This is a genomic window from Rheinheimera tilapiae (assembly GCF_042432165.1).
In the GTDB taxonomy this organism is placed as follows: domain Bacteria; phylum Pseudomonadota; class Gammaproteobacteria; order Enterobacterales; family Alteromonadaceae; genus Pararheinheimera; species Pararheinheimera tilapiae.
Genome location: NZ_JBHLXP010000005.1, coordinates 115,343 through 173,013 on the forward strand (window position 1 = coordinate 115,343; position 57,671 = coordinate 173,013).

52 protein-coding genes and 1 tRNA gene (2 of these 53 running past the window's edge) are annotated in these 57,671 nt (G+C 52.1%); 21 read left to right on the plus strand and 32 right to left on the minus strand.

Features of this window, described 5'->3' with window-relative positions; translation table 11 throughout:
- Positions 1-357: the 3' portion of a Leu/Phe/Val dehydrogenase gene (locus tag ACFFJP_RS16785; RefSeq protein ID WP_377246816.1), read on the plus strand. It extends 687 nt beyond the left edge of the window; only the last 357 of its 1,044 coding nucleotides appear in the window; its start codon lies off the left edge, out of view; its stop codon occupies positions 355-357.
- Between the two features lie 250 nt (positions 358-607).
- On the opposite strand, the gene ACFFJP_RS16790 is transcribed toward ACFFJP_RS16785, so the two are convergent.
- Positions 608-1,318 carry a hypothetical protein gene (locus ACFFJP_RS16790; protein WP_377246819.1) on the minus strand — a complete coding sequence of 237 codons (711 nt, stop codon included), beginning with the start codon at positions 1,316-1,318 and terminating at the stop codon, positions 608-610.
- A gap of 167 nt (positions 1,319-1,485) precedes the next feature.
- Between ACFFJP_RS16790 and wecC the strand changes: the two genes are divergently transcribed.
- On the plus strand, positions 1,486-2,703 hold the full coding sequence (wecC, locus tag ACFFJP_RS16795) for a UDP-N-acetyl-D-mannosamine dehydrogenase (RefSeq protein WP_377246822.1): 1,218 nt from the start codon (positions 1,486-1,488) through the stop codon (positions 2,701-2,703).
- A gap of 86 nt (positions 2,704-2,789) precedes the next feature.
- On the opposite strand, the gene ACFFJP_RS16800 is transcribed toward wecC, so the two are convergent.
- The 6 genes from ACFFJP_RS16800 to ACFFJP_RS16825 are packed head-to-tail and all read right to left on the minus strand — an operon-like array spanning position 2,790 to position 8,889.
- Positions 2,790-4,055: a lipopolysaccharide biosynthesis protein gene (locus tag ACFFJP_RS16800; RefSeq protein ID WP_377246825.1), complete on the minus strand. Its 1,266-nt coding sequence runs from the start codon at positions 4,053-4,055 to the stop codon at positions 2,790-2,792.
- Positions 4,042-5,400, minus strand: a complete 1,359-nt coding sequence (locus ACFFJP_RS16805) for an O-antigen ligase family protein (protein WP_377246828.1) — start codon at positions 5,398-5,400, stop codon at positions 4,042-4,044. The genes ACFFJP_RS16800 and ACFFJP_RS16805 overlap by 14 nt, the downstream gene beginning before the upstream one ends.
- Entirely contained in the window at positions 5,397-6,191 is a 795-nt protein-coding gene (locus tag ACFFJP_RS16810) for a hypothetical protein (protein ID WP_377246831.1), read from the minus strand. Before ACFFJP_RS16810 ends, ACFFJP_RS16805 begins: the two co-directional genes overlap by 4 nt.
- Positions 6,191-7,132 (minus strand): glycosyltransferase, encoded by a 942-nt coding sequence (locus ACFFJP_RS16815; RefSeq protein WP_512700577.1) that lies wholly within the window; start codon positions 7,130-7,132, stop codon positions 6,191-6,193. The genes ACFFJP_RS16810 and ACFFJP_RS16815 overlap by 1 nt, the downstream gene beginning before the upstream one ends.
- A 32-nt stretch (positions 7,133-7,164) precedes the next feature.
- Positions 7,165-7,887, minus strand: coding sequence for a WecB/TagA/CpsF family glycosyltransferase (locus tag ACFFJP_RS16820; RefSeq protein WP_377246837.1), 723 nt, complete (start codon positions 7,885-7,887; stop codon positions 7,165-7,167).
- A gap of 12 nt (positions 7,888-7,899) precedes the next feature.
- Positions 7,900-8,889 carry a glycosyltransferase family 4 protein gene (locus ACFFJP_RS16825; protein ID WP_377246840.1) on the minus strand — a complete coding sequence of 330 codons (990 nt, stop codon included), beginning with the start codon at positions 8,887-8,889 and terminating at the stop codon, positions 7,900-7,902.
- 565 nt (positions 8,890-9,454) lie between these two features.
- Here ACFFJP_RS16825 and wecA point away from each other — a divergent pair.
- On the plus strand, positions 9,455-10,534 hold the full coding sequence (gene wecA / locus ACFFJP_RS16830; RefSeq protein ID WP_377246843.1) for a UDP-N-acetylglucosamine--undecaprenyl-phosphate N-acetylglucosaminephosphotransferase: 1,080 nt from the start codon (positions 9,455-9,457) through the stop codon (positions 10,532-10,534).
- A complete protein-coding gene (locus tag ACFFJP_RS16835; RefSeq protein ID WP_377246846.1) occupies positions 10,515-11,813 on the plus strand; it encodes a flippase in 1,299 nt (432 codons plus the stop codon). Before wecA ends, ACFFJP_RS16835 begins: the two co-directional genes overlap by 20 nt.
- 76 nt (positions 11,814-11,889) lie before the next feature.
- On the opposite strand, the gene ACFFJP_RS16840 is transcribed toward ACFFJP_RS16835, so the two are convergent.
- A complete protein-coding gene (locus tag ACFFJP_RS16840; protein ID WP_377246849.1) occupies positions 11,890-12,714 on the minus strand; it encodes an undecaprenyl-diphosphate phosphatase in 825 nt (274 codons plus the stop codon).
- Between the two features lie 91 nt (positions 12,715-12,805).
- Positions 12,806-14,050 (minus strand): M24 family metallopeptidase, encoded by a 1,245-nt coding sequence (locus tag ACFFJP_RS16845; protein ID WP_377246852.1) that lies wholly within the window; start codon positions 14,048-14,050, stop codon positions 12,806-12,808.
- A 107-nt stretch (positions 14,051-14,157) separates the two neighbouring features.
- Between ACFFJP_RS16845 and ACFFJP_RS16850 the strand changes: the two genes are divergently transcribed.
- Complete coding sequence (locus tag ACFFJP_RS16850) at positions 14,158-15,081, plus strand: LysR substrate-binding domain-containing protein (RefSeq protein WP_377246855.1); 924 nt, start codon at positions 14,158-14,160, stop codon at positions 15,079-15,081.
- On the opposite strand, the gene recD is transcribed toward ACFFJP_RS16850, so the two are convergent.
- The 7 genes from recD to ACFFJP_RS16885 all read right to left on the minus strand — a co-directional run bounded on the left by recD (position 15,067) and on the right by ACFFJP_RS16885 (position 28,523).
- Positions 15,067-17,022 (minus strand): exodeoxyribonuclease V subunit alpha, encoded by a 1,956-nt coding sequence (gene recD / locus ACFFJP_RS16855; protein ID WP_377246858.1) that lies wholly within the window; start codon positions 17,020-17,022, stop codon positions 15,067-15,069. The two genes, ACFFJP_RS16850 and recD, sit on opposite strands and share 15 nt — an antisense overlap.
- Positions 17,022-20,834: an exodeoxyribonuclease V subunit beta gene (gene recB, locus ACFFJP_RS16860; RefSeq protein ID WP_377246861.1), complete on the minus strand. Its 3,813-nt coding sequence runs from the start codon at positions 20,832-20,834 to the stop codon at positions 17,022-17,024. Before recB ends, recD begins: the two co-directional genes overlap by 1 nt.
- Positions 20,835-24,362 carry an exodeoxyribonuclease V subunit gamma gene (gene recC / locus ACFFJP_RS16865; RefSeq protein ID WP_377246864.1) on the minus strand — a complete coding sequence of 1,176 codons (3,528 nt, stop codon included), beginning with the start codon at positions 24,360-24,362 and terminating at the stop codon, positions 20,835-20,837.
- A 26-nt stretch (positions 24,363-24,388) separates the two neighbouring features.
- Positions 24,389-26,281: a diguanylate cyclase gene (locus ACFFJP_RS16870; RefSeq protein WP_377246867.1), complete on the minus strand. Its 1,893-nt coding sequence runs from the start codon at positions 26,279-26,281 to the stop codon at positions 24,389-24,391.
- A gap of 17 nt (positions 26,282-26,298) precedes the next feature.
- Complete coding sequence (gene galE, locus ACFFJP_RS16875; protein WP_377246870.1) at positions 26,299-27,318, minus strand: UDP-glucose 4-epimerase GalE; 1,020 nt, start codon at positions 27,316-27,318, stop codon at positions 26,299-26,301.
- Between the two features lie 9 nt (positions 27,319-27,327).
- Positions 27,328-27,627, minus strand: coding sequence for a YciI family protein (locus tag ACFFJP_RS16880; protein WP_377246873.1), 300 nt, complete (start codon positions 27,625-27,627; stop codon positions 27,328-27,330).
- A gap of 185 nt (positions 27,628-27,812) precedes the next feature.
- A complete protein-coding gene (locus ACFFJP_RS16885; RefSeq protein WP_377246876.1) occupies positions 27,813-28,523 on the minus strand; it encodes a DUF3581 family protein in 711 nt (236 codons plus the stop codon).
- Between the two features lie 204 nt (positions 28,524-28,727).
- On the opposite strand from ACFFJP_RS16885, the gene ACFFJP_RS16890 reads away from it, so the two are divergent.
- Both ACFFJP_RS16890 and ACFFJP_RS16895 read left to right on the plus strand, forming a co-directional pair.
- On the plus strand, positions 28,728-29,159 hold the full coding sequence (locus ACFFJP_RS16890) for a SulA-like leucine-rich domain-containing protein (RefSeq protein WP_377246879.1): 432 nt from the start codon (positions 28,728-28,730) through the stop codon (positions 29,157-29,159).
- Positions 29,160-29,233: 74 nt separating this feature from the next.
- Positions 29,234-29,788, plus strand: a complete 555-nt coding sequence (locus ACFFJP_RS16895; RefSeq protein WP_377246882.1) for a YchJ family protein — start codon at positions 29,234-29,236, stop codon at positions 29,786-29,788.
- A 74-nt stretch (positions 29,789-29,862) separates the two neighbouring features.
- Here ACFFJP_RS16895 and ACFFJP_RS16900 read toward each other — a convergent pair whose 3' ends face one another.
- The gene (locus tag ACFFJP_RS16900) at positions 29,863-30,336 is read right to left on the minus strand and encodes a VC2046/SO_2500 family protein (protein ID WP_377246885.1); all 474 of its coding nucleotides are present in this window, start codon (positions 30,334-30,336) and stop codon (positions 29,863-29,865) included.
- Between the two features lie 110 nt (positions 30,337-30,446).
- Between ACFFJP_RS16900 and ACFFJP_RS16905 the strand changes: the two genes are divergently transcribed.
- A tRNA-Tyr gene (locus ACFFJP_RS16905) sits at positions 30,447-30,531 on the plus strand.
- A 185-nt stretch (positions 30,532-30,716) separates the two neighbouring features.
- Complete coding sequence (locus ACFFJP_RS16910; protein ID WP_377246888.1) at positions 30,717-32,327, plus strand: response regulator; 1,611 nt, start codon at positions 30,717-30,719, stop codon at positions 32,325-32,327.
- Between the two features lies 1 nt (position 32,328).
- Here ACFFJP_RS16910 and deoC read toward each other — a convergent pair whose 3' ends face one another.
- Together deoC and ACFFJP_RS16920 are read right to left on the minus strand one after the other, a co-directional pair.
- Positions 32,329-33,072, minus strand: a complete 744-nt coding sequence (deoC, locus tag ACFFJP_RS16915) for a deoxyribose-phosphate aldolase (protein ID WP_377246891.1) — start codon at positions 33,070-33,072, stop codon at positions 32,329-32,331.
- A gap of 146 nt (positions 33,073-33,218) precedes the next feature.
- Positions 33,219-33,938 (minus strand): M48 family metallopeptidase, encoded by a 720-nt coding sequence (locus ACFFJP_RS16920; RefSeq protein WP_377246894.1) that lies wholly within the window; start codon positions 33,936-33,938, stop codon positions 33,219-33,221.
- A gap of 146 nt (positions 33,939-34,084) precedes the next feature.
- On the opposite strand from ACFFJP_RS16920, the gene xthA reads away from it, so the two are divergent.
- The gene (xthA, locus tag ACFFJP_RS16925) at positions 34,085-34,897 is read left to right on the plus strand and encodes an exodeoxyribonuclease III (RefSeq protein WP_377246897.1); all 813 of its coding nucleotides are present in this window, start codon (positions 34,085-34,087) and stop codon (positions 34,895-34,897) included.
- Positions 34,898-34,901: 4 nt separating this feature from the next.
- Positions 34,902-35,528: a hypothetical protein gene (locus ACFFJP_RS16930; RefSeq protein ID WP_377246900.1), complete on the plus strand. Its 627-nt coding sequence runs from the start codon at positions 34,902-34,904 to the stop codon at positions 35,526-35,528.
- A 14-nt stretch (positions 35,529-35,542) separates the two neighbouring features.
- Here ACFFJP_RS16930 and yfbV read toward each other — a convergent pair whose 3' ends face one another.
- Positions 35,543-35,992 (minus strand): terminus macrodomain insulation protein YfbV, encoded by a 450-nt coding sequence (gene yfbV / locus ACFFJP_RS16935; protein ID WP_377246903.1) that lies wholly within the window; start codon positions 35,990-35,992, stop codon positions 35,543-35,545.
- Positions 35,993-36,508: 516 nt separating this feature from the next.
- On the opposite strand from yfbV, the gene ACFFJP_RS16940 reads away from it, so the two are divergent.
- The 5 genes from ACFFJP_RS16940 to ACFFJP_RS16960 are packed head-to-tail and all read left to right on the plus strand — an operon-like array spanning position 36,509 to position 39,504.
- Positions 36,509-37,030, plus strand: a complete 522-nt coding sequence (locus ACFFJP_RS16940) for a PTS glucose transporter subunit IIA (RefSeq protein ID WP_377246906.1) — start codon at positions 36,509-36,511, stop codon at positions 37,028-37,030.
- Positions 37,031-37,060: 30 nt separating this feature from the next.
- A complete protein-coding gene (locus ACFFJP_RS16945; protein WP_377246909.1) occupies positions 37,061-37,423 on the plus strand; it encodes an ArsC family reductase in 363 nt (120 codons plus the stop codon).
- 8 nt (positions 37,424-37,431) lie between these two features.
- A complete protein-coding gene (gene dapE / locus ACFFJP_RS16950; protein ID WP_377246912.1) occupies positions 37,432-38,568 on the plus strand; it encodes a succinyl-diaminopimelate desuccinylase in 1,137 nt (378 codons plus the stop codon).
- A complete protein-coding gene (locus ACFFJP_RS16955) occupies positions 38,550-39,245 on the plus strand; it encodes a M15 family metallopeptidase (protein ID WP_377246915.1) in 696 nt (231 codons plus the stop codon). The genes dapE and ACFFJP_RS16955 overlap by 19 nt, the downstream gene beginning before the upstream one ends.
- The gene (locus tag ACFFJP_RS16960; protein ID WP_377246918.1) at positions 39,238-39,504 is read left to right on the plus strand and encodes a hypothetical protein; all 267 of its coding nucleotides are present in this window, start codon (positions 39,238-39,240) and stop codon (positions 39,502-39,504) included. Before ACFFJP_RS16955 ends, ACFFJP_RS16960 begins: the two co-directional genes overlap by 8 nt.
- A 42-nt stretch (positions 39,505-39,546) precedes the next feature.
- Here ACFFJP_RS16960 and yejK read toward each other — a convergent pair whose 3' ends face one another.
- On the minus strand, positions 39,547-40,584 hold the full coding sequence (gene yejK / locus ACFFJP_RS16965; protein WP_377246921.1) for a nucleoid-associated protein YejK: 1,038 nt from the start codon (positions 40,582-40,584) through the stop codon (positions 39,547-39,549).
- Positions 40,585-40,653: 69 nt separating this feature from the next.
- Here yejK and ACFFJP_RS16970 point away from each other — a divergent pair, with 69 nt between their 5' ends.
- From ACFFJP_RS16970 to ACFFJP_RS16990, 5 genes are all read left to right on the plus strand, one after another.
- Positions 40,654-40,878, plus strand: a complete 225-nt coding sequence (locus ACFFJP_RS16970; protein WP_377246924.1) for a YejL family protein — start codon at positions 40,654-40,656, stop codon at positions 40,876-40,878.
- Between the two features lie 40 nt (positions 40,879-40,918).
- Complete coding sequence (locus ACFFJP_RS16975) at positions 40,919-42,403, plus strand: DUF3413 domain-containing protein (RefSeq protein WP_377246927.1); 1,485 nt, start codon at positions 40,919-40,921, stop codon at positions 42,401-42,403.
- Between the two features lie 113 nt (positions 42,404-42,516).
- Positions 42,517-42,714 carry a DUF2061 domain-containing protein gene (locus ACFFJP_RS16980; RefSeq protein ID WP_377246930.1) on the plus strand — a complete coding sequence of 66 codons (198 nt, stop codon included), beginning with the start codon at positions 42,517-42,519 and terminating at the stop codon, positions 42,712-42,714.
- Between the two features lie 59 nt (positions 42,715-42,773).
- Positions 42,774-43,343, plus strand: coding sequence for a YaeQ family protein (locus tag ACFFJP_RS16985; RefSeq protein WP_377246933.1), 570 nt, complete (start codon positions 42,774-42,776; stop codon positions 43,341-43,343).
- Positions 43,343-44,167 (plus strand): CvfB family protein, encoded by an 825-nt coding sequence (locus tag ACFFJP_RS16990; RefSeq protein ID WP_377246936.1) that lies wholly within the window; start codon positions 43,343-43,345, stop codon positions 44,165-44,167. Before ACFFJP_RS16985 ends, ACFFJP_RS16990 begins: the two co-directional genes overlap by 1 nt.
- Before the next feature lie 43 nt (positions 44,168-44,210).
- On the opposite strand, the gene ACFFJP_RS16995 is transcribed toward ACFFJP_RS16990, so the two are convergent.
- From ACFFJP_RS16995 to hda, 11 genes are all read right to left on the minus strand, one after another.
- Positions 44,211-46,619 carry a bifunctional diguanylate cyclase/phosphodiesterase gene (locus tag ACFFJP_RS16995; RefSeq protein ID WP_377246939.1) on the minus strand — a complete coding sequence of 803 codons (2,409 nt, stop codon included), beginning with the start codon at positions 46,617-46,619 and terminating at the stop codon, positions 44,211-44,213.
- A 92-nt stretch (positions 46,620-46,711) separates the two neighbouring features.
- Positions 46,712-47,956, minus strand: a complete 1,245-nt coding sequence (locus ACFFJP_RS17000) for a class I SAM-dependent methyltransferase (RefSeq protein ID WP_377246942.1) — start codon at positions 47,954-47,956, stop codon at positions 46,712-46,714.
- Positions 47,953-48,711, minus strand: coding sequence for a DUF1365 domain-containing protein (locus ACFFJP_RS17005; protein WP_377246945.1), 759 nt, complete (start codon positions 48,709-48,711; stop codon positions 47,953-47,955). The genes ACFFJP_RS17000 and ACFFJP_RS17005 overlap by 4 nt, the downstream gene beginning before the upstream one ends.
- Positions 48,711-49,964, minus strand: a complete 1,254-nt coding sequence (locus tag ACFFJP_RS17010; RefSeq protein WP_377246948.1) for an NAD(P)/FAD-dependent oxidoreductase — start codon at positions 49,962-49,964, stop codon at positions 48,711-48,713. The genes ACFFJP_RS17005 and ACFFJP_RS17010 overlap by 1 nt, the downstream gene beginning before the upstream one ends.
- A 40-nt stretch (positions 49,965-50,004) precedes the next feature.
- Complete coding sequence (locus ACFFJP_RS17015) at positions 50,005-50,454, minus strand: nuclear transport factor 2 family protein (RefSeq protein WP_377246951.1); 450 nt, start codon at positions 50,452-50,454, stop codon at positions 50,005-50,007.
- A 101-nt stretch (positions 50,455-50,555) separates the two neighbouring features.
- Complete coding sequence (phrB, locus tag ACFFJP_RS17020; protein ID WP_377246954.1) at positions 50,556-51,998, minus strand: deoxyribodipyrimidine photo-lyase; 1,443 nt, start codon at positions 51,996-51,998, stop codon at positions 50,556-50,558.
- Positions 51,995-52,969 (minus strand): YbgA family protein, encoded by a 975-nt coding sequence (locus ACFFJP_RS17025; protein ID WP_377246957.1) that lies wholly within the window; start codon positions 52,967-52,969, stop codon positions 51,995-51,997. The genes phrB and ACFFJP_RS17025 overlap by 4 nt, the downstream gene beginning before the upstream one ends.
- 180 nt (positions 52,970-53,149) lie before the next feature.
- Positions 53,150-53,446 carry an integration host factor subunit alpha gene (gene ihfA, locus ACFFJP_RS17030; RefSeq protein ID WP_377246960.1) on the minus strand — a complete coding sequence of 99 codons (297 nt, stop codon included), beginning with the start codon at positions 53,444-53,446 and terminating at the stop codon, positions 53,150-53,152.
- Between the two features lie 2 nt (positions 53,447-53,448).
- Entirely contained in the window at positions 53,449-55,836 is a 2,388-nt protein-coding gene (gene pheT / locus ACFFJP_RS17035; protein WP_377246964.1) for a phenylalanine--tRNA ligase subunit beta, read from the minus strand.
- Between the two features lie 14 nt (positions 55,837-55,850).
- Positions 55,851-56,831, minus strand: coding sequence for a phenylalanine--tRNA ligase subunit alpha (gene pheS, locus ACFFJP_RS17040; RefSeq protein WP_377246967.1), 981 nt, complete (start codon positions 56,829-56,831; stop codon positions 55,851-55,853).
- A 114-nt stretch (positions 56,832-56,945) separates the two neighbouring features.
- Positions 56,946-57,671, minus strand: the 3' portion of a protein-coding gene (gene hda / locus ACFFJP_RS17045) for a DnaA regulatory inactivator Hda (protein ID WP_377246970.1). It continues 6 nt past the right edge of the window; only the last 726 of its 732 coding nucleotides appear in the window; its start codon lies beyond the right edge, outside the window; the stop codon is at positions 56,946-56,948.

Here is a 57,671-nt window from a genome sequence, read left to right on the forward strand (position 1 = left end):
GTCTATGCGCCTTGCGCCTTAGGTGCCACCATCAACGACGACACGCTGCCTCAGTTTAAGTGCGCCATTATTGCTGGTTGCGCCAATAACCAGCTGAAAGAAGCACGTCACGGCGAGCTGCTGCGCCAAAAAGGCATTCTGTACGCACCGGATTATGTTATCAACGCCGGTGGCATTATCAATGTCTCGATGGAGATCCGGCCGGAAGGTTATGATGAAGCGCAGTCGACCAAGCAAGTGCTGGCGATTTATGACACCTTGCTGACCGTCTTTGCCCGTGCCGCCGAGACCGGTCAGCCGACTAACGTGGTAGCGGATCTGATGGCGCAGGAAATCATTGCCCGCGGCAAAAAATAACGTCTTGCGAGACCTTTACTTAATAAAAACCACCGCAGTGCGGTGGTTTTTTTATGTCCAGGGATGGACGGTACACCGACATCGCAGGAGCAATTGTCGGTTATGCGCTGCCGTCCATGGCGTTTCCTTTAAAGGCCAACGCCTCGCGTTGTTAAAAACCGCTCCTGGCGTTTTTTTATGCGCTGCCATCCATGGCGCTTCCCTATCGGGCCAACGCATTGCGTTGTTAAAAACCGCTCCTGGCGGTTTTTTATTTCGACCAGTCGGTAAAACGTTGGGTCAGTTTGTAGACATAAAAGCTGCTGATCTCGGCCGTCAGTTTGGCGAACAAATCAAAATTAGACAGATTCACCGTTAAAAAACAGGTCGCTCCACAATTCACCGGTTTAAACGTTGAACTCTGCGCCGCGTACACCTTCGCAGTAAAACCATATTGCATTGCCAGCTGATGCACCCGGTATGCATGGTAATCGCTGGTAACAAACCAGAGCGGGATCTGATGGTCCAGCCGGGTGTTCAGCGTATAAAACTCATGATAAGTGGTCGCGCCACCATGAAAACAATCCAGCCGCACCTCACGTTTTAGCATTGGTTGCAGATAGTCCAGATATGGCTGACAAAACAAAGTGGTGATATGGATTAGTGGAGCCTGATGCGAGGTTTGGTTCACCAGATCTGCCAGTTGGGTCAACCGCGCTTTGGCACAATCTGGCAATGTCTGCTCAGTGCCACCGCAGCCCGGCAACACAAAATTACCCGTAAAATCAGCTTGAAACTGCGTCGATGCGATGTCCGCGTTGTACCAATTCCTGACCTGATTGGCGACCCAGCCATTGCCAAAAGCATAAAACCAGATCAACAACAGCCATAAACCGGGCTTGCGGTACCGTACTGCGGCAACCACCAACCCCCAGAAAAACAGGTTATGTGGATACAAAAACGGCTCAATCAGGTCTTTCACCAGCAGCTCCCCTATCAAATTCAGTAGCTTAGTATGAAGTTCCCCCAGAGCAGAAACAAGCGCGTTTAACAGAGAAAAAAATGCCGGCAAGGGCTGGCATCGCATCATCTGCCAGCGTTAAGCTGTGATACCATAAACGAAAAATAGCAAACAATCGGAGTGACGCTATGTTAAAGACTGTTTCAGTCATCGGTTTGGGTTATATCGGTTTGCCAACAGCAGCGATGCTGGCATCACGCAAACTGCGGGTGATCGGCGTCGACGTGAACCAACACGCCGTCGACACCATCAATCAGGGTAAAATTCATATTATCGAACCGGATCTGGATCTGTTGGTCAACGCTGCAGTAACCGGTGGTTACCTGTCAGCCCAGACCAAAGCGGCACCGGCTGATGCCTTTATGATTGCAGTTCCAACACCATTTTTTGATGATTTGTCGCCAGACTTGTCTTATGTCGAAGCGGCAGCCAAATCGATTGCGCCTGTATTAGCAAAAGGCAATCTGGTGGTGCTTGAATCAACCAGCCCGGTTGGTACTACCGAACTGATGTGCAAATGGATTAAAGAAGTTCGGCCTGATCTGACGCTGCCTACCGATTCAAACAGCCCGGACATTCACGTGGCCTATTGTCCAGAGCGCGTGTTACCAGGCAAAGTGGTACAAGAGCTTATTTCTAATGACCGTATCGTCGGTGGCCTGACACCAGCCTGCTCTGAAATGGCTAAACAGCTGTATCGTACCTTTGTCGCTGGTGAACTACTGGAAACTGATGCACGCACCGCCGAGATGTCAAAACTGACAGAAAACTCGTTCCGCGACGTCAACATCGCATTTGCCAACGAACTGTCGCTGATCTGTGACAAGCTCAATATCAACGTTTGGGAATTGATCCGGATGGCAAATCGCCACCCGCGCGTGAATATTCTGACCCCAGGCGCCGGTGTTGGCGGCCATTGTATCGCTGTAGACCCATGGTTCATTGTGCACTCAGCACCGGAGCAGGCGCGTCTTATCCGTACTGCCCGTGAAGTCAACGACTTCAAGCCGGAATGGGTGCTGCAAAAAGTGATGACTACTGTGGCGAATCATCCGCTGAATAAGCCATCCGTCGCTTGTTTTGGTCTGGCATTTAAGCCGGATATCGATGACCTGCGCGAAAGTCCGGCGCTGCATATCGTCAACAAATTGGCTGACACCTACGAAGGCAAAGTGCTTGCCGTAGAGCCAAACGTTGAAAGCACCAACAAGTTAAACAGCAAAGCGCAGCTGGTTTCGCTGGAACAAGGTCTGGCAGCCGATATCATCGTGATCCTGGTGAAACACAAAGCCTTTGCCAACTGTGATTTCAGTGGTAAAACTGTGATTAACGTGGTTGGTCAGTAATCCTGACAGACTTGCCCCTTGGCAAGCTACGTAGCGATAAAAAGCCGGGAATTCCCGGCTTTTTTATTGATATGTTGTGCTCATTATCACTCTGCCGTTGGTGTCACTGCTTCATGCTGCTGTCGGTAATGACGAATACCGTAGCCACTGAGAACGACTAATGACAACACGGCCAACAGATTGGTCGCAAAGAATATCCAGGCGGCAAGTTCGGCACTCAGTTGCTGGTTAGCAACCAGATATGCCGCAGAGCCAATCAACGCCACCACCGTCACACTGACCGCCCGCCACTTGTTCAAGCCTAATGCCGTGATCCAAACTTCAAAATAAGTTTTCAGCAGCGTCAGCCACAAAGTCAGCAGCACCAAAGTACAAATCAACTGTGCCTGCGCCGACAGCGGCTCCGCCAGCAACCACGGATACAACCAGGGACAAGCCAGCAGTAACACTAAATACGGCAGACTTAACAATGGAAAACTAAACAGAAACACCCGCTTAAATAAGTGCAATTTATCCGCGAGTAATGGCTGATGGCTCAGTTTAGACAGCAGTACCTGCGAAAACACCACCGGTAATAGAGTAACCGGCATAAACAGCACAAAGGCCTTACGAAACTGTCCAAGTGCCAGCAAAGTACTAAACAGCGCCAAAAATACAAAAGGGATATTGGTCAGATAAATAGCAAAGACATCATGCCAGGCATAACTGAAGCGTTGACGCAGTTGCTGCCATAGACCTGGTCCGGTCACAACCGGCTGCGCCCGCCAGTTCTTGTACTCTGGCCACAGCGCCTTGGCTGCAGTCAGCAGTGGAAAAATGCTGATCAACAACACCATCGCAAGTACAGAGGCGGTGGCGGTAAACCAGCCAGCAAAAATAGCGCCGACCAATAACAATGTCAGTGCAACACTGACAAACTGACTACGCACTTCCAGTGCAAACTGCTGTGCGCCTTTGAGATAGCTGAAACACGCCTGATTCAGCGCCCAGCTCAAACCAATCAACAGACTGAGCAGATATAAATTCAACGCCAATTCCGCCGTAGTCCACCACAGCAACGCCGCACAACCCAGACTCAAAGCGGCAAAAACCAGCAGACTGATGTGCAGACTTTGCAGCAACTGACTGATATGGCGTTGTTGTGCAGCATGGTGGATTAAATAGAAGTTGGCACCAAAGGCAATCGCGGGAAAAAACAGATTGGCCAGCATATAGATGAAACTGAAGATGCCAAATTCCTGCTCCAGCAGGTGACGCGCCAGAGCCAGATTTAACAACCAGCGCGAGCCGAAGTTCAGCCCCTGCGCAACACTGTTGCTCATCAGTTTGCGGACAAAATCACTGCGCAGCATGTGCATGCTCCTCAGGTGACAACCGCTGATCTGTAGAAAGCCGCTGCTCTGCAGAAATCCACAGTGCCCAAGCGCCATTCAGCATACCCCAAGGGATCCACAGCATCCCGGACGTCAGCACATGCCCGGCCATCGACGCCACCACCAATAACAGCAGATTCAGCGCCAGCACACCGGCGGCAACAGATTGCGGTGCTTGACGCCAGCCTGTCAGTGCCAGCCGGATCACGCCGGCAAACCACAGCAAATACCAAGCAAGACCAGCCACACCGAACCAGATAAACAGGTCTGCCGGATCTATCTCCGCCAGCGGCTTGCTACTGTAAAGTGCCAGGCCTGCGTTGCCAACGCCGAGCAAATGCTGCCAGGTCGGAAAATACTGCTCAACAAACACCCAGTTATCCCGCACAAACAGATCGCGGTTTGACAGCACAATGCCAATCGCGCCCTGCTGTTGCAGCACCAGTTGCTGTTTTTCTGATAACGGCAGATGCGGCAGAATCGCTGGAAGTTGCCAGGCCAATAACAACGTCAGCACAGCTGCGCCAGCTAAAGCCAGCAAAATCAACCGCCGGTATGGCTGCCACAGTGAGCGGGCCTGTAAAAATGGGATCAGCAGCGCCAATAACAGCACACCGGCATTACCGGTTTTAGTCAATAATGTGCTGCTGCAAAACAAACTCAATGCCAAGACCATTGCAAACACTGCTTTTTGCCGTGGCCAATACCAGGCAAACAAATAAGCGCTGAACACCAGCAATAACGCCGATAACTCATTGGTTGCTTTAAAAAAACCTTTGGAACCGAGTTGCTGATCCGGAAAATAGTCACTGGGCAGATACGCTGATAGACCATAACCGAGCCGCCCCAACAGCAAGTTCATTACGATAATACTAAAGCCCAGCCACATCAGTTGATGCAGATTACGCTGTGCGAGACCGGCGTCACGCTGACACAACCCAAAGCAATACCAGGCTGCCAGTAATGGTGCCAATAACTTCAGCACCATACCGATATCGTAACTAAGTCCGGCGGCGTGACCGAAGCTGAAAAAACTAATCACAGGACCAATCAACAGTAACGCCATCATCATCGGTAATAACGTGATACGCCGACCGAGCGTCAAACTACAGCTCAGTAACATCAGCGCCATCAGCAATGATTTATACGCCGCCGACAATGGCAGGCCCTGGCCATATTGCTGCAGTAAGAAGCCGTTGAGCGCATCGACCAGCAGATAGGTTTTGACCAGCAGCAGGATCAATAAATCTAACCGGCGCAGCGTCGGCAACAATGCGGCAGGCTGTAGTAACGACGACGCCGTAACGGCTTGGGGGCTGCTCATTTTCGCAGCAATAATAACGCCAGCGTCAATGCCAGCAAAGTGCCAAATAATGCCGCGGCAAGACTGCTAAGCAGCAACGACGGGGCTTTTGCGGCTTTTTGCTGCAACGCAGCAACCGGCTTCAACGCCGGATAATAGCCCTGACGCCACAGATTCTGCGCGGCTAAGTTCTGATCCAATAGCCGGGTCAGTTCCGACCGTTCACCCACAGTAGCAGCGCTATCCAACGCTTGTTGTAACTGTTGTTGCTGTGTGTGCAGGCGCTGCAGCCGCTCTTGCTGATCCTGCCGTTCTGCCTGCTGGATCAGCTGTTCTAGCAGCGTGGCAGCAAGTTCAGGAGACTCGGCTTTCAGGCGAAAATACAATAAGTTACCGCGACGTTTATGTTCCTGAGAAAACGCTGCTTTCCATTGACTGGACAGTTTTGCTGCAGCAGTTGCGTCATTCGCACACCAGGCAGGTTGCTGCTGACACCAGGTTTTGTCCTGCCACAGGCCATTCCAGACCGTAGCACTATCAATCAATAGACTGAAACGGGCTAACTCATCGACTTCCAGCGCGCCGATAAACAGCTGCGTATTGGCAGCAACCTGCTGATAGTCAGCCGCGAGCAAGCTTACCCGAGTCTCCGTTAACGAGAAGTGCCCATCGACACTGGCCGGAAAACGGTGTTGTTTGACATATACAGCGCCAGCAAGTGCACAGGCCGCCGCAACGACCAGTAACCACCATTTCAACCGGCGGACGACCAGATACAACTGGCCGGTAAATTCAAGTTCGGTTGTCAGCATTATTTAGGTCCAAACAGGCCTTTGATGCCCTTTGACAGCAGCTGTTTACGTACTTTAATCAGCCATTGCATTTTGTGTTTCAGGTAATAACGCACTTTGGTTTCCACCAGGCCATAGCGCATCGAGCCAATCAACTCAGCCAGCGACAGCGGCTCCTGCTGCATCGTACGCCGATAAAATGCCTGATTATGCAGATTGCGTTCATTCATCAGTGGCCGGTGTTTTTCGACAAACTGTGCCTGCGCATTCAACCGTTTCGGTGACGTCGTAATGCGGCCTAATTCATGGCCGACATGCACAACATAAGTTGCCTCCGCCAGACGTAAAGCCGGACCATAAGCCGCCACCATCCGCAGCCACATATCATAGTCCTGAAATGCGGCCAGGGTTTCGTCAAAACCGCCCTGCGCCAGCATACGGCTGGTGCGAACCAGCGCTTGATTCGACAAACAGTGCGCGTCCAGCACTTCCGGCAGCCGGACAATTTTCTGTTCCGTGTACAGCGCTTTACGCACAGAGCCATAGTCCCAAAAATATCCGGTACAAACACAGGAATATTGGTCATCGTAGGCCGCCATCATGCCCGACAGGCGTGTTGGCAAAAATTCATCATCATCGTCGATACCAGTGACAAATTCACCGGCTGCTGCTTTGATCGCCATATTGCGTGCAGCACAGGCACCCTGACCTTTTTCCTGGCGAAACAGCCGGATCTGCGGGTGCTCGCCATACAATTCATTCAGCACCTGCCAGGTGTTATCCGGTGAACAGTCATCGACAATCAGCAGTTCAAAGTTGGGATAATCCTGTGCCAGCACCGAATTGACGGCACGTTGCATCATCTCGCTGCGATTATAGGTCGGCATATATACGCTTATCAGCGGCGCCACGGTTTGTGCGCGTTCAGGCGTTTCAGCTGTCAAAATATTGCTCTCGGTCAATGGGTTGGCAGGAGGCTGTCAGAATGATGATTCTATAACTTGCCCGTCAGATAAAGCCACAGATATTCCACCAGACTCCATTGCCGTTTGATTCGGCTCGGCTGGCTGAGCAAGCGGTATGCCCACTCCAGATTCAGTTTGCACCACAGCGCAGGGGCGCGTTTGACGTTGCCGGTGAACACGTCATAGGTGCCACCGACACCCATAAAGTAGGCATCGGGAATGATCTTTTTTGCCCGTTCAATCAGCAGCTCTTGCTTTGGAGATCCCATGGCAATGGTGATGATTTTGGCGCCACTCTGCTGAATTTGCTGCAACAGCGCCGCCTCGTCTTTAAAATAACCATCCTGCGCGCCAACCACTTGAACACCGGCAGCGGATAGCTTGTCACGGGTTTGCTGCAACACTTCAGGTTTAGCACCGACCAGAAACACCGGCACTTGCTTGGCGGCAGCGCGGTACATAATAGCTTCCCAGGTTTCGCAACCAGGCACCCGCTCCACTTTGCGCCCCAGCTTCTTTTGCATCGCTTTCACCACGCCCATACCATCGGCATAACGCAATTCGGCTTGATTTAACATGGTTTTCAGCGCGGCATCTTCGCGCGCTTTCATGACTTTTTCCGGATTAATCGCAATGGCGGAGCCTGCGAACACAGTGCCGTCATCATGCACAATAAACTCAACTAATTGCTGCATGCTGGCAAACGCCATCACATCCAGTCCCCCCACGTTCACCACTTCAGGTTGTAGCATGTCAGAACACTCTCAGTTGTCAGCAGGTACGGTCGTTAGCTGCTGATAAATTTCGGTTAATCGGGCTGCGACTTTGTCGAGCAAATAAGGCTTTGCACTGGTCTGACAAGCTTGTTGCAGCTGCTGATAATCTGCCGGCGGCAAACTTAACAATAACTGAATTTTTTCACCAAGCACCTGCAGTAACGTAGCTTCATCCTGCGTATCAATCAGATAGCCGTTGATGCCATGCTGGAGCTGCATCCGGGAGCCATCAGTGGTCGTTGCCACCACTGGGGTGCCACAAGCCATCGCCTCCGTCATCACCAGGCCAAAAGATTCATTGCGTGACAGGCTGATAAACAACTTACTACGCTGATAATAATCTTTAAGCTGCGCAGCGCCTTGTGCCGACACCAGAGTCAATTGCGGATATTGCAATGCGGCGGCACTGAGCTGCGCATGCCATGGGCCATGGCCGATAACGACGACTTTTTTGCCGCCAAGCGCCGGCAATAACGCAATCAGTCGGTCCATGCCTTTATTAAAATCCAGTGTGCCGACATACAACACATCGATGTCTTTTTCTGCCAACGGCAATGCTGGCACCTGACCATACAAGGCGTGAATGCCGGCCGGTAGCACTTCGGCGCGGATGTCCTGCCGGAAAAAACGCTGCTGCAGCTGTGCGCTGACAAAGATCCATTGGTCGACTCGCGCCGCCGCCGCTTTATACCACCGCGATTCCGGCTGATAGGCATAAATATCGGTGCCATGGCAGGTCACGACGATTTTCACCTTTGGATTGCGCAGCAGACGGTAAGTCAGTGCCAGCCAAATGGTCGGATAGAAAAAATGCACATGCAATACATCAAAACGCTGACGACTCAGCACATAGCGCCAGACAAACTGCAACCAAAAAATTGGATAGCGTAATAATCGCCACGGCATCCGTTCGCATTGCCACTCCATCTGAAAATAGGCTGGATTTAATGCGGCCAGTGCTTCGACTTGATTACGCACAAATACACCTTGAAAAGGTGCTGCCGGCTTAGGGCCCATATTAGTTAAAATTAACAGACGTTGTGACATCGGACCCCCAGGCATCAGGACATAGCCTGATCATACTGGCAAAACCTTGTTGGCAACAACCAGTCCACCGCAGTCAGGCCCGGCTTTTTCCCTAAATGCTGAAATAAAGCGCAGTTAAGCTGCTGATTTCACATGTGCCTGATAGTAAGCGTGAAGTTGTTCACCTATAATCGGCCGATAACAGAACTAGGGACTGTTGATGCTTGGTGGTTAAGTTTTGTTCGAGTTGGCGGCGTTTTGGGCGCGAAACGAGGCGCGTGGCATAGTTATTCTATGCGAGCAACGAGTGACAAAGCCCAAAGCGCCGCCAAACGAACCCGGAGGGCAGCGTTTGGCAGCTCTTTCTGCTGCGTTAGTGCTCGTTTGTGTTGAATAACACACTGGGTACCACGTACGGCGCTCGCACTGCCTTGCAGAAATAGCTGCCAAACTGCTGCAAAAACAAACACCAAACATCAACAGCCCCTAGAACAACACGACCCAAGCGGAATCTTCTATGCGTGAACATATGGTGTTATTTATCACCACATTTGTGTTAACCCTGCTCGCAATTTTTATCCTGATCCCAGTAGCAAATCGTATTGGGCTGGTCGACAAACCGCATGGCCGTAAACAACATGTCGGCGCTATACCGCTGATTGGTGGCATTTCGGTATTTACCGGTGTTGCGATCACCCTGAGTGTGTTCGGCCTGCCCGGCGATACGCATTGGTATTACCTGCTGTGCGGCGGCACTATTGTGATCCTCGGCGTTTTTGACGACTTCCTTGATTTAAGTGTAAAAATCCGTTTAGTGGCGCAGGTCATGATCGCGCTGGTGATGATGTACGGTCTGCAACTGTATGTCGGTAATCTCGGTGATTTGTTTGGGCTTGGCGCTGTTGGCCTCGGCTATGTTGGCATTCCTTTTACCGTGATTGCGGTGATTGCCGCAATTAACGCCTTTAACATGATCGACGGTATCGATGGGCTGGCGGGGATGCTGAGCGGAGTCAGCTTTGTTTCGCTGACATTGATGATGGGTATTGGCGGCCAGCTTGAACACGCCGTGTTGCCGATGGTGCTGGTATTTGCACTGATCCCCTATCTGATGTTTAACCTCGATTTAGTTGGTAAAGGCAAAGGCAAAATCTTTATGGGCGACGCCGGCAGCATGCTAATTGGCCTGTCGGTGATTTGGCTGCTGATTGTTGGTAGTCAGAGCGACAGTGCCAGTTTCCGTCCGGTCACCGCGCTGTGGGTCATCGCCGTACCGCTGATGGATATGGTGGCGATTATGATCCGCCGGATCCGCAAAGGGCAATCGCCGTTTATTGCTGACCGGGAACATTTGCACCATATTTTCTTGCGTTTAGGTCTTAATTCACGTCAGGCGCTGGTGGTGATCACCAGTCTGGCCGCGATGTTGGCTACTATCGGTGTGGTTGGTGAATACCTGATGGTGCCAGATCTGATTATGTTGTTGTTATTTTTGCTGATCTTCGCGTTGTATTCGATGTCGCTGCAATACATTTGGCGGATCACCCGTTTTGTGAAACGTTATAAAGCCAAACAACGTGCTAAAAAAAATTCGTAAAGTGTTAGCAGCACGCTCAGTTGTGCTGTTGATTGAACGCTTCTTTCGCCTAGGTGCTGGCGCTGTGGTCACTTTTATGGTGGCGCGGATGCTGGGCGACTCTGCGCTCGGCACCTATGGGCTGGTGATGGTCTGGGCTGCTTTCCTGGCGCCGCTGACCAACCTCGGTATGAACAATCTGGTGCAAAAAATGGCCAGTACCCAAAGCGACCCAGTCAAAGCGTTGCAATTTCTGCAAACAGCCGTGTGGCTACGTTTATTTGCCGGATTGATTTTTGGTCTGCTGATGATCGCCGGCTTTATGCTGTTTTATCCGCATTATTTCGCCGCGGGCCCGATAGAAATATCGGTGCTTTTTATCCTGCAAAGCTTTTTTTCGCTGATTTTATTTGAGTATCAGCAAAATTATCTTGGTCATTTTCGCGCAGTGGCGCTGGCAAAAATTGCCGTATCACTGCTGACCTTGGTAGTGAGGATTGTCGGTTTATATCATGGCGCCGGCATCAGCTTTTTATTGCTGATTGTTGGTATCGAGTTTTTGCTGACCGGCGCGGTGCAATATTACTGGTACCGTCGGTATACCCCGCCTGAAGCGCGTTTTCACTGGCAGTTTTTTGATTGGCCAGCCGGTAAAGCGATGCTACAACGCGCATCCTGGTTATGGGTGTCTGGCATCGTGTCAGTAGTGTATCTGAAAATTGATACGGTCATGATTGAAAGCATGTTGGGCGTTGCAGCGACAGGTCAGTACACTGCAGTGGCACGGATTTCAGAGCTGTGGTACGTGATCCCGGTGACATTAGCTGCTCGTTATTACCCGGATTTATTAAAGGCCTTTGAGCAAAGCTGGCCACAGTATCTGCTGATCTTGCGCCGGCGTGGTCTGCAGTTTTTTTCGCTGGCGCTGCTGATCTCTGTCGGCATGACGGCCAGTGCTTATTGGATCATGTTGTTTGCCTATGGCGAGAAATTCACCGGTTCGACCACAGTGCTGCAAATTCATGTCTGGGCGGGTTGTTTTGTTTTTGTCCGTGCGCTGATTAGCCAGCATTTAATTATCACCGGCAATGAACCGCTGAGCCTGCTCAGCCATGGTGTTGGCGCAGTATTAAACGTGGGCCTGAACTTTCTGCTGATCCCGCGTATGGGCATTGAAGGCGCCGCCTGGGCGACCTTAATCTCTTATGCTTACGCGTCATTTTTCTTTATCTTCTTCTCAAAGAAAACCCGCGCACATTTCTTTGAAATGCTGAAAACTAAAGCTGCCGCCGCACCATAAACCGGCTGCAAGTGTAGACAGCAAAAAGCCGCCAGAAATGGCGGCTTTTTCATCAGGTTGAACAGGTCACGACAGGTTATGCCGGCAATTCCCAGTTGACCCAGCCCTGCTGCCAGCTCAATAAAATCAGTCCACCAAACGCAATGCGATACCAGGCAAAGATCTCATAACTGTGATTCGCCACAAAACGTACCAAAGTACGGACAGCCAATAGCGCACTGATAAACGCCGTGACAAAACCAACTGCAAACATTGGTGCATCGGCCATTTGTAACATGTCACGGTGTTTATAGATATCGTAAAAAGTCGCGGCAAACATGGTGGGAACTGCGAGAAAAAACGAAAACTCGGCGGCAACTTTACGATCAAGGCCAATAAATAAACCACCAATAATGGTCGCGCCGGAACGTGAAGTGCCCGGGATCATCGACACCACCTGCGCACAACCGACTTTAAATGCATCCAACAGACTCATGTCGTCGACATCATGCACCCGCGCCTGATGAATGCGCCGCTCAGCCCACAGAATAATCAGGCCACCGACAATCAACATCACCGCGACTGACACCGGATTAAACAGATAATATTTAATCGTTTTAATAAACAACAAACCGATAATGGCGGCCGGTAAAAACGCCACCAACAGGTTTAATACAAAGCGTTGCGCTTTCGGGTCGTGGGTGATACCACAAGCAACACCAATAAAGCGCTGACGATATTCAAACACGATAGCCAGGATAGCGCCAAGCTGAATGGCAATCTCAAACACCCGGCCATCGTTATGAAAACCAATCAAATCGCCGACCACAATTAAATGGCCGGTGCTCGACACCGGCAGGAATTCGGTCAGACCTTCAACAATACCTAAGATAAAGGCCTGAATTAACAACCACCAATCCATGATCACTCCAAAAACAGCAGATAATGGCGGTTATTATCCGGACTTTTTCCTGCCCGTCCAATCACTTTGCGCTTTTTCTCTGGCGATTATCCTAATCCTGCTGCCAGCCAAATGGATCTTCGATGCTTAGCGCCGGCTCAGTAAACCAGCGTGGCCCGCTGGAGGTCATGTAGAAATGGTCTTCCAGCCGTACGCCAAATTCACCGGGGATACAAATCATCGGCTCGTTGGAAAAACACATGCCCTCGGCGAGCGGTGTCGCATTGCCACGCACCAGATATGGCCATTCATGGATATCCAGACCAATGCCATGGCCGGTGCGGTGCGGCAATCCAGGTAAACGATAATCCGGGCCCAGACCGGCGGCAGTTAACACCGCACGGGCGGCATCGTCGACAGCACCACAAGGAGTACCCGGCTTTGCTGCAGCAAATGCGGCAGCCTGCGCTTGTTTTTCTAATTGCCAGATCGCACGTTGGCGCGCGGTCGGTGCGCCAAACACATAACTGCGGGTAATGTCAGAGACATAATCCAGCAAGCGGCAGCCGGTATCGATCAGCACCATATCGCCATCCTGCAGTTGTTGTGGATCTTTGACGCCATGCGGATAAGCAGTCGCTTCGCCAAACAATACAATACAAAAATAGGAGCCGGTCGCGCCGACGCGCCGATGCGCTTCATCAATAAAAGCTTCGACCTCCAGCGTGCTGATACCCGGCCGCAGAATTTGCGCCACCGCCTGATGCACTACCAGCGTCATATCCATCGCCCGCTGCATAATGGCGAGTTCTGCCGCAGATTTTTGCCGCCGGCAGGCTGCCGTGATCAACGAACCATTAATAAACCGCTGCGCCGGCGCCAGTTGCTGCAAAGCATCGACAATAAAAAACGCCGTGCTTTCATCAAGCCCCACCCGCGCATCCGCCGGTACGCCGAGATTGTTAAGCGTATCAAGCAACAGCTGATATGGGCTTTCATCTTCTTCCCAGCCAACCACCTCGGCTTTGATTTGTTGATACTCACCGAGCGTGCCAATTTCAAACACCGGTGCGATGTATTTCAATACACCGTCAGCGGTCAGCACGGCGCCGACCAGCCGCTCACTGGCGTACCAGCGCGTGCCGGTAAAATACAGCAGACTGCTGCCGGCATTTAGGTAAATCGCCGCCACATCCTGCTGGCGCATCAGCGCGCAAGCTTTATCAATGCGCGCCTGATACTCAGTGACCGCGATTGGTGCGACACCGGCACGCATGTCCGACAACGACGCCAGCACAGTGGCCTGGTCGGCTCCGCCAATACGACGAACAGATATAGGGTGAACAGATGGCGACATACAAAATACTCCGCAGTGAATCAATGTAAGTTCTTTGCAGTATGCTCTGCTTGCAACATGAATTTAAATGATATGATTTCACCACATCATGTATTGGATTCATATCTATGCAGCCACTGCCGCCACTCAAAGCCTTGCAGGCGTTTGAAGCCACTGCCCGTTTACACAGCTTCAGCGCCGCTGGCGAGGAATTGTTTGTCAGCCAAAGTGCCATCTCACACCAGATCCGTCTGCTGGAACAACAGCTCGGCTGTTGCCTGATCAACCGCAAACAACAGCCGCTGCAGCTGACTGAACAAGGTGCAACGTTGTTTTCAGTGTTGCAGGAGAGTTTTTTCCGCATGCGCTCAGTGTGTCAGCATCTGGTGCAACAACCAGGACGACGGCTGGCGATCGCAGCCCAGACTTCGATAGCAGTGGAATTTCTGGCACCGCGGCTCAACGCATTTCGCCATGCTCACCCGCAGGTCGACACGCTATTACATATGGAATCCAATGCGGCCAGCCTTGATGTCAGTCAGTTTGATCTGATCCTCGGCACCTGGCCCTGCCCGTCCGGTTTTGCCACTGTGGCGCTAAGGCCCGAATGGTGGTTTCCGGTCTGCAGTCCGGCGCAGTACGCCAAACTGGATTTAACCGATCCGGCCTCGGTGTTTGGCGCGCTGCTGTATAGCTCAGAGCAAGGTCAGGACTGGCAATTGTGGCGCCAGCAGATGCAGTTAAATGCGCCGGCACAGCTGCAATTGCGCCAGGTCAGTCTGGCGTTATTGGCGACCAAAGCAGTCAGTAGCGGTGAAGGCATTGCGCTCAGCAACAGCTTTATTGCCGGTGATGCGGTGCGTGCCGGCACGCTCAAAGCATTGCTGCCGTGGCGCTATCAGTTGCCCTGGGGCCAGTATCAGCTGCATTACCGGCCAGGCGGCCAGCAACAGCAGCAGATCAATCAGTTTGTACAGTGGTTTTGCGCCGACATGCAGCAGAGCGACCTATTGGCAACGGCAGATCATCAAATTGTGCTAAACCAACCGTAAACCGCCTTGACGGACGATGCAGCGCGCGACCGCTTGATTAAACACAGTCCAATCGGTTAACAACAGACTAAACTCTGTGCGCGCCCGGGTGATCGCGGTATAAATCAGCTCCCTAGTTAATACCGGGCTATCGCTGGGCGGTAATAACAACACAGCATGGTTAAACTCTGAACCTTGTGATTTGTGAACCGTCAGGGCAAACGCGGTTTCCAGATTGGGTAAACGTCCTGGCAGGAACCAACGCACGCTGCTGTGATTCTTGTTGTCAGGCTGCAAAAACGCCACGCGCAGTTGTGGCTGCCCTTCCTGCTCTACCGCCAGGCAAATGCCAATATCACCATTCATCAACCCGGTACTGTAATCATTCTGCAGCACAATCACAGGCCGGCCATGGTACCAGCCGCTGTTTTTACCAATCAGCCGTAGCTGCGCCAACCGCTGTTCCAGCGCCAGATTAACGGTCTCAACGCCAGCCGGGCCCTGACGAAGCGCACACAGTAACTGCACCTGTGCAAACTGCCGATGTAACGCTTGCGCTTGTGCTTCCATCGTTGCAGTGGTCACGGGCTGCTGCAGCATCTGTAGATACGGCGCCAGCAATGTCACTATCCGCGCACTAACCTGCTGCGCCAGTTGATCCTGTGACAGCAACACTGCGTGCAAATCGGCGGGACCTGTGCCACAGGATTCGAGCAGCGAACCAGCCTTGCTATCCCCCAAATTGACCGCACGCGCCAACCGACCAATACCGCTGTGTTCGTTAAATCTGTGGCTTTTACGCAGCATCACCACATGTTGATCCAAAGCATCCGGCTGCGGGCTTAAAAATGCAGCCGGCAGCGGCTGTCCGGTCAGTTGTGCCAGCCAGTCTGCAGTGTGCTGACTATAACCACCGGCTTCCGCATGACGGCAAATCTCAGCCAGCACAGCGCCGGCTTCAACGGACGCCAGCTGGTCTTTGTCACCCAGTAAAATCAGCCGGCATTGGGGCGGCAAGGCGCGGACCAGTGCAGCAAATAAACTAACATCCAGCATCGACGCTTCGTCGACGATCACCACATCCACCGGTAACAACTGCCCGGCGTGGTAGCGAAATCCACTGCCGTCAGGCTTTGGAGCCAGTAACCGATGCACTGTTTGCGCCCGCGCTGGTAACTGCGGCAACAAATCAGCCAATTGCGGTAACATTTGCGCCAGCTGCAAACGCGACTGCGACAGCGACTCGGTCAGCCGCGCCGCGGCTTTACCCGTCGGCGCCGCCAGCACAATATGCAAACCGCTCGCTGACTGGCGCAGCAGCAATAACAATAGTTTCAGCACTGTGGTGGTTTTACCGGTACCAGGACCACCGGTGATCACAGCAAAATAACTACTGGCGGCCAGCGCACAGGCTTGCTGTTGCCAGTTAACTTCAGCACCTTCGGCCGGAAATAACAAACCCAGTAACTGTCTGAGGGCTTGCGGTTGTAGCTGCTGGCGCAGTTGTAAATCAGCCTGGCGACGGCCGTCGATAAAATCGGCAATGCTCTGCTCATCGGCGGCATAACGGCGCAAATACAGACGGTTGGCGCGCAGGACAAATGGCTGACTGGCCTGGCGAAGATCTGTACTGACCAGTGCCGGATAAGCCAGTAGCTCACTGGCTGCCTGCATTGGCGGATGCTGCCGACAAAAATCCTTCAGCTTGGCGGCATGCGAACTTTGCCGCAGAGCAACCGGTAATAGCTGTAGTGGCGCTTTGGCTGCTACAGCAAAATCGAGGCAAAGATGGCCTTGCGCTAACTGCGCGCTGGCCAGCATCAAATACAACAGTAATGGCTCAGGTACTGCTTCGGCCTGCGGTATTGCCCGCAATAAAGCAATATCCAGTGGACGTAACAATTTCGCTTGCTGCCATTCGCTCAGCTGGTCTTCAAATTCTCTGGAAAAGCGTAATAACATCAATGCGCTCCTGCTGATGAAATGGCGCCGGCCGACTGACTCAGCAAGAGACGCGCCGGGCCCGCATCGCCGCGAAACAGCTGGTCGAGCGCCAGAATAAATGCCGATGGCAATGACACGGCCAAAATCCCCTGCTGCGCCGGCTCGCTCTGACTGGCCGCACTGTGACTGACATCGGCAGCAGAGCCGCGTAAAAACCAGTACAGCGCCGGCCCGATATGCCGCTCTGTCTGATAACCAGGCAAACGGGCTGTCAAGAGTCGGTGCAGCGCCAGTCCATATAAAGCCGCCTGCAGATCGTAGCGGGCGTCCAGCATCATTTGCTGCAGATTTTCCGGCGTGTAACGGCCATCCTCGCGATAATTACTTTTAAAATCCGCAACATAATATCGCTCGCCATCAAACAGCGTCAGATCGATAAACCCTTTAAGCATGCCATTGAGCTGACGGGACTGCAGTTCAGCCCGTGCTGCGCCTGGCCAGATTTGCTCAGTCACCAGTTGATCGAGCAACTGAATATCGACGCGGGCAGCCGGAATTAAGAACTCGAGTTCAGCGATACAGGCGGGTAACTGCACCAGGTTGGCTTGCTGCAACACCGGCAATGGCAATTGCATCAGTTGCAGCAACCAATCCACAAGTTCAACCACTGCGCTGGCGGCATCGTCGCAAAACTTGGGCTGTTCTTTGTCACTGTTCAGCATCAGTCGCTGCCAGCGCCCATCACGATGCTGTTTTAATAACCCAGCCTGTGTCGCCGATTGTACCAACTGTGCCTCTAGCAAAGCGCGGTCTGCAACAACAGCCGCAAACCCTGTCGCAGCCGCCCATTCGAGCTGATTATGTAAAAAAGTACCGGGACCTGCGCCGCGGATAAAACGTTGGGCAAAACCCGGCGTGTCCGGCGGCAAAGATTCCATCGGGAGCTGTGGGTTATGTTGCAATAGTTCCTGCACTTTGGCGTTGCCGGACCGGCTCTGGTCAGCAAAAACACCCTGTTCCTGATAGTGACTCCCGGCGGCAATCGCACTGTAACTGCTGATTTGCCAAGACGGCCTTGGGCTGATGCCCTGCAACAAAAAGCCGCTATGGCTTTGAGGTTCGCCGTTTTGCCATTGATAACGTGCTGGCGCTGGCAAGTCGGCGGGTGCCAAACCAAAACATGGCGCTGCGGTCAACGGCTCTGTGAGCCACTGTACCTGTGGCGCCAGCGTACCATCTGCTGCCAGCAGGTACGCCAGTGCGCTGTGTTCCTTTAATGGCGCCAGTGTAACAACACAGCCGTGCCGGGCCCGTGTCAGCGCCACATACAGTTTGCGCAGGTCTTCACCGAGGCGTTCCCGTTCAGCCCGCTCAAAACTCTGTTCGTTAAATTGTTGTGCCAGTAACCGTGTGCCGTCGTCCTGATGCCAGACATAAGGCAGTTGCTTCGCATCCAGTTCTCGCGCCGCCAGTAAAAATGGCAGAAACACCAGAGGATATTCCAGCCCTTTGGATTTATGGATGGTGACGATTTTCAGCAAGGCGTCGTCAGACTCCAGCCGTAATTTCAGTGCATCGGCACCAAGCTCACCGTCGCCCTGCAGGTGATGCTGCAAGTAACGTAATAACGCCGCTTCGCCATCAAGCTGACGCGCGGCTTCTTGCAGTAATTCAGCCAGATGTAACAAGTCCGTCAGTTGGCGCTCCGCGTCAGGAGCAGTTGCCAGCTTTTGTACCAGCGAAAAATCCTGCAACAATCGGTGCACCAGCGCCAACACGCCCTGACTGCGCCAGATTTGTTGATAATCGACAAAACGCAGCTGCATGTTCTCCAGCGCCCAGTCGTCCTGCTGTAATGCCAGCAGATCGGTGTAGCTCCAGCTCATTGCCGGTGTAGCCAGCGCAGCCCGCAGTTTGCCTGCATGGCGCGGATCAGCACAGCTACTGAGCCATAACAACAATTGTGCCGCCAGCGGGCTGTCAAACACTGAGCCCTTGTCGGACAGATACACCGCGCGCACGCCCAGTTGGGCCAGCTCAGCACGTATCACATCGGCTTCCTGCTGATTGTTAACCAACACGGCGATATCGGCGGGCCGCAGCGGCTGTAAGTCAGCTTCCTGCAAAAAACCACAGCGGCCCTGCTGCGCAGCGTTCAGCAAGGTCACTATCTGCTGCGCACTATGGCGGGCACTTTGCGCCAGGTAAGCGGATTTACTCAGAGGTTTAGCGCTTTGGTCAAGCGCGACCCACTGCAACGCCGGTAAAGGTGCGCCATCCAGCACCAGCTGCTCAGGCCGGCCTTTGGCTGCCACCGGGCTAAATGACAGCAAGTCACCTTGTTGGCGAAACAAAAAAGCACCGAGCCCGCTGTCACGCTGCTCTGCCTGCAGAAACAGCTGATTGACCGCATCAACCATCGCGGTGGTGGACCGAAAGTTAGTCCCGAGCGAAAAATGCCGGCCTTGCGTCTGCTGTTTCGCCGTCAGGTAGGTGTAGATATCGGCGCCCCGAAAGCCATAGATCGCCTGCTTCGGATCACCAATCAGCAACAAACCACAATCTGATGGCGGCTGCTCTGGCTGATAAATACGGCTGAAAATACGCCATTGCAGCGGATCGGTGTCCTGAAATTCATCGATCAGCGCCAATGGAAACTGACTGCGTAGCATCGCCGAGAGCTGCGCGCCAGATCCGCCATGTAACGCCTGATCAAGCTGAACCAGTAAATCGTCAAAACCCAATTCGGCGCGTTGTTGTTTCAGTTGGTCAAACTGTTGCTGAACATGGCTAAGGGCGTGTAGACGTAAGTCAAAACTGGCATCCGGTAGGTCTGCCAGTGCTTGCGGCAGCGCGGCCATCGCTTCAAGCGCCGGATGCGAGGGCGCCGGCCCCTTCCAGGCGTCCGCCAGGCCGTCCGGTGTCAGCCGCTCGATACCCTTACCAATATCTGGGGTCAACTGCGCCGGGTCGTCACGCCAGGCGGCAATACCAGCGAGCCATTTAGCAACATAATCCGGCCTCAGCTTGGTATTGTAGGTTTGGCCGGCGGCCCGGCCGGCCTCGATTAGCCTTGCCAGTTCGTCCAACCACTGCTGCCATGGCGCTTTTAATGCAGCCAGTTTGGTGCGACGGGCCTCGATTTCTTGTTCGAGCAAAGTCGCCAGCGAATGTGGTGGCGGTGCAAAACTCTCCTGCCATAACGGCAACAACGCCTGCCACAACTGGCGGGGTGTGTCGAAACTTTGCTGGTATCGGACAAATAGCGGCAACTCGAGCGGATAAACTTCAGAGCGCCAGTAATCCATCACCACCTGCTGCTGCAGTTCCGCCAGATCGGTCACCAACGTCTGTTCAAACTGGCTGCCACAGGCAAAGGCGTGTTCGCTCAGCATCCGGTTGGCAAAACCATGGATAGTCGAGATAGCCGCTTCATCCATCCACTGCGCTGCCAGCTCTAACTGAGCCGCGCAAATGCCATATTGCTGTTTTGGGAAGGCATCCAGCAGCGCACGCAACACCGGATCGACCTGCTGAGGTGCGGTCTGCTGAAGATCTGCGTCCGGCTGATTGGCTTTATCGTGTTCTGATGCAAACACCAGCGCCGCTTCGCTCAGTCGTTGTTGAATACGCCCCCGCAGCTCTGCAGTGGCCGCTTCGGTGAAGGTTACCACCAGGATCTGGTCAGGCCGCAGTGGCACAGCGAGACCATGCCCCAGCACCAGACGCAGATATAACGCTGCAATGGTATAAGTTTTACCGGTGCCGGCACTGGCTTCAATCAACGAAGTACCGTGCAGGGGTAAGGTCATAAAATTCAGCGGCTGCATTTAGTTCGCTCCGGAATCAATAGATACTGCAGTTTGTTGCAATACCTCTAACAAAGGCCCGAGCAACTGTGTGGCCAGCAGTGGTGACAGCTCAGGCTGCCAGAAGGCGTCAAAACTGGCGAAAGCGCGGCGTAAGTAAGCGTTCTGGCCGAGCAATCCGGCACTGAATGCGCTCCCTTCGTATAGCAACTGCAGCTTTTGCAATTGTTTGTCGTCAACTTTGCTTTGTAATAGAACCGACGCCAGTGTTAAAGCAAACGGTAATGGCTGCTGTTGGCCTTGCAGATAGGCCCGTAACAACTGCTGCAGGATCAGCTGTGCATGCCCGACCGGCAGTGCCGGCAGGCAAAGATCACCATCCGGCGCAACGATAAACTGGCGGACCGGTTGACCGGCAGCCGCCGACAGTACTGCGGCCAGCCAGGGTTGCAATAGCGGCCGGCATTGCCACAGGCCATCACGTTGTAACGCTTCAGCTTGCAGATGTACTTGCCAAAGCACGCCATCTTTGTCCTGGCGTAGCTGCTTCAACCAGTCTTGTACCGGGCAGGCCAGCTGCGCGTCGTCGAGTTCCAGTACACCGGCAAAATAGACCTGTTGGAAGTCGCGGGGTAATGACTGACTTCGCGACAACACAGCAGCAAAACGCTGCAATTGTGCCGGCATTTGCTGCAATAACTCGTGCTTGATCAATTCACCCGCGGCACCGACCGGTAGCAAACCAGCTGCGACCGCTCGTTGCATTTGTTGCTCCAGTAGCTGCACTGAGCGGGATTGTCCCAGCGCCGGCTCAAGCCGGATACGCTGACTCAGCGCGCTATAGAGCTGCTGTTGCAATTGCCAGTGACTGAGACCGTCCAGTGCAAAGGCTTCGTCGTCCTGATGTGGCGCAGTCTGGGCATGGAAATAGACCTGCAAACGCTGCTGGAAAAAACAACGCACCGGGTCGCGTAAAAAATCGGCCAGTTGAGTCAGGTCCAACGGCTGGTCCGGCGCTTGCAAAGGCAAGACTTCCTGCGCTTGCGCTGCCGTCGCCGGCTGATAAAAACTGCGCCATTCCCGCTGCCAGGTTTGCAGCTCGCCAGATAGATAACGCTGACTATATGGCTTTAGCGGAAAATCTTCGGTCAGCAGGCCCAATAAATCATCGCCCGCTTCGGGAGCCAGCTGCCAGCCTTGCGCCAGATGTTGGCGCAATTGCGCCACCAGCACACTGGGCTCACGTTCGCTGTTGTCATGCACGCTGCGGCCAAGCCAGCTGATCCGCAGGCGCTGGCGGGCGGATAACACCGCTTCAAGGAACAAATAGCGGTCATCATCACGCCTGGAACGATCGCCAGGCCGATATTGCGCGGCCATCAAATCAAAATCCTGCCGCCGTTGGACGCGGGGGAAAGCGCCATCCTGCATACCGAGTAAATGCACCTGACGAAACGGGATCGCGCGCATCGGCAACAATGAAGCAAAATTGACCGCGCCGGACAAGAAACGCTGCTGCAGGCTGTTCCGTTCAAACTGCCCCAACCAAGCGTCTGCGACTAGTGGCAAAGCCAGCGTTGACTCCAGCCGGGCCTGCTTACAAGATTGTTGCCATTGCCCCAGCTCGTCGCGTAGTTGTTGCACTAACAGCAGGCTTTGTTCAGTTTCGGCGCGGAAAAAATCTTCGAGAAGTTGCAATAATTGCTGATACCAGTCCTTTGCCGTCTGCGCAGTGGCGCATTGCCGCCACCAATGATCCAGCTGCTGCAGCAGCAAGGCCAGCTGGCCGGCGCAATCGGCTTCCAAGCCCTGAACAGCACCAAGCGGTGCACCATTACTGTCCACAGTGTCAGAGCCGGTCGACTCAGCCTGATCGATGCCAACGTCATCGCCGAGTGCGTAGCCCAATAACATCCGTTGTAACGCATGAAATAAGCTGAACTGCTGATAGTCGTAACGAATGCCAATACTTTGCCGCTGCTCGCTGTGCAGCCCCCAGTGCGCACCCGCCTGCATCAGCCACTGACTGAGCTTGCTGATCCCCGCCGCATCGAGGTCAAACTTTGCCGCAAGTTCAGGCACTTGCAGTAAATCGATGATATCACTGACATAAAACCGCTGTTGGCGGATATTTAGCAAATACTGCAGTGCCTGCAACATCGGTTGCTGCACCGTGGCGGCCTGGTCGGCGATGGTAAAAGGGATACAGCGGTCATCATCGCGCCGGTAGCGGCCAAACACTGCGTGAATGGCGGCGGCATATTCGTTGATATCGGGGACCATGACCATAATGTCACTAAACTGCAACGTCGGATCCAGACTGAGCTGAGCCAGTAAATCGTCATGCAGCACTTCCAGTTCCCGCACTATGCTGTGGCAGCGGGCAAAGCACAGCGACTGTGCCTGCGTCCGATGAAGCTGCGGCCAATGTTGCCGGCTATGCGGCAGATCCCGCAGCTCCAGAATGTCCTGCTGTAACTGGCCAAGCAGATGGCTGCAATCATAGTCACTGAATAAGTCGATACGCTCGCCACGAAACAGCTGGCGGAACTGCTGCGTCTGATCAAACTGATCGAGCAGGCGAATGTAATCGCGGCCTTGTTTACCCCAGGCAGCTAATAGCGGGTGTCCGCTGGCATCCGGTTTTGGTTGCTGGCGGCTGTGCGCAGTCTGACCAGGCATCGAACGAAACAGATCTTTATCAGCAATAATGTCGGCCCAATAGTGCTGACAAGGGTTATGCACTGCTAGCAGGATCTGGGTATAGGGCGCAATGGCGGCCAGCGCCTCAAGGCTTTGTTGTGACATACTGCTGATACCAAATAACATGACCCGGCGCGGTAGCTGTGCCGGTCTGTTGGTTTGGTTAAATGTGGCAGCCGCACGGATACATTCCTGTTGCAATACAGCACGGCTGAAGCGGCGCTCTTCCAGTTCCATATCCGCCAGGATCGCGCGCCACAATGCCGCCTGCCAGCGATTGTCGTCAGACAGTGGCTGACGCTGGCCATGCGCATCTAACAGCACATCGTCTCCCTGTTGCCATAACAGCAGCCAATCAGCACGATATACCTGATATTGGTCAAATAGATCAGCCAGTTTCAGTGCGAGCTGGTCGACTTTACGCTGTTCACTGTCGTCAGCTAAATAATGTGCCAATGTTGAGAATTCAGCGTGTTGCAACAGTTCCGGCAATAACCGTAACAGCCGCCAGTGCAGCTGGTCTTTGTCAAAAGCACATTGTTCCGGGATTGCGAGGTCGGGTAGCAGCCAACGGTACAACTGCCAGACAAACCGGTGTGGCATCGCCAGCCGTAAACCACAGGCAATACCAAGGCCGCCGTTGCCATCCGCAGCAGGTTCTGCTGCCAGCGCCAGTTTCAGCCACTGCGCGATGCCGTTGCTTTGCACCAGAATAGTTTCAGCTTCAAACACATCCAGCGGGTATGCTGCCATCCATGCGGTACAAAGCGCGCGCAGTTGCTCGGGTAAATTGGCGTGTACCACCATAAAACCGGCGGTCAGGGCAGAAGATTTCTGTGTTAACACGGCTACATCCTTGCAGAATCAATAAATCAGGTGCTGACGACCTGGTTGCGGCCATTATCTTTGGCCCGGTATAGGGCGCTGTCGGCTCTGGAGATCACTTCACGTACCTGCTCATGGCGACCTGCCTGAGTCAGGCCAATACTGACAGTGACCTGATAGCCCGGAAAACGGGGAAATTTTAACGCGGCGACGGCCAAACGTAACCGCTCAGCCATCTCCAGTGCCTGTGCTTCCACCGTATCGGGCAGCACCAGCAAAAATTCTTCGCCGCCACTACGCCCGATAATATCCTGCTGGCGCAGTGTCGTCTGCAGGGTTCTGGCAACGGCAACCAACACTTCATCACCCGCTTCATGACCGAACTGATCGTTACATAGTTTAAAATGATCAATATCGGTAATCATCAAGCACCATGACTGTTGCAGCGGAGCGGCCTGCTGTTGGACCTGATCACAGCGTGCCAGCACAAAACGCCGGTTGCCCACTTGAGTCAGCTCGTCAGTCATGGCCAATTTATGCAGGCGTTTATTACGCTGGATCTGCGAGATTGCATACAACAATGCAATCAACGCCAACACCACAAATAAGGCAATAGCGATGTACTGCCAGCGCTGCGCAGCTTCCAGCACGGCCAGCTGTTGGCCGGTCAGCCGATTTTCGGCCTGCAACTGGGTGTTTTTCTGTGATTGCAGCTCGGAGTCAAACTGAAAGCGTAATAAGGCTTCGCGTTGTTGTTTAGCCTGTGAATTAAGCTTTTCCTGCAGTTGGCCAGCAACGTCTAACAACCGGTACGCATTTTGGTATTGGCCGGCTTTGGCTTCAGCCCGCGCCCAGGCCTGATTCAACATCAGCAAATAACGAGGATTTTGTTCGGATACCAACACTTGCTCCGCTTCAGCAAATTTGCGCAGACCTTGTTGTAGCTGGCCATATTCGCTGAGAGCTTCTGCCTGGTATAACTGATAAATGGCATGGTTAAACGGACGGAACGCCGGGTCTTTTTGCTTAAGTTTTTTGATCTCGTTGTCAATTTGACCGATGAGCTCAACGGATTCAGCGTATTTTTGTTCCAGATTACTGACCCACAGCAGATCAATCAGGGTTGCCACGGCGTAGTGTGGGTCACCGATATCCAGGTAAATCTGCCGAACCTGCTGCATCAGCGAGCGCGCCTGCGGCGTTTTGCCCATTTCGGCATAAATAAATGCTTTTTGTTGCAGTACAAACGCCTGACGATAGCTGTCATTCGGCGCTATATATTCACGCTCGCTGGTTTCCAGATATTCAATCGCTTGATCATATTCGGCCATGCGGCGAAAGGCGGCAGCGATATTTTCCAGCGACAAACCAATACCTTGACGGTTGTCAGCCTTTTGAAATAACTCAAAAGCTTTAAACAACCGTACCAGAGCTTCTGCGTGTTCACCACGGATCGAATGGGTATCAGCCTGTTGCGACAACACATTGGCCTGGGCCAGTGCATCTTCACTGCTGTTCGCCAGCGCCAAAGCTTGTGTTAAATCTTCCTGTTGGCGGGCGACTTCGCCAAGGTTAAGCAGATGTGCGGCGCGGCACTGATAAAAATAGCTCAGAGTCAGATGATCGCTGCTTAGCGCCGGATCACTGATAAAGCGGCCGGCAAACTGCACGCCGCCGGCCGGATCGGTCAAATAATCAATCTGACAGACTTCGCGCTGCAACCGGCGCAACCGCTTTTCATCGCCCGGGGGCAGTTGCTGTTTCAGTTGCTGTAAAAAATCCCGGGCGGCTTTGGCGTCATAAAACACCCGCTCGCCCTGCTCAAGTTGACGGATCAGTTCATCAAAAGTGACGACATCGGCTTGTGCATGCGGGCTGTAGCAGTTGAGCCACAGTGCGCAACAAAGCTGCATCAACAGATACTGAACAGTCCGCCGCATCAAACCTCCGTCGCCATTTAGACGCTGTGGTAGCCATCCGGATTTTGTTGTTGCCAGCGCCAGGCATCACGCACCATGTCTGCCAGCGAATGCTCTGCCCGCCAGCCTAATAATGCTGCCGCTTTCGTCGGATCCGCATAACACAATGCGACATCGCCTGATCGGCGCGGGCTCAGCTGATAAGGGACAGGAACCTGATTCTCCTGCACAAAAGCTTCGACCATCTGCAGCACACTGTAACCCTGACCGGTGCCGAGATTGACCGCTTCGATACCACTGTGTTGCTGCAGATACTTCAGCGCCTGCAAATGCCCACGGGCCAGATCCATCACATGAATATAATCCCGCACGCCGGTACCGTCGACGGTGTCGTAATCACTGCCAAACACCGATAAGTGTGGCCGTTTCCCTACCGCAACCTGGCTGATAAAAGGCATCAGGTTATTCGGCATGCCATTTGGGTCTTCACCAATCAGGCCACTGGGATGGGCGCCAACCGGATTAAAATAACGCAGCAGCGTGATACGCCAGCTAGGATCCGCCGCCGCCAGATCTTGCAGGATATACTCGACCATTAGCTTACTTTGGCCATAAGGATTGGTGGCAGATCGCGGTGAGGCTTCCGTAATAGGCACCTCTGCAGCCGCACCGTATACCGTAGCAGAGGAACTGAATACCAGTTGTTTCACGCCGGCATCGGCCATTACGCGACACAACGTCACAGTTCCAGCGACATTAAAGTCATAATATTTCAGCGGTAGCTGAGTAGATTCACCGACCGCTTTTAAGCCGGCGAAATGCACAACGGCACTGATTGGATATTCGGCAAATACCTGGCGTAAAGCCGCTTCGTCGCGGATGTCCGCATTGATGAGCGGAACTGCTTTACCGGTGATTTGTGCGACGCGCAACAAAGATTCGGCTGATGAGTTGCACAGATTATCCAGCGCGATCACATCAAAGCCAGCCTGCTGCAATACAATCGCGGTATGACTGCCGATATATCCGGCGCCGCCAGTTAATAAAATCAGTGACATACAATGTCCTTATGGCAGTACTTTCTTAAAAGGTTTGACGGTGCTGCGAGCGTATACGCCATGAAGAATAAACGGATCTGCGGCTGCCCAGTCCTGTGCCTCGGTGAGTGACATAAATTCAGCCACGACCAGAGAACCGCTGAAACCGGCAGGACCGGGATCTGCACTGTCGATTGCAGGCGTGGGGCCAGCCAGTAATAAACGTCCGGCTTCGGCTAATTGTTGTAACCGCGCCAGATGCGCCGGCCGATGTTCCAGCCGTAAGCTCAGGCTGTTAGCAATATCTTCAGAATAAATCATGTAGTACATGTCAGACTCACTTGCTGAAAAAGAAGGCGGGATTTGCTTGCGAAGATAACAGATAGCCAGTTGATTTTCCAACAACTTGCGCCGCGCTGCAGTAGCCAAAACCGGACAAGCCTACAGCGTCTGTAATGCAAAAACGCCCTGACGGGCGTTTTTTTAAAATGGTCATTGCAGCACGACAAAATCGGTCAGGCCGCTTGTCCCAGTGTTTGCTTGCGTTGGTTGTAAAAATCGACCATGCCCTGCATTTGCTCGTCGTCATACGGCACCAAGCTGCCAAGCACCAGCCGTTTTTCGCCAACGCCAATCACTTCGTCGCCGTCACAGAGTTCAAACGTCAATACCACCTGCGCGCGTTTGCCTTCCTGCTCTAAAGTGGACGTTGCCAAACGTAATGTCGGGCATTCAGTACCAAACCGGGTGAAGTTCAACGTCATGCTCTGGTAGATCACCAGCGGGCGTTGTGGATTAATCATCACGCCATGCTGCTGCATCAGTGGTTGTAAAATATGCGGAAAATTCTGTCCAGAAAAACGCACATAATCTCGAACCAGCTTTTCGATGAACTGGCAGTGTTGTTGCCTTTCACCGGACTGAGTCAATGACAAATAGACCTTTCCGTTCTGATCCTGGATTTGAACTTCATCGCCGAGTTCCACGCAGTGTAACTGCACATCGGCACTTACCATGCCTTCAAAGCGACAACTCAGCTGCGCTGCCAGACCAAAACGACTCAACAGGAAGGCGAACAACAAATCGCCTGGTACGCAGAACCTTTTACTGTCGGCGTCGTGGATAGGATTAAAATCTTCGGCAATTTCTTTAGCAAACCGACTGGCCTGAGTGGCGCTAAACGCAAACTGCTCACCCTGGCGACTAACAAAAGCATCCAGAAACATCTGACACTCGCTGAATCAAAAACAAGTCGGCCAGTCTAGCTGATTTCTGCGTTGCCGATGGTATAACCAGTCTGGATTAACAGCCAGATACTGTAGAGATCACAAAATACACTGTATATTTTATCAGTGCATGCTTGCTTTTCGTGCGATTGCTGATTACTGTATAGACATACACTGTACATAACATCAGCATTCGGAGTTCAAATGCGTCAGCTAGCCTTAACTACTTCAGTCAGCCGTTTGCCTCAATCAGCTTTGAACCGCCAGCAGGCAGGCTACTTTAGAGAAATTGCCGAAGATAACATCGCCAGTATCTGTCAAACCCTGGCTGCGTTGACCACATCTGGTGATGTCCAACAAGGCTGGATCCTGGTATTGGCGCCACAACATCACTTAAGTAAGCAACTACTGGAACAATGCCAGATCGATTGCCAGCGCCTGTTAGTGATTGGGCAGAAACAAGTACATCGTTATGACAACTTGATGCGCGATGCCCTGACCTGTTCAACCTGTAGTGCGGTTCTGAGTTTTCTGCCGGTGGATTGTGCTGAATTGGCTGACTATCAGTATCTGGCTAACAAGTACCAGACTCAGCTGATTAATCATTACAGCATTCAAACTTGCACATCGCATTAAAATACGAGGTTCAACGGACCACTATTTCGGTGCTGGCGGCCTTTCGTTACAATAGCGATTTTTCGGGATGAATTATGCCTTGTTATTGCGGACGGCCAGAAGAGTACCAACAATGCTGTGGTCCATTGCACCAAAGCATGCAACAGGCCACCACGCCAGAACAGCTGATGCGATCACGTTTTAGTGCTTATTTTTTAAAATTAGTCCCCTACATCGCCAATACCTATCATCACAGCCAACAATCAGACCTTGCTACGTTGGAAATCAGCGCCTTTGCTGAAACAGCCAGGTTTCTGTCGCTGCAGGTTGTCGCCACAGCAGGCCCGGAAGGATTTAATGGAGTACCGACAAAACAGGTCTTCTCAGCAGACAGCGCAAATATAGCGACCGGATACGTGCATTTTATCGCCCGGTTTTTAATTAAAGATCAGTTACATCAACTGGAAGAACAATCGCGTTTTGTCCAGGAGCAACAAGTATGGAGCTATCTGGATGGTGTGCTGCTACCGCATGCTGTGGTTAAAATCGGCCGTAATGACAGCTGCCCGTGCGGCAGTGGTAAAAAATTTAAAGCTTGTCAGTCACATTGGCTAAACGGTCAACTCAGTACCGGGCTTGCGCCGATATAGATCCTGCAGGGACTATTTTCTATCTGTTCGATAGCGCCAATACGAAGCACACCGAAGCGACCCGCCCAGCTTGTTCAAGCCGCCATTGGGTCTGCGTTCAGTTGTTCTAACACGTCGTATAACAGGGTTGTGTCTAGAGTCTGGATTGGGGCATCGCTGTGTTGCAAATGCCGTTGGCTGTGCAGCGACAGATTGTCGAGGATTTCGGCGCTGAGCTTTTTCGCGTCATGGCGGATCACCTGCGGCTGTGGCTGTAACAACAAACTAAGTCGTAATGCGGCAAAGCCACCTTGCTGCAATGCATGTCCTTGTTGACACATACGAGCAATGTCAGTGCTAAGCATGGCAGGATCGCGGAGCGCAGAGAGTTGAAGTTGTTGACGTAAGTCAGTCTGTTGTGGGGTTGCATTGCCATCAGGTAAACAGAAACCAGCTTGCTCTTCTGTGGCGGGAGATAACACCGATAACCATAACTGAAAGTCTGCCCGGCAGTGCTGCTGCAAAGCCTGGTTCAGTTCACTACCTAATTGCCATTCGTTAATTAACATAAAAAATCAGCTGGGGACCCGATGAATTGCTGACATTATCGGCAGTCAGCACAGGAACTTGAGATAATTGCTTTACAAGCAAATAAATTTTGATAAGATGCCGGCCACGTGGAGGGGTTCCCGAGTGGCCAAAGGGATCAGACTGTAAATCTGCCGGCACTGCCTTCGAAGGTTCGAATCCTTCCCCCTCCACCATCTTCGCCACATTGCTGGCTACCTCACATGAAATTCCAAATTCCAAACTCATTTAAGTACTGATGGCTGCGAAGTCATTACACATAGACATCGTTACTTTACTGACATCACTGTTGCCAACTTGCGCTCTGCTTAATTGTTTCCCACACTGAAACAATCCGCAGAATGTTGCAAGGACGCATGTCTTGACCGGAGCCACCCCGTCAATCCTGATCGTTGATGACCAGCGGCCATTTCAGTTAATGATGAAAGGGATCCTGCATAGTCTCGGCTATCGAACTATTGATTTTGCCCACCATGGTGAGCTGGCTTTACAGCGTTGCCAGCAACAGCGTTACCAAATCATCTTTATCGACTACAACCTCGGTACCGGCAAGAACGGCCGGCAGTTACTGGAAGATTTAAGGCAATTTGGATTGTTAGATGCTGACAGTATCTGCATGCTGGTTACCGGTGAAAACACCGTCCCTATGGTGATTAGCGCAGTAGAACTCGAGCCTGACGACTATCTGATGAAGCCGTTTTCACAAAATGTTTTACGCAGCCGATTACAACGGATCCAACAAAAAAAGCATTGTTTGTATGGCGTGTACCAAGCGATGATGATGCAGGATTGGCCCACAGTCGAAGTCCAGGCCCGGCATCTGCTAGAACAATATCCCCGCTACGCCCCTTATCTGCGCCGGATCCAGGTGCAAGCGATGTTACATACCGGTAAGTTCGACGCAGCCAAGACAGAGCTGGCGCCCATACTGAGTCAACGCCGGCCGCATTGGGCCTTATTACAACAAGCCCGACTCGAAATGGAATCGGGCCAGCACCAACGCTGCCAAGCCTTGTGTGAAGAAGCGCTGTCGACCAATAAATATCTGGTCGAAGCTTATGACCTGCAGAGTGAAAACCTGATGCGTGGCGGTGATCCCGACCAGGCGCGCCAGTTACTGAAAAAAGCGTTGGAGATCTCACCCTATCAGCTGCAGCGGTTACAGCAATTTTTTCAATTGAGCCTACGAACCGGCCGGCAGAATGATACGTTGCAGGCCGCGCGGCAAATGTACGAATTGACCCGCCGCGCTGGTAGTAATGATCCAAAACAATTGCTGAATTACGTACGTTGTTTACTCAACGCGGTGAGTGCAAGCACTGAAGCCAGCCAAAAAAACCGCCTGCAACAAGAATCATTATTGATCATGCACCGGGCGCGCCGAGATGAGCATTTGCTGCGAAAGATGGACTATGAGTGCTTTGAGCGCCTGTGTATGGCCAGGCTGGATGCCGCCGATGGCCGACATTTACAAGCCAGGCGTAGTTGTCAGGAGCTAGCGCTGCAACTGGGTGAAGAAGATCCGCTTTGCTGCGACCTGGCGATGTTGTGTAATCAGATCGGCGAATTTGAACTGGCCGAACAGCTTGAGCCAGCAGCCAGGCTGGATGCAGATCCCATCGCTCTGAGCCTTTGGTATCAGCAACAGCAGCAGGTCGAACCGCAGCGACTTGCCTTTAGACAATTCAGCCGACAAGGGCTGCGCTGTTATGAAGAAGCCGATTTTGCCGGCGCCGCAAAATACTATGAACAAGCCCTTCTGTGGGCGCCGCACAATAGTTCAACGCAACTCAATCTGTTGCAATCTGTGTTGCAATGCATCAGTCAGGACATGCCAATTGTCAGTGTCACGCCGGCTGAAATTATCCGGCGCATCCAGCTGCAACCGTTGGTTGGTGCCCAGCAAGAACGCCTGCAGATGTTACAGCGTCAATATGGCGATTTAACTGCAAGCGGCAAATTAGCCGGCTAGACTACAGACTTTTTGCTGTCTCTAACTCCGCTAATAACTCGGTCAATAAAGTACTAGCCCCCAAACGCATTCCTGCCGGATTCGCCAGCTGCCCAGTGATATCTTCATACATTTGTAGCAATTCCAGTGCTTGGGGAACGGTCCGAACACCACCTGACGCTTTAAAACCGACCGGACGGCCAGCGCTGGCGATCGCAGTCAGTATGATGCGCGCAGCTTCCAACGTCACGCCTACCGGGACTTTCCCTGTGGATGTTTTAACAAAATCTGCACCGCCTTCAATCGTCAACTCTGTAGCTTTACAAATTTGCTGTGCGGTTCCGAGCGCACCAGATTCGATAATAACTTTAAGACAGACAGTGCCACAGGCTAGACGGACAGCACTGAGGAAGTGTTTCACCGCAGCATAATCGCCGGCTAATAAAGCCTTGTATGGCAGCACAGCATCGATCTCAGTCGCGCCCAGTACAATGGCCTCTTTGATCTGTTGAACGACCTGCTCAACGGGCAGATCGCCACCGGGGAAATTCACCACAGTCGCGACCGGTACCGACATCTGTTGTTGCTGCAAATGTGCCAAAGTCTGGCTAATAAATTGCGGATATACACAAAATGCCGCAGGACTCGCTTCAGGCATTACAACTTGTGTCAGCCACTGCGCCATGTCAGTGTCAGAATCGTTGTCGCTCAGACGGGTTAAATCCAATAGCCGCAGCAGCTGCTGTAAACGTAGAGAACTGGTCATGGTTAAAATTCCTGTTGCCGGTGCATGTGGGCACTCTTGGGCTTATTTTTATTAAGATGATTGAGTAGATTGCAGAACCTGCTGGCGGATTAAAACAGAAAGCCGCAGCGTTGCAAAGACAGTGCGGGCAGACTATGCCACTGCGTTTAGCTGTGGTCTGCGGTCAGTGTTAACTGCATCTGATGATGTTTCAGATAAGCTTTGGCATCGCGCCATGCCGGATAATACTGCGCGACCAGTTGCCAGAAGGCTGGCGAGTGGTTCATTTGTCGCAGATGCGCCAGTTCATGGACCACCACGTAATCCGACACCCAGGCCGGCGCGAGTAGGAGTCGCCAGTTCAGACAAATAGTCCCGTCGCTGTGGCAACTGCCCCAGCGGGTTTGCCAACCTTTGATCATTAAACGCTGATACGACAACCCCATCAGCGCACTCCAGTGCGCCAGCCGCTCAGCGAAATATTGCCTTGCTTCCTGTTGATACCAATCTTCCAGTAATGACAATACTTGCTTCGGTCGATTTGCCGGTTTGATCCGACGCGATAACTGCACCCAAAGCGTCTGACCTTCCAGAGTCACTCCTGTCACAACATCGTCGACCACCCGCAGCCGTATTGGTAAATCGCGCAGTACCAGTTGATCGCCCATTACCGGGTAACCCTGTTGTGGCCGCTGCTGCCGAAGCTGCAGATGCGTGTTGATCCAGTCGGCTTTGCGTTGAATAAACTGATCAATCTGTAACTTATCCAGATACAGTGGCGATAATACAATCAGACCTTGGGGCCCAACCTGCAACGCCAGTGTGCGACGCCGGCTGGAGCGTTTCAGCTGATAAGAAATAGTACTGAACTGACAGACTTCGTTCACTGCCTGCTCCGGTTAGATAAAAAAGCCGCCGCAGCATACCGAAAGCGTCGCCGTCGCTGCAAGGGGGCTTTAGACAGCCCCGCTTTTCCGATGTTATGATGCAGACCTGACATCATCGCAGCGTATATATGGACACGGCATTCAATATGAAAATCATTTCATTTAATATCAATGGGCTACGTGCACGGCCACATCAACTGCAAACACTGGTCGCCGCACATCAACCCGACTTTATCGGGCTGCAGGAAATCAAAGTACACGATGACGAGTTTCCACTGGAAGACGTCAAAACTCTCGGATACCACATCTATCATTTTGGTCAGAAAGGTCATTATGGTGTCGCTATTCTGAGTAAGATGCCGGCCGATCAGATGTTATATGGCTTTCCCGGTGATGCAGAAGATGCACAGCGGCGCATGCTGATTGGTCACTGGACGCTGGCCGATGGTAAGCGGTTCACCTTACTCAATGGCTATTTTCCACAAGGCGAGAGTCGCGACCATCCCGTGAAGTTTCCGGCTAAACAACGCTTTTATGCCGATTTGCTGCAATATCTGCAAACTTATCACCAACCGGGTGATTATGTTGCCGTGATTGGCGATATCAACATTTCACCATTGGATCTTGATATCGGCATTGGCGAGCCGAACCGAAAACGCTGGTTAAAAGATGGGAAATGTTCGTTCCTGCCGGAAGAGCGCGACATGCTACAAACCATCAAAGACTGGGGCCTCATTGACACTTTCCGCCAGCTACACCCGGAACGTACTGAGCGCTATAGCTGGTTTGATTATCGTTCCAAAGGCTTTGACGACAACCGTGGTCTGCGGATTGATGTCGTTATGGCCACAGCGCCACTCGCAGCGCTGTGTCAGGCCTCCGATGTCGATTATGACATCCGGGCGATGGAGCGCCCGTCCGATCACGCGCCTGTCTGGGCAGAGTTTGACCTGACATAAGCTGATGAGCTGGTTTATTGGTATTCTGGCATTGCTGTACTATCTGGTATCAGATCGGAAGGTTCTGCCATTGCTGCGCCAGCCATTGATCCAGGCGCTGTTCGTCGGCGCAGTGCTGGTGTTATCAGTATTGTGGCAGCTCAAAGCACAGTTACCTAACTTACCTGCTTTGCATTTTCTCGGCATTACTACTGTCACGCTGGTTTTGGGCTTACGCCTGACGTTATTGGTGATCCCGTTGGCACTGCTACTGCCGCAAATCGCGGCCTACATGGCCGGTCAGCCCGGGCTGGTCGTTGAAATAGAAATCTTACACTGGACAGCCCTTTGCCTGGTCGCACTACAAAGCTACTGCTGCTATCTGCTGGTGAGCAGGCTATTGCCGGCACATCTGTTTGTGTCGATATTTGTCAGTAGTTTTTTAAATAGTCTGCTCGGTGCACTGTGCTTTGTGGCCTGTCTGGCGGTGGGGTATTTTGCTGTACTTGGGCTCGGAACTGACACACAGCCAAGCGAGTTTTTGCTGGTGATGCCGTTGCTGGCAATGCCGGAAGCATTATTGAACGGCATGGCAATGACTTTGTTGCTGGTATACCGGCCGCATTGGGTGGCGGCCTTCCGGCAGGAGTGAGAGCTCTGACGCCGTCAGAGCCAATGCCGGAAAAATGCTTTATCGAGCTGGCGGAATGCCGATTGCAAAACGGTAGCCAAGTCAGCATAACTGGGTTTGCCGGTGGCCGCCTGTGGCACCTGCACACCCGCTTGTTGCATCTGGCTGCGGATATCCTGATACCAATGACTGATTGCTGGTGGCAATACGGTCTGGGCGCGCAGCCCGAGCCAGTAATAACCTTGTAAAGGCAACGCCAGCAAAAACAAACCACAAGACAGCGCCGACCACAGATAGCTACTGCCAAAATACTGTAACTGCACGCACACCGACAGCACGGCCAGCGGCGGCATCCACATCTTCAATAGCAGGGTCAGGCGGATCATCCGGTTCTCCGGAAATAAGCCATTTAACTCCTGCAACAGGGGCCAGGTGTTGCTGTAATGCACACCCATTTGCAACGTACTGCGGACATCTGTGCGCATCGCAGGACTCCGGAAATAAAGCATCTGAAGCAACACTAGCATAAATGGGGACTGCCAGCCTATGCTCTGGCGAAAAAAGCCTGATCCCGCGGCAGACACTGACTGCACAGTTGAAAGAAAATCGCGCATAAATAGCGACATTGAATGAAAACATACATTTTCAGGCCTTTGATTGCATTCATCACAGTGTCATCAAATAACAAATTTTGTGCCATTCAGTATTCTTGTTATATTTCATGCAGATAACAAAGATAAACAGAACAACCCACAAAGTTATCCACAGAATCTGTGGACAACCTGACTGTAATCAAATCGCCGGATCCAGCGCTTTCATTTGTAAAATGACATGATAAAACCAGCATTTCAGCGAAAAATCACTGTTAAACCGCTATTTTCACTCATTACCGAGTAACAGCTCTCGATAACAAATCTAGCGGCGAGTTTTTTTCATTTGAGCCTGCAGCAGGGCGAAGGACTTTGGTACTATCAGGGCATCGGATCCTAGGATTGATATTCATGACATCGGCATTTAGCAAACTGACATTGCATACTGACCAGCCTCCGGCGCGCGGGTTTGAGATCCGCAGTCCGGTCAGTGGCCAGGTTAGTGCGCCAGATGACAACGCTGGTTCAGTATACCGCTCTGGGTTATTGCCGGATGCTGTCCAGATCCAGCTGCAAGGCCAGCAACTGGTTGCACCATTCGCCGGAGCCGTCAGCCGGCTGGATATGGGCGGCAGCCGGATTATTCTGCACCATCCACAAGGTTTAAAACTGGAGATCTGCTTTCCCGATGCCTGTCAGCAACAGACCATGGGCTTTCACTGGCTGGTGGCAGATCGCAGTAAAATACAGGCCGGTCAGCCGCTACTTCAGTTTGATCCGTCGCGCTTGCAGCGCTGGAGTAGTCCGCTGACCTGTCTGGTTTCTATTGTAGAACACCCTAAAATCCAACGTTTGCACAGCAGAACCGGTTTTGTTGCGGCCGGACAAGACCCGTTATTCTGGCTTGAACTGAAAAGTGCACCAGCCAATTAGTTTGTTAATTTTCAGGAGTTTTTCACTGTGATGTCCGTTGTTCACCATGACATTAAAATTTATGGCATTAAAAATTGCGACACGATGAAAAAAGCACGTAGCTATCTAGCAGAGCAACAGATCGCAGCCCATTTTCACGATTACCGCACTGATGGCGTACCTACTACCGAGCTGCAACAAGCTATCGCGTTGCTCGGCTGGGAAAAACTGATTAACCAGCGCGGTACCACCTGGCGGGGCTTAACCGAAGCCGACAAACAAATCAGCGATGCCGCGGCAGCGCTGGCGCTGATGCAACGCCATCCTGCGGTGATCAAACGCCCGTTGTTGCAACGCGGCGATCAATTTCTGGTTGGTTTTGATGCCAGCCAATATCAGCAATTCTGCCTCTGAGATCTGTTATGTCTGAAAAATCTGCCGTACTTCACCTGACTGAAGAACTGATCCGCCGCCCTTCTGTCACGCCGCTGGATGAGGGTTGCCAGCAGTTAATGGCTGATCGCCTGAGTGCGCTCGGTTTTGATATCGAATCGATGTTTTTCGAAGATACGTTAAACCTGTGGGCGCGTCGCGGCCAAGGTAAACCACTGTTTTGTTTTGCCGGCCATACCGATGTAGTGCCTACCGGACCATTAGAGCAATGGGACAGCCCGCCATTTGAACCGGAAATTCGCGATGGTCTGTTATATGGCCGCGGCACTGCCGATATGAAAGGCAGTCTGGCGGCAATGATTGTGGCGACCGAACGCTTTCTGGCCAAAAAACCACAGCTAACCGGTGACATCGCCTTTTTAATCACCAGCGACGAAGAAGGCCCTTTTATCAATGGCACCAAAAGAGTCATTGAAACATTAGAGGCCCGGCAGGAAAAAATCAGCTGGTGTCTGGTGGGTGAACCTTCCAGTACCCACCAAGTTGGCGATGTGATTAAAAACGGCCGGCGCGGCAGTCTGACAGGCTACCTGAAAGTCAAAGGTGTACAGGGACACGTGGCCTACCCACATTTAGTCGATAACCCAATCCACAAAGCAGCCCCTGCGCTGGCGGCGCTGAGCACTGAAGTGTGGGACCATGGCAATGCCTTTTTTCCGGCGACCAGCTTTCAAATCTCGAATATTCATGCCGGAACCGGTGCAACCAACGTAGTCCCCGGTGAGCTCAGCCTGACCTTTAACTTCCGCTACAGTACAGAAGTCACCGCTGAACAACTGCAGCAACGGGTACTGGCTTTGTTGGACCAGCATCAGCTGAACTACGACATCGACTGGGTACTCAATGGCTTACCGTTTTTAACCGACCGCGGTCCGCTGGTTGAGGCGGCAGCAAAAGCTGTGCGTCAGGTACAGGGTTTCGAAACATCCCTCGAAACCACCGGGGGTACGTCGGATGGCCGCTTTATCGCCCCGACCGGCGCGCAGGTGGTTGAACTTGGCCCCTGCAATGGCACTATTCATAAAATCAACGAACATGTGCGGGTGGCAGATCTCGACCTCCTGACCGACATGTACGAGGCCATCCTGTGGCATCTGCTGACCTAACCGCGCTGCAACTGACCGGTATCGACGCGCCGCCTTTGTTAGAAGTGGAGCCGGGCCGGTTGTTGCAACCTGTTGTCGCAGCTGCCTACCAGGCGATGCAACAAGCGGCAGCGGCTGCGGGTATCGAGCTACGCATCGCCTCCGGCTGGCGTGATTTTTCGCGCCAGCAGGCGATTGTCAAAGCGAAATTAAACGGTGAACGTCCGGTGTACGATGCAGCGCAGCAGCCGGTGACACTTGCCGGACTTTCGCCTGCCGCACAAATTGAAGCCGTCATGTTATATTCTGCCTTACCAGGTGCCAGTCGCCACCATTGGGGCACGGATCTGGATGTGTGGGATCAGGCGGCGGTGCCAGCTGATTATGTGTTGCAGTTGACGCCAGCCGAGTATGCTGCTGGTGGCCCCTTTGCAGCTTTATCCGAATGGCTCAGTCAGCACGCAGGACAATTCGGTTTTTTTCGTCCCTACCGCACTTTTCGTGGCGGCGTGGCAGTAGAACCCTGGCATTTGAGTTATCGGCCGCTGGCCAGCGTGTACTTGCACCAACTCAGCTTGCCGATACTGCAGGCGGCCATTTTACGTAGCGAATTACCGGCGCGTGAGGCGATCTGTGCCCTGCTGCCAACGCTATTCCAACGTTATATCTGCAATATTGATGGAGAAGAAGATGTCTGATTTATGGCTGATGATCGCGCTGGTTGTAGCGCTGTTAGTGGGCAATTTATGGCTGCTCAAACGCAATAGCAAACAACCTTTACCCCGCAAAAGCACAGTAAGTCGCCCAGTTCAATCGGCGCAAACTGCTGCAGCAGTGCAAACCAGCCCTGTTATTGCAACAACACAAGAGAAATCCAACAGTGATGTGCCGGCGGCGAAACCCGCCAGCGATGTTCCCGGACATTCAGCCGCTGACAATGCCGGCGGTGCAGATTAAGCACTGCTTCAACATCTCAACAGCGCTGAAGCAGTGGCGCTGTTATTCGCCTTTTTTGTCGAAACTGGAATAACCGCGGATAAACTTCTGCAACTGGTCGCGCAGGTTTGGTGGCGTGCCTTTGATGATCAGGACATCGCGTTCCGCATCATACTGCACACGCTCACCAAGTAGCTTTTGTTCAAAGCTCAGGCTAAGTCCGGCGCCGGCGCCTGAAAACTTCACCAGTGTCTTTAGCTCTTTGACATCAACCGGAAACTCTTCGGCTACGGCAATATCCTGTTCCTGGCAATAACGGATAAAAGCGTTGTCATCAGAGCTATCGACGGTAGCGGATAATTCATCCAGCCGCACATCCTGACCTTGTTTGGCCCGCTCTTCACAATATTGATAGACTTGCTTACGTACATCGTGTTTTTCGCCGGCGTCATAATCCGATGCACTTAAATATTCTTCCACTGACGCCAACACCACTTTGCTGCTGGCCTTGGGGTCGACGCCTTCAGCGGCACCGAGAAAATCGAGGAAAAAATCCGCCACTTTGCGTCCGGCGCGGCCACGGATAAACGAGATGTATTTACCCTGCTCCGGCGAACTGGCAAGTTCGGTTAAATCAATCCGCGCAGCCAGCTGCATCCGGGCAATATCCAGATGCTTACTACTAGCGAGCTGTAAATCGGACGTCAGACTGAAATGTTCTTTACTGCCGAGCAAGGCAACAAACAAATATTCGTTTGCCAGATAACGGTAATGACACAACATCAGATAACCGGTTTCCGGGATCTGGTGCTTGGTCAATTCCACGACTAACGCTGCCGTGGCGTGTTCAGCCAGACTCAGGAATGGCTTTTCGCCGTGTTGCCATTGCCCAAGCGGTTCCAACATTTGTTCAACTTTGTCACTGCTGAAACTGGCATAACCTTTCGCCGGTTTGCCGTTATAGGCTAAATGCAGTTGTTCCAATAACAACGCGACATGAGGGGTGATACTCAATAACTCTTGACGGAAATGCGCGGTCAGCTGCGCTGACTCATTGGCTTCAATGAAATTAATCGCCAGAGCGTGGACATCAACAGACATAAATTTTCCTGTTTAACCGAATTCTGTTACCATTCTACCTGTTTTGCAGATTTCAATTCAGAGTAATTCATGCCGATCCAGTCCAAGTACAGCAACGCCCAAATTGAAAATGTCGTCAACCTTTTACTGGAAACTTTGCGGCAGCAACAGGCCAATACCGAACTGAGCCTGATGTGCCTCGGCAATACCATCAGTCACATCATCCACACCCATGTGCCGAAAGACCGGCAGCAAGAAGTCGCGAAGTCTTTCGCACAGGTGCTGGTCGATTCAGTGGCCGGAAAGTCGCACTGATCTTATGGTACTTGAGCAGGACCTTTCACTGGTAAATAAAGTGAACCGGCTTTTGCGCTGGGGTCATTGGTTTACCTTTTTTAATGTCTTGCTGGCGTTGCCGGTCACCTTAAGTTTTTTTCTGGCCGACCCGCTGCCGCCTGATACTATCGGTTGGATTTATCTGGCGCTAAATTGGCTGGGCCACACCGCTTTTATCTGTTTGTTGTTTTTTATCGTGACCATTTTCCCGGTCAGCCTGTTATTTCCGTCCCAACGCCACGTACGTGGCGTCGCTGCATTGCTGGCCAGTATTGGCCTGGTCGTGCTGATTTTTGACGCTTATGTCTATCACAGTCTGGGTTATCACGCTGGCAGTGCCTCCTTCGACCAAACCGTCGATTTGTTGCGCCAGCAAGTAGTCACTAATCTGCGCAATTTTGTTTTAATCACCGCCTCTGTTGGTTTGTTGTTGTTAGCGCTTGAACTGGTCCTGAGTAATTTTTGCTGGAAAAAAATTGAGCGGCTCAAACGCTCCGGGATCGGCGCCCCAGCTTTGTTAACGTTGCTCGGCAGCTTTGTCTGCAGCCACTTCTTACATATCTGGGGTGATGCGATGGAAGTGACCAGCATCACAAGACAAGACAATACCCTGCCGCTGAGTTATCCGGCGACTGCACGAACCGTACTGAACCGCTATCAAATCATCAGCAGACAAAATAACGAACAGCAGCCGCAAAGCTGGCTGCAACAGGCACTGGCAACACCTCAACCGGTGCAACTGTCCTGCAGTGCCGCACCACAAGCTGCACCTATCGATGTCTGGCTAGTGAATAAAATTGATGATGAACTGTTGCAACTGCTGCAGTTACAAAATTTCAAGACGTTACCCCAACACCTGGCGCCTCGTGATCAGGCGCTTGGACTGAGTAACTTATTACACGGTCAGCTCGCCCCGGCGCTGCCGAGCACGGCACCATCCTGGTGGAACAATCTGCCTGCTGGCTTTCTGCAAATCGATGCCGACGCCAGCTGGAGCACACAGCTGCCCTGGCTCGCCAGCCAAAGCACAACAACGGCCGCCGTGCGCATTCATCTGCAACAAGATCCGGCACTGCTGCTGGCACAGTTAAAACAGCGTCCGGCAGCTCAACAACTGATGGTGATTGAAATTGCTGCACAAGGCGATCGTTTTGCATTGGGGCCAGCTCAGGTCTGGTATCACTGGCCGGAACTGCGCCAGCAACGTTTTAGTCAGGTCAGTCAGCATCTCGATTTGATGCCGACATTGCTCGCTTACGCCGGTTGTTTTAATCAACATCCGTGGATTGGCGAAAACTGGTTAGCAGCCAGCCAAAACGCCAAACTGAATGTGATCGGTAATGAACTCTATGCATTTCGTAAAGACAAAATGCTGCTGGTCAAAGAAGATGGCCAATACAGCGTCTGGTCGGCCGGTACTTTTGTCGCACTGGAGCAAAAACCGGATTTACCGTTACTGACCGATGCTTTGAACCGACTAACTATTACTACAACAGTGCGCTGAGATCCTCATCGCTTTTTTCGAACCATACAGTCTTTTTTATTCGTTTCACATTGATGGTGCCGCCTCATATGCTGGTGTGAATTTCAGCCAGGCCACGAAGCCAGGAGCACATCATGTTAAAAACCTTCAGCTTCACCCTGATGCATTTCACAATCGCGTTTACGGTCGCCTATCTGCTCACCGGAGACATTATGGTCGGTGGTCTGGTCGCTATGGTCGAACCGGCCGTCAACACTGTCGGTTATATTATTCACGAGAAAATCTGGACCCGGTTACAACAGGCAGAAAAACCACAGTTTCTGCGTGCATAAGTCGCGGGGCGGGCAAAAAAACGTTACACTGGCGCCCCGTTTTTTCTCTGGTGTGATCCATGGCACTCAAAGCCACCATCTACAAAACCGAGCTCGCGATTGCCGATATGACGCGGCATTATTATCAGACGCACAGTCTGACCCTAGCGCAACATCCATCTGAAACCCTTGAACGGATGATGCTGCGACTGGTCGCGTTTACCCTTTGTGCACATGAGCGACTGATCTTCGGCAAGGGTATCTCTGAAGATGCTGAGCCCGATCTGTGGCAACACGACTACGGCGGCAACATCGAACTGTGGATAGAACTGGGTCTACCGGAAGACAAATTACTACGCCGTGCCGCGCATCGCGCACATCAGGGCATGGTATTGGCGTATGGCGGCACTGTGGTCGATAAATGGTGGAAAGACGCGCAGAAAACTGCCCGGGAACTGCCGAACCTGACCGTCGTCGCTATTGATGCGGCCGAATCGCAAGCGCTGACTAACTTGTGCCAACGCACGATGCAACTACAATGTACCATTCAGGAAGGCCAGCTCTGGTTCGCTGACTCAACTCATTCTGTGGTGCTCAATCCACGCCTGCTGCAGCAGAGCAATCCACCACTGTTTCAACTGGAGTCCTAATGTTTCTTGGAAAAATAAACCGCCTGGTGATTAAACGTCGCGTCGAATTTGGTGTGTATCTGGATGGCAAAGAATGGGGTGACATTCTACTGCCTAAACGCTATGTGCCACTGACCGCAGATATTGGCAGCAGCGTCGACGTCTTTTTATACCTCGATTCAGAAGACCAACTGATCGCTACAACAGAAAAAGCCTTGATCAAAGTCGGTGAAGTGGCGCAAATGCGCGTAGTTGCGGTGAATAAAGTCGGCGCTTTCTTAAACTGGGGTTTGAAAAAAGACTTGTTAGTGCCTTTTGCTGAGCAGACGGTGCCGATGCAACAAGATTTCAGCTATCTGGTGTATTGTTTTGTTGATAAAAGTAACCGCATTGTCGCATCGAGCAAACTCGACAAATTTATCGGTAAAACCACACCAGTACTCAATAGTGGCGATGAGGTATCGATTGTTGTTGCCGAACCTACCGACCTGGGTTTTAAAGTCGTGGTGAACAACGAGCACTGGGGTTTATTATATAAAGATCAGGTGTTTAAACAGCTGCGCCGTGGGTATCAATGCAAGGCCTATGTCAACAAACTACGCAGCGACGGCAAAATCGACCTGTTGCTCGATAAACCTGGTTATGGCAAAACTTTGGATTTGACCGGACAAATTCTGCAAAAGCTGGAAGCGAATGAAGGCGTGCTGATGCTGTCAGATAAAAGCTCACCGGAAGCCATTTCTGCATTGTTTGGCGTCAGTAAAAAAGTCTATAAACAAGCCATTGGCGCCTTGTTTAAGGCCGGCAAGATTGAGATCAGCGAGACACAAATCAAGCTGAAATAACACCTGCCGACAGTCCCGCTGCTTTGCAGCGGGATCAGTCAGATCAGCGTAACCACTCCACCGCCTGCCGCGCCGGCAGCGCAGCAGCAAACCAATAGCCCTGACCGCTGTCACAACCCAGATCCGCCAGAATTTTACGTTGCAGGCTGTTTTCAATGCCTTCGGCAATCACTGATAACTTCAGCGTCTTTGCCAGCGCGATGATGGTGTTCACCACGGCATTTTCCTGAATACGTGGCCGGATCCCGGCAATAAAACTACGATCTATTTTCAGCACATCTAGCTGGAATTCGTGCAAATAACTGAGGCTGGAATAACCGGTACCAAAGTCGTCGAGGAAGACCCGCAGCCCGGCGGCGCGTAGCTGCGCTATGGTAGTTTTTGCCTGCTCAATTTTGTCGATCAAGGCCCGCTCGGTGATTTCGATCGCCAGATAATGTGCCGGAACCTGACTTTCTGCCAGCAGCTGCAGCACAGCATCAGCAAAATCAGCACGGGAAAAACTGCGGCCGGAAATATTCACGCTGACATAAAACGGTGTCGCGTAGTTTTGCCACCAGACATTAATTTGCGCAACTGCCTGGCGCACCACATACAGGTCTATCGCGCCGAGCAAGCCTAATTCTTCCGCCAGTGGGATAAAATCGTTCGGCGGCACAAAACCGCGCACCGGATGCTGCCAGCGGATCAAAGCTTCGAACCCCACTGTACTATCACTGGCCAGGTCAACCACCGGCTGATAATGCAGTTCGAATTGTTGTTGCTCCAGCGCCGTCTGGATCTCCATCTCCAGTTGATAGTGCTGCACAGCACGCTGGTCCATCTCGTCGGAGAAAAAGCGGTAGACGCCGCGGCCGTCCTGTTTGGCCTGATACATCGCAATGTCAGCGCGGCGGATCAGCTCGTCGGTGTCATCGATATTGGTGTGAATATTGGCCAGCGCCACGCCAATACTGACTGACGTCTGCAGTTTATGTTGTTTCAGCAGTACCGACTGACTCAGCTGGTGCCCAATGCGTTGCATCACTTCTGCCACGTCGGTTTCGGTATGCACATCATCGAGCAATATGGCAAATTCGTCGCCACCAAGGCGTGCCAGCGTATCGTGCTGACGCAGACACTTTTTCAGCAGCTGCGCCACTGCCACCAGAAACTCATCGCCGACCTGGTGGCCAAGCGTATCGTTGACCATTTTAAACCGATCCAAATCCAGATAAGCCACAGCAACCACATGATCCGGATAGCGCCGGCGACGTTTGAACCCCTGCCGCACCCGGTCCAGAAATAACAACCGGTTTGGCAGGTTCGTCAGAGCGTCGTGTAAAGCCTGATGCAACAGCCGTTGCTGGACAAAGACGCGTTCCAGCGCGCTACAGATATGCTGGCTGACAAACAGCAGCAAATCGAGATCGGTTTGCTGGTAATTACGTTGCACATCATAACTCTGCACAACCACAACGCCCTGCACGTTGTCTTCCGACTTAAACGGTACCCCTAACCAATATTCCGGCTGCTCGCCATAAGTTTTCAGCACTTGCTGCTGGTCTAATTGCACCAGCATGGCTTTATCGGCCAATAGTGGTTTATCAGTGCGGAACACATAGCCGGTCAGACTGTGATTAAGAATCTCTTTTGGATAGAACTGGTCAGGACTGATATGTTCGCGCGAGTCGGCAAAATAAGGAAAATGTAAAACTTCCTGCTCGGTATCGAACAAGGCAATAAAGAAGTTTTCGGCATAAATCAGCGAATTCACATTGTGATGCAGTTGCTGATAAAACTGTGCTGGGTGTTCGCCGTCATAGTGTAAAGACGCAATATTAAATAATACTTTTTGCAATCGGCTGGCATATTCGAGCTGTGCGACCGACTGTTGGATCCGGTTCAGCCCCTGCAGTTGCTCAAGTTTGCGACCCAGTACTTCAGCCACTTGTTCCAGTAGCGGGCTGGCGCCGGCAAAAAAACTGTGCTGCGGATGTTCGCAGTCGAGTACGGCCAGTAACTGGCCTTCCGACAGCACCGGCACGGCCAACTCACAAGAATAGCGATTTTGACCAGGCAGATAACGAGCATCTGTTGTTGTATCGGCCACATAGACCGTCTGCATTTGCCGCGCACATGCAGCTACCAGACTATCACTTTGTTGGATTTTTATATTTGGCACTGCTTTGTCGCAAGCCCGCAAGCCGCAGGCCGCGACGCGTTGCAATGAGGAACCATCGGCGGATAGCAGAAATAAACTACAATCGCTAAATGCCAGCGCTTGGCTGACCTGTTCAACCACACGCTGGTACACCACAGTATCAGCAGTCACTGTATGAAGTTCCAATGCCAGCCGGTTCAACGCCTGTAGCGCTTTCACTTCACGGCGTAACTGGCTGACCTCAGACTGATCGGCCTGTTCTGCTAATAACGCTGCATTATCTTGGAGCTGATGACGAGCAGGATCCATGCAAGCTGTTTTCCGTTAACTTTTTGAAAGTTATCGCAGTTATAGCACAGAGGTCGATTTTAAGTAAATTGCAAAGCCGTGATCTGAGCAGGTCAGACCGCGGCTTTAAAACCGGGTTTACTCAGCACTAAATGCACCGTACTGGTCGCCCGCTCCAAAAATCCACCTTCGCAATAACACAAATAAAACTGCCACATGCGGATAAACCGGGCGTCGTAACCCAGTGCCAGCACTTGATCTTTTTGCTGCTCAAAACGCTGATGCCAGTCCGCAAGGGTCCTCGCGTAATCCAGACCAATATCGCTTAAATGGCGGATCACCAAATCTGTCCCCTGACAAACAGCACTTGCCATTTTGGTCACCGACGGCAAAAAACCACCGGGAAAAATAAATTTCTGAATAAAATCAACTTCTTTACTGTAGTGTTCAAAGCGTTGGTCAGCGATAGTGATCGCCTGCAACACCATCAACCCCTCTGGTTTTAGCAAGCTGCTGCATTTGGCAAAATAAGAATCGAGATACTCTTTGCCTACCGCTTCTATCATTTCTACCGATACTAATTTGTCGTACTGGCCCGTTAACAACCGATAATCCTCAAACAACAACGTGATCTTGTCGCCAAGGCCCGCAGCGGCGATGCGCTCTGCGGCATAGTCATGCTGTTCACGTGAAATGGTGGTTGTGGTGACTTTACAGCCGTAATGCGTCGCTGCAAAAATTGCCAAACTGCCCCAGCCAGTACCGATTTCCAGCAAATGATCACCGGGTTGCAGCTGCAGCTTGTCACATAACAGACGTAATTTATGTTGTTGCGCCTGCTCGAGCGTGCTGTCTGCGTCTGGATAGACTGCACTGGAGTACATCATGCTGTCATCGAGAAATAAGCGGTACAGCGAGTTGCCCAAGTCATAGTGCGCGGCGATGTTTTTACGCGACTGCCCTAAGGTATTGCGGTTCTTCCAGTCGAGCAATTTCAGCGCTGGTTTGCTTAAACGCGCCCAGGCGCTTTCCAGCGAATCAAGCAAGGCCATATTGCGGGCAAAAATCCGTACCAGAGCTGTCAGTTGATCGGTATGCCACCACCCATCCATATAAGCTTCGCCAGCCCCCACTGAGCCGCCAAACACCAGTCGCTGGTAAAACCGCGGATCCCGCACTTCAAGCCGGACCCGCAGATCGGCGTGTGCATCGCCGAGGATTAATTCATCTTTGTGGTCGATCAGTTCAATACAACCGTGTTGTAAACCCGCCAGATATCCCTGTACCAGACGACGACAAATCCTGTCGAGTAAACCCGCTTCGGCAACAGTGCCAGATTGACTCAGCGCTAACGTCATACCGATTGATCCTTTGGCTTTTGATGTGAATAAAATGGTAGGCCTTTACACAATAGTATCAGTGCCTGCCAATAAATGCGTATGACAACCTGTACGTTTTGCCATGGCTGACGGATCAGCATATTTCGGATGTTGTCCGCATCCAACGGCTCACGTATCAGCCGGAACCAGGCGGAAAACACCTTATTTCCTTGTCGGCTGTTCTGCAACAACAGGTTAAATTGCGCTTCCGGCGCATCTATCCGCCAGTGATATTGCATATCCAGCGGATTAAACGGCGAGACATGGAAATTTTTGGCGTGACTAAACTCAGTCACACCAGTTTGGCTCAGGGGCACCAGATAATGATGACGCTGATTCCACGGCGTATTACTGACTTCGGCCAGCAAATAACGCGGTTGTCCCTGCTGATACAGATAATACTGCGTTAACGGGCTGAAGTAGACCCCCCAGTTCGCCAATGGCGTCAATAAAAACACTTGGTCAATCAAGCTGATATCAGCACCCAATTGGGCGGCACGAGCCAATGCAGCTTCGGCTAAATCGTCGATACTGGCCACTGCTGCACAGCCTTTGAAATAGTCCCGGCGGCGCAATGAAAAAGCGCCAAAGGACTCGCGGCGGATCTGCAACGGCAATTCAGCGAGTGCACGCAAGTCCAGCCAAAAATATTGGATATCGTAATGCAGCCCATGCGGTTTCGGTTGAAGCCGCTGATGGCCCACCTGTCCGCGATAGATCGCATGAGTCGACATCAAAACTTAACCCCAAGCAGAGCGGCAACGTCCACAGCACTACGCACACCGTCTTCGTGGAAACCGTTGTACCAATAGGCGCCACAGAAATAACTGCGATTCTGGCCGTTGATTTCCGCGCGTCGCGCCTGCGATTGCATAGTACTGTTGTTGTAAACCGGATGAGCATAAGTAAACCGGCGCAAAATGTGTTCCGGCGCTATTTTGCCTGAAGCATTCAGGCTAACGACAAAAGTATGGTCGCTACTAATCCCCTGAAGCATATTCATGTTGTAGCTGAGAGTCGCTTGTTTAGCGGCGTCTGCGCCAAGTAAATAATTCCAAGCGGCCCACGCGGCTTTGCGCTTCGGCAACAGACGGATGTCAGTATGCAGCACGACATCGTTATCCTGATAGGCGATCCCGCCTAAAACCTGTTGCTCCGCAGGCGTTGCATCGGCCAGCATTTTCAACGCCTGATCGCTGTGACAGGCGAATACCACCTGATCAAAATGTTCCGTGCTGCCGTCGGCCAATGCAATTTCGACCGAATCGTCAAACCGCCGGACTTGCGCTACCGGGCTATTGAGCCGGATCCCATCATTGCCACATTTGCCCAGCATCGCTTTGACATACTGGCGCGAGCCGCCTTTAATCACGGCCCATTGTGGCCGGTCGTTGATGTTAAGCAGACCATGATTGTTGCAAAATTGCAGAAAAAACCGCAGCGGGAACTCTGGCATCGCGGTTAGACCTGCTGACCAAATTGCAGCACCCATCGGCAGCAAATACTTGTCGCGCATGTCAGCGCCAAGTTGATGCTTTTGCAAAAACGCATCGATGGGCAAATCTAAATCGGCGCTATTCTCCGCCACAGCCTGCTTGGCAATTTTATTGAAGCGCACGATGTCGCCCAGCATGCGCCAAAACGATGGACGCAATAAATTGCGCTTTTGCGCAAACAAGCTCCACAGGTTATTGCCGTTATATTCAAAGTCGGCAGCGCGGTCCGTTACAGCAAAGCTCATCGTGGTATGTTGGAATGGCACTTCCAGCTCAGCGATAAAGCGGTTAAATAGTGGATAGGTCCAGTTGTTAAACACGATAAAGCCGGTATCGACCGCATACTCACGGCCGCCAACAGTGACATCTACAGTGGCAGTGTGACCGCCTAAATACGCACCCGCTTCAAACAACGTTACCTGATGCTGTCGTCTGAGCAGATACCAACTCATCATGCCGGCGATACCACCGCCAATAACCGCTATACGCATGTACATTCCTTGAAAAAAACCTGGGAAAGAAAAAGAAGCGTCAGGCCTCTGCCATCCGGCTGCGGACTTTGCCAGTCAGCCAACCAATCACGGGTAAATGTTGATAAACCATTTGAGTGAGATCGTAATAGTCGCGGTGGCGCACAATCTTACCCTCTGAGTTGTAGGTCAGCTCAGTAGTGCCATCCACCACGATCAGCTCGCCAGCTCCTATCGCAGAGTGACGAAAACGCATTTGCCAGCTGACAAAGCCCCAGTGCGGTCCGACACCGTGCGCGCCCATATCAAACTCGCATTGCTGTAGATTCTGGTACGCATGGGAAAAGTACTGCTCAAGCGCCACAAGCCCGGAGATCTGATGCACAGGGTCAATAAACTCGACATTGTCAGCATACAAATCCCGTAAGGTCGCGAGATTGGAAAAATTCAGCTGATTGTAAAATTCAACAAAAAGCGCCAGCCGTTGAAAGGCTTCGGGCTGAGGCTCCATAACATTTGATGATTCAGTTTGCATTACTCATAGTCCGTCAGAAGATTGTAGAGCACCGTATAGTTTAAAAAAGCGGCAGCAGCGCTAAGCCTATGGTGCTCTTATGCCAGCCGGACGGGTTCATCAGAAACATCTGCTGATTCGCCCCGCGCAGCTTTGAACATACTCAAAGTACGCAGCCGTGCCTTCGCATGATCAACAACCGGGCGGAAATACTGTACTGACATCGGCAACGGGTGTGGCCAATGCAGCTGTTTCCCTGTTAAACCGGCAAGTTCAGGTAAATATTTTTTCAGGAAAATCCCTTTTGGATCGAATTTTTCGCTTTGCGTAACCGGATTGAAGATGCGGAAATAAGGCGCTGCATCGGTCCCTGTTGAGGCCGCCCATTGCCAGCCACCGTTATTGGCGGCGAACTCGCCATCAATTAGCTTCGACATAAAATACCGCTCGCCCCAACGCCAGTCGATTTGTAGATCTTTTACCAAAAAACTGGCCGTGATCATCCGCAAGCGGTTGTGCATCCAACCGGTTTGATTTAACTGCCGCATCGCGGCATCGACAATCGGATAGCCAGTACGGCCTTCGCACCAGGCGGCAAACCAGGCTTCATTATTACCCCAGACAATAGCTTCCGTATCATGCTGAAAAGCCCGGTGTTTAATCAGTTGCGGATAGGCCACCAGAATGTGTTTATAAAACTCGCGCCAGATAAGCTCGGATAGCCAAACCGCGGCGCCAGTGCCCTCTTGCCAGAGTGCACTATCGGCCTCTGTTTGCAGCCGGGCAACCGCCTGCTGCGCCGATACCACGCCAATCGCAAAGTAAGGAGAGAGAGAGGATGTGCCATCAATCGCCGGGAAATCGCGCGCTTGTTGATAATCCTGCACGCGTTCGCGACAAAAGCTTCGGAGTAGCTCCAGCACTTGCTGCTCAGCCACAGGCCAAGCGGCAGAACTGTCATCTCCGACAAGCATTGGTGTAAAGCCCGTGACGTCAAGCGCAATGGTCTTTTGTACTAAAGGCTTGCTGAGCACCCGCACACCTTTGTGCTGCAGCTGCGCCAGCCAGGTTTTCTTAAATGGGGTAAAAACTTTATAAATGTCGCCGGTTTTACTGCGTACTGAACCGGGCGGCATCACACATTGACTGTCAAACCAGAAGCAAGGGACGCCCATCGCCCCAAGGGCATGCGTCACAGCCAAATCCCTGTGCTGTTCTCGCAGCTCGTATTCGGTTTGGGCATAGAGCCCCACAGCGCCTTGTTGAGCGAGTTGTCGCAGGATCGCCGTGCAATCACTGTAACAATCGGCTTCAATCGCAAGCAACGGGATCCCCACAACAGCCAACTCTTGTTGCAACGCCACAACGCGACGACGGATCAGGTCCTGCTTGATCGGCGCCATATCATGCTGTTGCCAGGTCTGTGGCGTAGAAATAAACACCGCCACCACCGGCAGCCCGGTTTGCGCCGCAGCATGCAGCGCGGCATTGTCATAATGGCGCAGGTCGTTACGTAACCAAACCAGCTGAAACGTACTCATATCCGAACGCCCAACTCTGTCGGAAACGGCTGCAAATAGCGCTGACAAGCAACATAGTCATCCGGATGTAAACGCAGATGGTGTTTGAGCAACGTCAAAGGCGCCAGCAATGGAATGTGTCCAACTCGATATTGATGAATAAGTTGCAACAATTCAGCTTTGGCTTCGGCACTCAACACTTTTTTGAAAAAGCCCTGCAGATGCATCAATACATTGGCGTGATTTTTCCGCGTAGTCGGTTGCGACAATGCCTGTTGCATCGAAATGAGGTAGCGGTTAGCCAACTCTTCCGGTGCAAATAACTTTCCTTGTGCCACCAGCCGGCCCAGTTCGCGGTAAGCGACCGGATGGTGCGCCAGTAAAACGAACTTGTACTGACTGTGATACTTCACCAACTTGCCGATGCTAAAGCCGTCAGCCATCATCTGTTGCCAATGGGACAGTGCATAAATCCGCGTGACAAAACTTTCTCGGATCCCGGCGTCGAGTAAACGGCCATCCTCTTCTACCGGCAACCAGGGATATTGCTGCATCAATTCACGGGTAAACAGGCCCACCGCCACTTTACCCAATTGGGCGCCTTTCTCGTCTACCAGCCGGACTCTTTCCATGCCACAACTTGGTGACTTGGCACAGACGATATAACCAGAAAAATCAGCCATCTGCGGCAACCGTTCGGCGCAGAGCAGCTGCATTGCATCGGTATGGTCAATACTGCTGTCTTTGTTGTTTACCAAGCGGATTTGTTCGCTGGCATTTTTCATTAACCGGATCGCTGGGCGCGGTACGCCCATACCGAGTGCCTGTTCAGGGCAAAAAGGCACAAAATCGGCAAAAGGTAATAGTGTAGAGGTACAAAATTCGGATTGTTTGTGGCCACCGTCATAACGGACTTTCTGACCAAGTACACAGGCACTGATGCCAATTTTTAATTTCATTGCAGCATTAAACAGGTTGGATTGAGGGTTCATTACAGTCCTGAAATATTTTTGGATCAGCAAAAAGAAAAAAAGTCAGATGCACGGTGACGCCTGTGCTGACATCCGTTTGAGAAATCAACTGTCCTAACGGTTCTAGATGACGTTAGCCAGATATAAAAAAAAGAGCGCTCTGGCATAGCCATTGCGCTCTTTTTTCTGCGATAACACCAGTTATTTTTTGGCGGTGCCGACTTCAACCCGGCTTTTAAGCTTCTGCCCGGGACGGAAGGTCACCACACAACGGGCAGAGATTGGAATATCTTCACCGGTTTTTGGATTACGACCTGGCCGCTGATTTTTCACCCGTAGGTCAAAGTTACCAAAGCCTGACAGTTTGACCTGATCGCCGGTTTCAAGGGCGAGACGGATCTCTTCAAAAAATGATTCTACTATCATTTTGGCGTCGCGTTTGCTGATGCCAAACTTAGTAAATAAACGTTCTGCTAAATCGGCTTTGGTAAGCGCCATTCTCAATCCCTCAACGTTGCGTTGAACTCATCTCCAAGTGCCTGCACCACGGAAGCCACCACTTGTTGGATGTCTTTATCTTCCAGGGTCCGCGTCTTGTCCTGCAGGGTCAAAGCGATAGCCAAAGACTTCATTCCGTCTGCCACACCCTGACCTGTGTACACGTCAAACAACTTTAGGTCAACTAGTTGATTTCCGCCAACTTTTCTTATAGTAGCAAGGATATCTGAAAAACGCACATCAGATTTTACTACAATTGCCAAATCACGGCGGTTTGCCGGGTATTTTGAGATTTCCTGAGCAGAAACAATGTGCTTGTCGCCAAAGGCGGCCAGCTCTAATTCGAACAGGAAAGCTTTGCCCTTAATACCCAGTTTGCGTTCGGCTTCCGGATGCAGTGCACCTAGTAAACCAACCTGCTGACCATTGCGCAGCAATGCTGCAGTTTGACCCGGATGTAAGGCACTGTGTTCACCTTTGCCAAAGCTGAATTCATCAGTGGCTGAAGTTTTGCTGAGCAGGGCTTCGACATCCCCTTTCACATCATAGAAATCAACGGCACGTTCCTGCATCGTCCAGTGTTCGTTGCCATAAGAGCCAACGATGATACCGCCAATGACCGGCACTTGACGTACACCGCCTTCTGCGGCCGCATCAGGGATAAACTTCAGACCGTATTCAAACAGACGGATGCGGTTTTGCTGGCGGTTTTGGTTATATTGCACGGCTTGCAACAAACCTGGCCACAGATTCAGCCGCATCGCCGACATGTCGGCAGAAATTGGGTTCGGCAGCACCAGCGCATCGACGCCTGGGAACAGCACTTGTTGTACTTTCGGGTCAACAAACGAATAGGTGATCGCTTCCTGATAACCGCGGTCGACCAGTAAATCACGTAAGCTATGTACTGAAATGTCCGCTTCACGGTGATCACGCATTGCCAGTGATGCCACAGGCGCCACATTTGGAATGCTGTTATAACCATAAACCCGCGCCACTTCTTCAATCAGATCTTCGCTGATAGAAATATCAAAGCGGTAGGTTGGGACTGTCACTTGCCAGCTGTCTGCCTGCTCAGATACGGCAAAGCCTAAACGACTGAAAATTTCAGTCACTGTCGCCGTGTCGATATGAATCCCGAGGATGCGGTCCAGTTTGTGCCGGGTCAGATTGATTTGCGCAGCTACTGGCAAGTGCTCGTCTGACTTGGCTTCGACCACAGGACCGGCTTCGCCGCCGACGATGTCGAGCAACAATGCGGTCGCCCGTTCCATGGCTTTGCGTTGCAATTCCGGGTCGACACCCCGTTCATAACGATGTGATGCGTCGGTGTGCAGACCATATTGGCGTGCGCGACCGGCCATTTCCGTCGGTGCGAAGAATGCACTTTCGAGGAAAATGTCACGGCTGTCTTTGGTCACACCACTGTTGAGACCGCCAAAAATACCGGCCATCGCCAGTGCTTTGTGCTCATCAGCGATCACCAACGTTTGTGGATTCAGTGTCACTTCACTTGCATCGAGCAGCACCAGTTTTTCGCCTGGCTGTGCCAGACGCACCACAATGCCGCCGTCGATTTTTGCCAAATCAAACGCATGCATCGGATGACCCAGTTCCACCAACACATAGTTGGTCACGTCAACCACCGGATCGATAGAGCGGATGCCGCTGCGACGTAACTTTTCCACCATCCACAACGGCGTCAACGCGCCGACGTTGATGTTACGAATAACGCGACCTAAATAACGCGGACAGGCTTTTGGCGCCTGCAGCGTGATAGTGCGCTGCTCGTCGATTGCAGGAGTGACAGCAGACACTTCCGGCTGACACACATCCAGCTTGTTCAACACGCCTACTTCGCGGGCAAGGCCGAGCATACCGAGGCAGTCTGCCCGGTTTGGCGTTAAGTCGACTTCGATAGCGTTATCGTCTAACTGCAGGTATTCACGGATATTTTTGCCAAGCGGCGCGTCAGCCGGCAGTTCAATAATGCCCTCTGAGCTTTCTGCCATACCGAGTTCGGATAACGAACACAGCATGCCGTTAGACGGCTGGCCGCGTAACTTAGCCGCTTTTATTTTAAAATCCCCCGGCAGCACTGCGCCGACAGTCGCCACAGCAACTTTTAAGCCCTGACGGCAGTTGGCAGCACCACAGACGATATCCAGCAGCTCACCGCTACCGATATCCACTTTGGTGACTTGTAATTTATCCGCTTCCGGATGGCGGCCACACTCAACCACATGACCAACAACCACACCGCTGAAAACACCTGCGATGGCATCAATACCGTCTACTTCGAGGCCGGCCATTGAAATCTGTTCGGCCAGTTCCTGCGTTGATAACGCCGGATTGACCCATTCCCGTAACCAGGATTCACTGAATTTCATTGTTTCGCTCCGGCTTATTTAAATTGTTTTAAGAAACGCAGATCATTTTCGAAGAATGAACGCAGATCGGTGACGCCGTAGCGCAGCATGGTCAGACGCTCAACGCCCATGCCAAAGGCAAAACCGCTGTACACTTCAGGGTCAATGCCAACGGAACGTAATACGTTCGGGTGCACCATGCCGCAGCCTAATACTTCGAGCCATTTACCGTTTTTGCCCATCACGTCGACTTCAGCCGAAGGTTCAGTGAAAGGGAAAAATGATGGACGGAAGCGGATCTGCAAATCTTCCTCAAAATAGTTGTTCAGGAAGTCGTGCAAAATGCCTTTGAGTTCAGTAAAGCTGACATTTTTATCGACCATCAGGCCTTCGACCTGGTGGAACATTGGCGTGTGCGTCATATCGTAGTCGTTGCGATAGACCCGACCTGGTGAAATGATTCGCAGTGGCGGCTGTTCAGTTTCCATGGTGCGAATTTGCACGCCAGAGGTCTGCGTCCGCAGCATCAGCTTCGGATTAAAGTAGAAAGTGTCATGATCAGCACGGGCCGGGTGATGCTCAGGAATATTCAGCGCATCAAAGTTATGGAAATCATCTTCGATTTCCGGACCATGTTTGACTTCAAAGCCCAGTTCGCCGAAAAACGTTTCAATGCGGCGAATGGTGCGGGTGACCGGATGTAAACCGCCCTGCTCGATACTGCGGCCGGGTAAGGTCACATCGATTTGTTCAGAGGCCAGTTTTTGCGCCAGCACTGCGGCTTGCATGCCGTCGCGACGCGCGTTTAATGCGTCCTGTACTTGCTGTTTCAGCTCGTTAATTTGTGCGCCGGCCACTTTACGGGCCTCGGCATCCATCGCCCCTAAGGATTTTAACAGCTCAGTGATGCTGCCCTTTTTGCCGAAATACTCGACCCGGACGTCTTCCAGCGCATTGACGTCAGCCGCAGCGGCTACAGCCTGCAATGCGCTGTCTAAGATGGCAGATAGGTTCATGATTTTCCTCAGACCAGCTTGTTTGCTAAAACCGGTGATTTTACAACAATTTCGCCGTGTTTGGGCGCGCTGTCAGCAGGAAAATTTTAGCAAAATAGCGGAAAACGCTGTGGATCAGAGGTCTGTCACGGGGAAAGTACTGCTCAGCACATCTTTAACAAAAGGAATGGTCAGGCGGCGTTGATGCACCATCGAAGCTTTATCCAGAATATCCAGCGTGCTGACCAGCGCGCGGATATCGCGTTGCTGCCGGTTTAACAGATAACGCGCCACTTCGTCTGGCAGATCCAGCCCCCGCACCCGCGCTTTTTGCTGTAGTAATTTTTGCTTGTCATCATCGCTCAGCAGCCGCAGCTGGAAGACTGTGCAGGCCTGTAAACGCGACACCAGATCCGGCAGCGTAAAACCGAGCGCGGTTGGTTGGTCGTCGGCGACGATTATCAATTTTTTACCATGTTCCGCCAGCCGGTTGTACAAATCAAACAAAGCGACCTGCCAGTGTGAATCGCCGGCGACTGCGCCGATATTATCGAGGCAAACCAAATCCAGCTGCTCCAGATTATCCAGCATGCGCGGGCTGTATTGCGCAAACTCGTCGAGCGCGAGCAGCTGACTGGTCAGGCCGAGTTCCTGCGCCTGCACACAGGCGGCGTAAAGGAGATGCGACTTACCGCTGCCAGACGCTCCAAACACAAACACCGGCGGCTGTAGCGACAATGCGGCTGTTTGCGGAAGCAGATACTGTTGAATAAATGCCACCGCCGGACTACTGTCCGCACCGTAAAAACTGTGCAGAGTTTCATCGTCCGGCAATGTGACGGCCAGCGTAAACTGGGTTGG

Excerpts from the sequence above, each read along its gene's own strand:
- wecC (WP_377246822.1), top strand. The coding sequence starts at position 1,486 with ATGTTAAAGACTGTTTCAGTCATCGGTTTGGGTTATATCGGTTTGCCA.
- ACFFJP_RS16800 (WP_377246825.1), bottom strand. The coding sequence starts at position 4,055 with ATGCTGCGCAGTGATTTTGTCCGCAAACTGATGAGCAACAGTGTTGCG.
- ACFFJP_RS16805 (WP_377246828.1), bottom strand. The coding sequence starts at position 5,400 with ATGAGCAGCCCCCAAGCCGTTACGGCGTCGTCGTTACTACAGCCTGCC.
- ACFFJP_RS16810 (WP_377246831.1), bottom strand. The coding sequence starts at position 6,191 with ATGCTGACAACCGAACTTGAATTTACCGGCCAGTTGTATCTGGTCGTC.
- ACFFJP_RS16820 (WP_377246837.1), bottom strand. The coding sequence starts at position 7,887 with ATGCTACAACCTGAAGTGGTGAACGTGGGGGGACTGGATGTGATGGCG.
- wecA (WP_377246843.1), top strand. The coding sequence starts at position 9,455 with ATGCGTGAACATATGGTGTTATTTATCACCACATTTGTGTTAACCCTG.
- ACFFJP_RS16840 (WP_377246849.1), bottom strand. The coding sequence starts at position 12,714 with ATGGATTGGTGGTTGTTAATTCAGGCCTTTATCTTAGGTATTGTTGAA.
- ACFFJP_RS16845 (WP_377246852.1), bottom strand. The coding sequence starts at position 14,050 with ATGTCGCCATCTGTTCACCCTATATCTGTTCGTCGTATTGGCGGAGCC.
- ACFFJP_RS16850 (WP_377246855.1), top strand. The coding sequence starts at position 14,158 with ATGCAGCCACTGCCGCCACTCAAAGCCTTGCAGGCGTTTGAAGCCACT.
- recD (WP_377246858.1), bottom strand. The coding sequence starts at position 17,022 with ATGTTATTACGCTTTTCCAGAGAATTTGAAGACCAGCTGAGCGAATGG.
- recB (WP_377246861.1), bottom strand. The coding sequence starts at position 20,834 with ATGCAGCCGCTGAATTTTATGACCTTACCCCTGCACGGTACTTCGTTG.
- ACFFJP_RS16870 (WP_377246867.1), bottom strand. The coding sequence starts at position 26,281 with ATGCGGCGGACTGTTCAGTATCTGTTGATGCAGCTTTGTTGCGCACTG.
- galE (WP_377246870.1), bottom strand. The coding sequence starts at position 27,318 with ATGTCACTGATTTTATTAACTGGCGGCGCCGGATATATCGGCAGTCAT.
- ACFFJP_RS16880 (WP_377246873.1), bottom strand. The coding sequence starts at position 27,627 with ATGTACTACATGATTTATTCTGAAGATATTGCTAACAGCCTGAGCTTA.
- ACFFJP_RS16885 (WP_377246876.1), bottom strand. The coding sequence starts at position 28,523 with ATGTTTCTGGATGCTTTTGTTAGTCGCCAGGGTGAGCAGTTTGCGTTT.
- ACFFJP_RS16890 (WP_377246879.1), top strand. The coding sequence starts at position 28,728 with ATGCGTCAGCTAGCCTTAACTACTTCAGTCAGCCGTTTGCCTCAATCA.
- ACFFJP_RS16895 (WP_377246882.1), top strand. The coding sequence starts at position 29,234 with ATGCCTTGTTATTGCGGACGGCCAGAAGAGTACCAACAATGCTGTGGT.
- ACFFJP_RS16900 (WP_377246885.1), bottom strand. The coding sequence starts at position 30,336 with ATGTTAATTAACGAATGGCAATTAGGTAGTGAACTGAACCAGGCTTTG.
- deoC (WP_377246891.1), bottom strand. The coding sequence starts at position 33,072 with ATGACCAGTTCTCTACGTTTACAGCAGCTGCTGCGGCTATTGGATTTA.
- xthA (WP_377246897.1), top strand. The coding sequence starts at position 34,085 with ATGAAAATCATTTCATTTAATATCAATGGGCTACGTGCACGGCCACAT.
- ACFFJP_RS16930 (WP_377246900.1), top strand. The coding sequence starts at position 34,902 with ATGAGCTGGTTTATTGGTATTCTGGCATTGCTGTACTATCTGGTATCA.
- yfbV (WP_377246903.1), bottom strand. The coding sequence starts at position 35,992 with ATGCGCACAGATGTCCGCAGTACGTTGCAAATGGGTGTGCATTACAGC.
- ACFFJP_RS16940 (WP_377246906.1), top strand. The coding sequence starts at position 36,509 with ATGACATCGGCATTTAGCAAACTGACATTGCATACTGACCAGCCTCCG.
- ACFFJP_RS16945 (WP_377246909.1), top strand. The coding sequence starts at position 37,061 with ATGTCCGTTGTTCACCATGACATTAAAATTTATGGCATTAAAAATTGC.
- dapE (WP_377246912.1), top strand. The coding sequence starts at position 37,432 with ATGTCTGAAAAATCTGCCGTACTTCACCTGACTGAAGAACTGATCCGC.
- ACFFJP_RS16960 (WP_377246918.1), top strand. The coding sequence starts at position 39,238 with ATGTCTGATTTATGGCTGATGATCGCGCTGGTTGTAGCGCTGTTAGTG.
- yejK (WP_377246921.1), bottom strand. The coding sequence starts at position 40,584 with ATGTCTGTTGATGTCCACGCTCTGGCGATTAATTTCATTGAAGCCAAT.
- ACFFJP_RS16970 (WP_377246924.1), top strand. The coding sequence starts at position 40,654 with ATGCCGATCCAGTCCAAGTACAGCAACGCCCAAATTGAAAATGTCGTC.
- ACFFJP_RS16980 (WP_377246930.1), top strand. The coding sequence starts at position 42,517 with ATGTTAAAAACCTTCAGCTTCACCCTGATGCATTTCACAATCGCGTTT.
- ACFFJP_RS16985 (WP_377246933.1), top strand. The coding sequence starts at position 42,774 with ATGGCACTCAAAGCCACCATCTACAAAACCGAGCTCGCGATTGCCGAT.
- ACFFJP_RS16990 (WP_377246936.1), top strand. The coding sequence starts at position 43,343 with ATGTTTCTTGGAAAAATAAACCGCCTGGTGATTAAACGTCGCGTCGAA.
- ACFFJP_RS16995 (WP_377246939.1), bottom strand. The coding sequence starts at position 46,619 with ATGGATCCTGCTCGTCATCAGCTCCAAGATAATGCAGCGTTATTAGCA.
- ACFFJP_RS17000 (WP_377246942.1), bottom strand. The coding sequence starts at position 47,956 with ATGACGTTAGCGCTGAGTCAATCTGGCACTGTTGCCGAAGCGGGTTTA.
- ACFFJP_RS17005 (WP_377246945.1), bottom strand. The coding sequence starts at position 48,711 with ATGTCGACTCATGCGATCTATCGCGGACAGGTGGGCCATCAGCGGCTT.
- ACFFJP_RS17010 (WP_377246948.1), bottom strand. The coding sequence starts at position 49,964 with ATGCGTATAGCGGTTATTGGCGGTGGTATCGCCGGCATGATGAGTTGG.
- ACFFJP_RS17015 (WP_377246951.1), bottom strand. The coding sequence starts at position 50,454 with ATGGAGCCTCAGCCCGAAGCCTTTCAACGGCTGGCGCTTTTTGTTGAA.
- phrB (WP_377246954.1), bottom strand. The coding sequence starts at position 51,998 with ATGAGTACGTTTCAGCTGGTTTGGTTACGTAACGACCTGCGCCATTAT.
- ACFFJP_RS17025 (WP_377246957.1), bottom strand. The coding sequence starts at position 52,969 with ATGAACCCTCAATCCAACCTGTTTAATGCTGCAATGAAATTAAAAATT.
- ihfA (WP_377246960.1), bottom strand. The coding sequence starts at position 53,446 with ATGGCGCTTACCAAAGCCGATTTAGCAGAACGTTTATTTACTAAGTTT.
- pheT (WP_377246964.1), bottom strand. The coding sequence starts at position 55,836 with ATGAAATTCAGTGAATCCTGGTTACGGGAATGGGTCAATCCGGCGTTA.
- pheS (WP_377246967.1), bottom strand. The coding sequence starts at position 56,831 with ATGAACCTATCTGCCATCTTAGACAGCGCATTGCAGGCTGTAGCCGCT.